General features: G+C 69.6%; 54 protein-coding genes and 2 pseudogenes. 30 read left to right on the top strand and 26 right to left on the bottom strand.

Features of this window, described 5'->3' with window-relative positions; translation table 11 throughout:
* On the top strand, positions 1 to 295 hold a 295-nt coding region (locus ABIC30_RS29270; protein WP_354456542.1), incomplete at its 5' end, for a hypothetical protein.
* Positions 296 to 791: 496 nt separating this feature from the next.
* On the opposite strand, the gene ABIC30_RS29265 is transcribed toward ABIC30_RS29270, so the two are convergent.
* From ABIC30_RS29265 to ABIC30_RS29245, 5 genes are all read right to left on the bottom strand, one after another.
* The gene (locus ABIC30_RS29265) at positions 792 to 1,001 is read right to left on the bottom strand and encodes a hypothetical protein (protein WP_103986542.1); all 210 of its coding nucleotides are present in this window, start codon (positions 999 to 1,001) and stop codon (positions 792 to 794) included.
* A 240-nt stretch (positions 1,002 to 1,241) separates the two neighbouring features.
* Positions 1,242 to 1,520 carry a hypothetical protein gene (locus ABIC30_RS29260; protein ID WP_042675125.1) on the bottom strand — a complete coding sequence of 93 codons (279 nt, stop codon included), beginning with the start codon at positions 1,518 to 1,520 and terminating at the stop codon, positions 1,242 to 1,244.
* Between the two features lie 325 nt (positions 1,521 to 1,845).
* On the bottom strand, positions 1,846 to 2,571 hold the full coding sequence (locus ABIC30_RS29255; RefSeq protein ID WP_234083213.1) for a hypothetical protein: 726 nt from the start codon (positions 2,569 to 2,571) through the stop codon (positions 1,846 to 1,848).
* A gap of 173 nt (positions 2,572 to 2,744) precedes the next feature.
* Positions 2,745 to 3,713, bottom strand: a complete 969-nt coding sequence (locus ABIC30_RS29250; protein ID WP_020096515.1) for an alpha/beta fold hydrolase — start codon at positions 3,711 to 3,713, stop codon at positions 2,745 to 2,747.
* 562 nt (positions 3,714 to 4,275) lie between these two features.
* Positions 4,276 to 4,662: a hypothetical protein gene (locus ABIC30_RS29245; RefSeq protein ID WP_146074101.1), complete on the bottom strand. Its 387-nt coding sequence runs from the start codon at positions 4,660 to 4,662 to the stop codon at positions 4,276 to 4,278.
* A gap of 137 nt (positions 4,663 to 4,799) precedes the next feature.
* Between ABIC30_RS29245 and ABIC30_RS29240 the strand changes: the two genes are divergently transcribed.
* Entirely contained in the window at positions 4,800 to 5,384 is a 585-nt protein-coding gene (locus ABIC30_RS29240) for a hypothetical protein (protein ID WP_128083421.1), read from the top strand.
* Between the two features lie 658 nt (positions 5,385 to 6,042).
* On the opposite strand, the gene ABIC30_RS29235 is transcribed toward ABIC30_RS29240, so the two are convergent.
* Positions 6,043 to 6,225: a hypothetical protein gene (locus ABIC30_RS29235; protein ID WP_020096511.1), complete on the bottom strand. Its 183-nt coding sequence runs from the start codon at positions 6,223 to 6,225 to the stop codon at positions 6,043 to 6,045.
* A 513-nt stretch (positions 6,226 to 6,738) separates the two neighbouring features.
* Here ABIC30_RS29235 and groES point away from each other — a divergent pair.
* The 4 genes and pseudogenes from groES to tnpC all read left to right on the top strand — a co-directional run bounded on the left by groES (position 6,739) and on the right by tnpC (position 11,316).
* A complete protein-coding gene (gene groES, locus ABIC30_RS29230; protein WP_020096510.1) occupies positions 6,739 to 7,026 on the top strand; it encodes a co-chaperone GroES in 288 nt (95 codons plus the stop codon).
* 98 nt (positions 7,027 to 7,124) lie between these two features.
* Positions 7,125 to 8,768, top strand: coding sequence for a chaperonin GroEL (gene groL / locus ABIC30_RS29225; protein WP_205834022.1), 1,644 nt, complete (start codon positions 7,125 to 7,127; stop codon positions 8,766 to 8,768).
* Between the two features lie 244 nt (positions 8,769 to 9,012).
* A complete protein-coding gene (locus ABIC30_RS29220) occupies positions 9,013 to 9,825 on the top strand; it encodes a transglutaminase-like domain-containing protein (protein WP_020095946.1) in 813 nt (270 codons plus the stop codon).
* A 189-nt stretch (positions 9,826 to 10,014) separates the two neighbouring features.
* A pseudogene (gene tnpC / locus ABIC30_RS29215) lies at positions 10,015 to 11,316 on the top strand (IS66 family transposase).
* 280 nt (positions 11,317 to 11,596) lie between these two features.
* On the opposite strand, the gene ABIC30_RS29210 reads toward tnpC, so the two are convergent.
* Together ABIC30_RS29210 and ABIC30_RS29205 are read right to left on the bottom strand one after the other, a co-directional pair.
* Positions 11,597 to 11,902, bottom strand: a complete 306-nt coding sequence (locus tag ABIC30_RS29210) for a hypothetical protein (RefSeq protein WP_020095942.1) — start codon at positions 11,900 to 11,902, stop codon at positions 11,597 to 11,599.
* A gap of 202 nt (positions 11,903 to 12,104) precedes the next feature.
* Entirely contained in the window at positions 12,105 to 13,586 is a 1,482-nt protein-coding gene (locus ABIC30_RS29205; RefSeq protein WP_234083210.1) for a carbohydrate porin, read from the bottom strand.
* Between the two features lie 170 nt (positions 13,587 to 13,756).
* Between ABIC30_RS29205 and ABIC30_RS29200 the strand changes: the two genes are divergently transcribed.
* From ABIC30_RS29200 to ABIC30_RS29185, 4 genes are all read left to right on the top strand, one after another.
* Positions 13,757 to 14,077, top strand: a complete 321-nt coding sequence (locus tag ABIC30_RS29200; protein ID WP_026605361.1) for a PsiF family protein — start codon at positions 13,757 to 13,759, stop codon at positions 14,075 to 14,077.
* Between the two features lie 241 nt (positions 14,078 to 14,318).
* The gene (locus tag ABIC30_RS29195; RefSeq protein ID WP_020095939.1) at positions 14,319 to 14,543 is read left to right on the top strand and encodes a hypothetical protein; all 225 of its coding nucleotides are present in this window, start codon (positions 14,319 to 14,321) and stop codon (positions 14,541 to 14,543) included.
* 13 nt (positions 14,544 to 14,556) lie between these two features.
* Positions 14,557 to 14,766 (top strand): hypothetical protein, encoded by a 210-nt coding sequence (locus tag ABIC30_RS29190; RefSeq protein ID WP_020095938.1) that lies wholly within the window; start codon positions 14,557 to 14,559, stop codon positions 14,764 to 14,766.
* On the top strand, positions 14,750 to 14,968 hold the full coding sequence (locus ABIC30_RS29185; protein WP_020095937.1) for a hypothetical protein: 219 nt from the start codon (positions 14,750 to 14,752) through the stop codon (positions 14,966 to 14,968). Before ABIC30_RS29190 ends, ABIC30_RS29185 begins: the two co-directional genes overlap by 17 nt.
* A 56-nt stretch (positions 14,969 to 15,024) precedes the next feature.
* Here the strand turns inward: ABIC30_RS29185 and ABIC30_RS29180 are convergent, their stop codons facing one another.
* Complete coding sequence (locus tag ABIC30_RS29180) at positions 15,025 to 15,447, bottom strand: hypothetical protein (RefSeq protein ID WP_128083460.1); 423 nt, start codon at positions 15,445 to 15,447, stop codon at positions 15,025 to 15,027.
* Positions 15,448 to 16,041: 594 nt separating this feature from the next.
* Here ABIC30_RS29180 and ABIC30_RS29175 point away from each other — a divergent pair.
* The 3 genes from ABIC30_RS29175 to ABIC30_RS29165 all read left to right on the top strand — a co-directional run bounded on the left by ABIC30_RS29175 (position 16,042) and on the right by ABIC30_RS29165 (position 19,873).
* Positions 16,042 to 17,088 (top strand): ABC transporter ATP-binding protein, encoded by a 1,047-nt coding sequence (locus tag ABIC30_RS29175; RefSeq protein WP_020095935.1) that lies wholly within the window; start codon positions 16,042 to 16,044, stop codon positions 17,086 to 17,088.
* An 81-nt stretch (positions 17,089 to 17,169) separates the two neighbouring features.
* The gene (locus ABIC30_RS29170) at positions 17,170 to 18,195 is read left to right on the top strand and encodes an extracellular solute-binding protein (protein WP_020095934.1); all 1,026 of its coding nucleotides are present in this window, start codon (positions 17,170 to 17,172) and stop codon (positions 18,193 to 18,195) included.
* Between the two features lie 16 nt (positions 18,196 to 18,211).
* Positions 18,212 to 19,873 (top strand): ABC transporter permease, encoded by a 1,662-nt coding sequence (locus ABIC30_RS29165; protein ID WP_354456541.1) that lies wholly within the window; start codon positions 18,212 to 18,214, stop codon positions 19,871 to 19,873.
* Between the two features lie 140 nt (positions 19,874 to 20,013).
* On the opposite strand, the gene ABIC30_RS29160 is transcribed toward ABIC30_RS29165, so the two are convergent.
* On the bottom strand, positions 20,014 to 20,799 hold the full coding sequence (locus ABIC30_RS29160) for an SDR family NAD(P)-dependent oxidoreductase (RefSeq protein WP_132368883.1): 786 nt from the start codon (positions 20,797 to 20,799) through the stop codon (positions 20,014 to 20,016).
* A gap of 114 nt (positions 20,800 to 20,913) precedes the next feature.
* Between ABIC30_RS29160 and ABIC30_RS29155 the strand changes: the two genes are divergently transcribed.
* Complete coding sequence (locus ABIC30_RS29155) at positions 20,914 to 21,810, top strand: LysR family transcriptional regulator (RefSeq protein WP_234083201.1); 897 nt, start codon at positions 20,914 to 20,916, stop codon at positions 21,808 to 21,810.
* 357 nt (positions 21,811 to 22,167) lie between these two features.
* The gene (locus tag ABIC30_RS29150; protein WP_020095930.1) at positions 22,168 to 22,440 is read left to right on the top strand and encodes an usg protein; all 273 of its coding nucleotides are present in this window, start codon (positions 22,168 to 22,170) and stop codon (positions 22,438 to 22,440) included.
* Positions 22,441 to 22,554: 114 nt separating this feature from the next.
* Here ABIC30_RS29150 and ABIC30_RS29145 read toward each other — a convergent pair whose 3' ends face one another.
* The 3 genes from ABIC30_RS29145 to ABIC30_RS29135 form a co-directional block, all read right to left on the bottom strand.
* A complete protein-coding gene (locus ABIC30_RS29145) occupies positions 22,555 to 24,123 on the bottom strand; it encodes a GMC family oxidoreductase (protein ID WP_354456540.1) in 1,569 nt (522 codons plus the stop codon).
* A gap of 108 nt (positions 24,124 to 24,231) precedes the next feature.
* On the bottom strand, positions 24,232 to 24,768 hold the full coding sequence (locus tag ABIC30_RS29140) for a gluconate 2-dehydrogenase subunit 3 family protein (protein ID WP_244527024.1): 537 nt from the start codon (positions 24,766 to 24,768) through the stop codon (positions 24,232 to 24,234).
* A 68-nt stretch (positions 24,769 to 24,836) separates the two neighbouring features.
* Positions 24,837 to 25,142, bottom strand: coding sequence for a hypothetical protein (locus tag ABIC30_RS29135; RefSeq protein ID WP_348273197.1), 306 nt, complete (start codon positions 25,140 to 25,142; stop codon positions 24,837 to 24,839).
* 253 nt (positions 25,143 to 25,395) lie between these two features.
* On the opposite strand from ABIC30_RS29135, the gene ABIC30_RS31885 reads away from it, so the two are divergent.
* Positions 25,396 to 25,836 carry a ribbon-helix-helix domain-containing protein gene (locus tag ABIC30_RS31885; protein WP_020095926.1) on the top strand — a complete coding sequence of 147 codons (441 nt, stop codon included), beginning with the start codon at positions 25,396 to 25,398 and terminating at the stop codon, positions 25,834 to 25,836.
* A 78-nt stretch (positions 25,837 to 25,914) separates the two neighbouring features.
* A pseudogene (locus tag ABIC30_RS29125) lies at positions 25,915 to 26,757 on the top strand (aspartate dehydrogenase).
* Between the two features lie 151 nt (positions 26,758 to 26,908).
* Here ABIC30_RS29125 and ABIC30_RS29120 read toward each other — a convergent pair.
* The 3 genes from ABIC30_RS29120 to ABIC30_RS29110 all read right to left on the bottom strand — a co-directional run bounded on the left by ABIC30_RS29120 (position 26,909) and on the right by ABIC30_RS29110 (position 30,919).
* The gene (locus tag ABIC30_RS29120; protein WP_042672326.1) at positions 26,909 to 28,258 is read right to left on the bottom strand and encodes a dicarboxylate/amino acid:cation symporter; all 1,350 of its coding nucleotides are present in this window, start codon (positions 28,256 to 28,258) and stop codon (positions 26,909 to 26,911) included.
* 82 nt (positions 28,259 to 28,340) lie between these two features.
* A complete protein-coding gene (aspA, locus tag ABIC30_RS29115; RefSeq protein ID WP_020095924.1) occupies positions 28,341 to 29,792 on the bottom strand; it encodes an aspartate ammonia-lyase in 1,452 nt (483 codons plus the stop codon).
* A 227-nt stretch (positions 29,793 to 30,019) separates the two neighbouring features.
* Positions 30,020 to 30,919 (bottom strand): LysR family transcriptional regulator, encoded by a 900-nt coding sequence (locus ABIC30_RS29110; RefSeq protein ID WP_020095923.1) that lies wholly within the window; start codon positions 30,917 to 30,919, stop codon positions 30,020 to 30,022.
* Between the two features lie 859 nt (positions 30,920 to 31,778).
* Here ABIC30_RS29110 and ABIC30_RS29105 point away from each other — a divergent pair.
* From ABIC30_RS29105 to ABIC30_RS29095, 3 genes are all read left to right on the top strand, one after another.
* Complete coding sequence (locus tag ABIC30_RS29105; protein ID WP_128083354.1) at positions 31,779 to 32,105, top strand: hypothetical protein; 327 nt, start codon at positions 31,779 to 31,781, stop codon at positions 32,103 to 32,105.
* 229 nt (positions 32,106 to 32,334) lie between these two features.
* Complete coding sequence (locus tag ABIC30_RS29100; protein ID WP_026605358.1) at positions 32,335 to 33,906, top strand: ABC transporter substrate-binding protein; 1,572 nt, start codon at positions 32,335 to 32,337, stop codon at positions 33,904 to 33,906.
* A 221-nt stretch (positions 33,907 to 34,127) separates the two neighbouring features.
* Positions 34,128 to 35,309: a serine hydrolase domain-containing protein gene (locus tag ABIC30_RS29095; RefSeq protein WP_020095919.1), complete on the top strand. Its 1,182-nt coding sequence runs from the start codon at positions 34,128 to 34,130 to the stop codon at positions 35,307 to 35,309.
* A 57-nt stretch (positions 35,310 to 35,366) separates the two neighbouring features.
* Here the strand turns inward: ABIC30_RS29095 and ABIC30_RS29090 are convergent, their stop codons facing one another.
* The 3 genes from ABIC30_RS29090 to ABIC30_RS29080 form a co-directional block, all read right to left on the bottom strand.
* Positions 35,367 to 37,331 carry an alpha/beta hydrolase domain-containing protein gene (locus ABIC30_RS29090; protein WP_020095918.1) on the bottom strand — a complete coding sequence of 655 codons (1,965 nt, stop codon included), beginning with the start codon at positions 37,329 to 37,331 and terminating at the stop codon, positions 35,367 to 35,369.
* 167 nt (positions 37,332 to 37,498) lie between these two features.
* Positions 37,499 to 37,930, bottom strand: coding sequence for a UCP034077 family protein (locus ABIC30_RS29085; protein WP_234083319.1), 432 nt, complete (start codon positions 37,928 to 37,930; stop codon positions 37,499 to 37,501).
* Positions 37,931 to 38,111: 181 nt separating this feature from the next.
* Positions 38,112 to 38,366: a hypothetical protein gene (locus tag ABIC30_RS29080; RefSeq protein WP_026605357.1), complete on the bottom strand. Its 255-nt coding sequence runs from the start codon at positions 38,364 to 38,366 to the stop codon at positions 38,112 to 38,114.
* 334 nt (positions 38,367 to 38,700) lie between these two features.
* Between ABIC30_RS29080 and ABIC30_RS29075 the strand changes: the two genes are divergently transcribed.
* The 6 genes from ABIC30_RS29075 (at position 38,701) to ABIC30_RS29050 (ending at position 41,153) form a co-directional block, all read left to right on the top strand.
* Positions 38,701 to 38,877, top strand: coding sequence for a hypothetical protein (locus ABIC30_RS29075; RefSeq protein WP_158684253.1), 177 nt, complete (start codon positions 38,701 to 38,703; stop codon positions 38,875 to 38,877).
* Positions 38,878 to 38,887: 10 nt separating this feature from the next.
* The gene (locus tag ABIC30_RS29070) at positions 38,888 to 39,025 is read left to right on the top strand and encodes a hypothetical protein (RefSeq protein ID WP_157861912.1); all 138 of its coding nucleotides are present in this window, start codon (positions 38,888 to 38,890) and stop codon (positions 39,023 to 39,025) included.
* 536 nt (positions 39,026 to 39,561) lie between these two features.
* Entirely contained in the window at positions 39,562 to 39,693 is a 132-nt protein-coding gene (locus ABIC30_RS29065) for a hypothetical protein (protein ID WP_020095914.1), read from the top strand.
* A gap of 37 nt (positions 39,694 to 39,730) precedes the next feature.
* The gene (locus ABIC30_RS29060) at positions 39,731 to 40,129 is read left to right on the top strand and encodes a DoxX family protein (protein WP_026605356.1); all 399 of its coding nucleotides are present in this window, start codon (positions 39,731 to 39,733) and stop codon (positions 40,127 to 40,129) included.
* 333 nt (positions 40,130 to 40,462) lie between these two features.
* Entirely contained in the window at positions 40,463 to 40,723 is a 261-nt protein-coding gene (locus ABIC30_RS29055; protein ID WP_026605355.1) for a hypothetical protein, read from the top strand.
* Between the two features lie 217 nt (positions 40,724 to 40,940).
* Positions 40,941 to 41,153, top strand: a complete 213-nt coding sequence (locus ABIC30_RS29050; protein ID WP_020095911.1) for a hypothetical protein — start codon at positions 40,941 to 40,943, stop codon at positions 41,151 to 41,153.
* A 71-nt stretch (positions 41,154 to 41,224) separates the two neighbouring features.
* Here ABIC30_RS29050 and ABIC30_RS29045 read toward each other — a convergent pair whose 3' ends face one another.
* The 5 genes from ABIC30_RS29045 to ABIC30_RS29025 all read right to left on the bottom strand — a co-directional run bounded on the left by ABIC30_RS29045 (position 41,225) and on the right by ABIC30_RS29025 (position 45,237).
* On the bottom strand, positions 41,225 to 41,629 hold the full coding sequence (locus ABIC30_RS29045) for a response regulator (protein WP_020095910.1): 405 nt from the start codon (positions 41,627 to 41,629) through the stop codon (positions 41,225 to 41,227).
* Between the two features lie 312 nt (positions 41,630 to 41,941).
* On the bottom strand, positions 41,942 to 42,118 hold the full coding sequence (locus ABIC30_RS29040; protein WP_020095909.1) for a hypothetical protein: 177 nt from the start codon (positions 42,116 to 42,118) through the stop codon (positions 41,942 to 41,944).
* A gap of 158 nt (positions 42,119 to 42,276) precedes the next feature.
* Positions 42,277 to 43,407: a plasmid replication protein RepC gene (gene repC / locus ABIC30_RS29035; protein ID WP_020095908.1), complete on the bottom strand. Its 1,131-nt coding sequence runs from the start codon at positions 43,405 to 43,407 to the stop codon at positions 42,277 to 42,279.
* Positions 43,408 to 43,588: 181 nt separating this feature from the next.
* The gene (locus tag ABIC30_RS29030; protein ID WP_020095907.1) at positions 43,589 to 43,813 is read right to left on the bottom strand and encodes a hypothetical protein; all 225 of its coding nucleotides are present in this window, start codon (positions 43,811 to 43,813) and stop codon (positions 43,589 to 43,591) included.
* A gap of 734 nt (positions 43,814 to 44,547) precedes the next feature.
* A complete protein-coding gene (locus tag ABIC30_RS29025) occupies positions 44,548 to 45,237 on the bottom strand; it encodes a sigma-70 family RNA polymerase sigma factor (RefSeq protein ID WP_026605354.1) in 690 nt (229 codons plus the stop codon).
* 438 nt (positions 45,238 to 45,675) lie between these two features.
* Here ABIC30_RS29025 and ABIC30_RS29020 point away from each other — a divergent pair, with 438 nt between their 5' ends.
* Positions 45,676 to 45,930 carry a hypothetical protein gene (locus ABIC30_RS29020; protein ID WP_020095905.1) on the top strand — a complete coding sequence of 85 codons (255 nt, stop codon included), beginning with the start codon at positions 45,676 to 45,678 and terminating at the stop codon, positions 45,928 to 45,930.
* Positions 45,931 to 46,015: 85 nt separating this feature from the next.
* Here the strand turns inward: ABIC30_RS29020 and ABIC30_RS29015 are convergent, their stop codons facing one another.
* Positions 46,016 to 46,342 carry a helix-turn-helix domain-containing protein gene (locus ABIC30_RS29015; protein ID WP_020095904.1) on the bottom strand — a complete coding sequence of 109 codons (327 nt, stop codon included), beginning with the start codon at positions 46,340 to 46,342 and terminating at the stop codon, positions 46,016 to 46,018.
* 373 nt (positions 46,343 to 46,715) lie between these two features.
* Here ABIC30_RS29015 and ABIC30_RS29010 point away from each other — a divergent pair, with 373 nt between their 5' ends.
* The 3 genes from ABIC30_RS29010 to ABIC30_RS29000 are packed head-to-tail and all read left to right on the top strand — an operon-like array spanning position 46,716 to position 52,795.
* On the top strand, positions 46,716 to 48,479 hold the full coding sequence (locus ABIC30_RS29010) for a type I secretion system permease/ATPase (RefSeq protein WP_020095903.1): 1,764 nt from the start codon (positions 46,716 to 46,718) through the stop codon (positions 48,477 to 48,479).
* A gap of 3 nt (positions 48,480 to 48,482) precedes the next feature.
* Entirely contained in the window at positions 48,483 to 49,847 is a 1,365-nt protein-coding gene (locus ABIC30_RS29005) for an HlyD family type I secretion periplasmic adaptor subunit (protein WP_020095902.1), read from the top strand.
* Positions 49,848 to 49,885: 38 nt separating this feature from the next.
* Positions 49,886 to 52,795 (top strand): hypothetical protein, encoded by a 2,910-nt coding sequence (locus ABIC30_RS29000; RefSeq protein ID WP_106735961.1) that lies wholly within the window; start codon positions 49,886 to 49,888, stop codon positions 52,793 to 52,795.
* A gap of 232 nt (positions 52,796 to 53,027) precedes the next feature.
* Here ABIC30_RS29000 and ABIC30_RS28995 read toward each other — a convergent pair whose 3' ends face one another.
* On the bottom strand, positions 53,028 to 53,489 hold the full coding sequence (locus tag ABIC30_RS28995; RefSeq protein WP_280177406.1) for a sigma factor: 462 nt from the start codon (positions 53,487 to 53,489) through the stop codon (positions 53,028 to 53,030).
* Between the last annotated feature and the right edge of the window lie 433 nt (positions 53,490 to 53,922).

Genomic DNA, 53,922 nt, shown 5'->3' with positions numbered 1-53,922 from the left:
CGCTCGCGAACCTCAGGGGAAAAGGGTGGGGTATGCTTCGTCATGGCTCCAGTCTCTCAAGAGTTGGAGCCTCCGAAAATCCCGGGGCGATTCAGTGACACAGCCCGATGACGCGGAACTCTCCGGGCAACTGGTCCTCTTCTACGCGGCGATAACCACCTCCGAGGACGAGGCGCTCGCCATCGTGCGCCGTGCCGTCAAGGCGGACGCAGCGGTCGAGCCGACGGGGGGCCGCTTGTCTCAGCAAACGGCCAGCGCACTTGTTCTGGAAGCGGGCCTCGCGCGGGCCCTCTGACACACGCAGGCAAACGCGAGTCCAACGACGGGGCTGGATGCCGCGGTAATCCCGCTCGGGAGCGGTCGCCGATTAATGCGAGGTCCCGCCCTGAGGACTTATCCGCGATCGGGGCCGATTCCATGGCCGAACTGGACCTTCGGAAAGCGCGCGGCGTTGTGCCAACAGGCGGCAAGCTGCGGCTTCGAAGAGGTCCGCACCGCAGCGGACGTCACCCCTCCGCCGGTCCTGCCATCTCGCGGGTCCGCTCAACCATCGCAAGCAGCACCGTGCGGAAGGCCTGCTGCTCCCGCGAGCACGCGCCCGCGTCATCACCACGCCCGAGTTCGACGCGCAGTCCGTCGAGTGCCTTCTCCCGTCGTTCCGCACCGTCCGCGGGCAGGTAACCTGCAGCGGGGCCTCCTGGGCGGCGGCAAGGTCGTCCCGGTCCGCCCGACCGACCGACCAGCGCGAGGTTCGTTCAAGCACCCCTCGTTTTCGGTCATGCATCAAGCCATCAGTGACCGCGCGGGAGTGGCGTCCGGGGCATCAGACCCTCGACGCGCAGCCTCAACCGGGTGGCGCGGATTGCCTCCACGGTCCGCCAAGGAACATCCCTGGCTATGCCCTCGGTCTCGAGCTCCGTGAGCTGATCAATCAACTGTCCCTGCTCCTGAAGGCCGGGGTGCTGCGACATGCGGACGATCATCCCGATCAGCTTCCGCATCACTGGGCACATCAGCGGGCGAACGAACTCTACCATACCGTGCAGCCATGGTGGTCGGACATCGCCTTAGCCTCGACCGCTGGTCTTCATGGCAGCCGAGACCGTACCCTTGTTCGAGGGCGCCGCCGCGTTGGTCTTGGGCACGGGCTTCTTTGGCTTCTTGGTCTCGCGATTCCCGCGTTTCTTGTCCGTTGCCATGATCCCGCTCCTCGATACGCGTGGCAGATTCGATAACGACCTTCACCCCTCCGACTTCGGCTGGTCCGCCAGCGCCCGGATTGCGGTCGCGATCGGGAAGTCGAACGCGCCGAGCACGGTGACGAGGCGGCTGCCGGCCCAGAGTTCGGCATGGTGCCCGGCGATCAATCCCTTTGCCTGCCGCTTGGCGTCCCCGTCGTCGCGGGCCGTGATGATCGAGGTCGCGACCACGCCACCGCTCGGAGCGAGCCGATGAACCTGATAGGCGCGGCGCGCGTGCCTCGAGCGGGGCTTTGCGGGGAACTTGATGAGGTCTGCCATGCGCGCCTGTCCGTTGCAGGCGGGGGCATGAACCCTCAGCCACCGGAGCCTGGAACAGCCGATCCGGTGATCTCGGCACTCTGCGCCTTTCCGATCGACAAAGATAGTCCTGACGGGGACGCGTGTTCCCGCATCCTGCCAAGATCTCGGTAACGCCGCGAGCATGGGAAGCATCTGTCACAACCGCTTGAACGGCGGAGCCGGCGCGAGGCACTGAATGTTCGCGCGTGAACAGCTCTTGAGACCCGTCAAGCGACGGGAATGTTCGCGAAGCGATGATTGACGATGGCCGGAAGCAGCTAATCCGAGGCGTACCATTCCGACATTAATCTTGAGCCGGAGCCGCCTCCCCCCATTCCCGGTCCTGCTCCGCGAGCAAGGCGGCACGACGGGCCGCGAGCGTCTCCGGTTCCGCCGCCGGAGCGTCCAAGGGCGCCTGGAGAGGGAGAGAAGCGATCGGCCTGTCCCCTTCCAGGACGCGGGCGATGGTCGTGATGATGCGATCAACATCGCTAGACATCACGATGCCCGTGCCGATGAGTTCGAGGCGTGAACGGCCGGCCAAATCCGCGCAGGACCCTCCGGCGAAGCCGAGCGCTGCGATGTCGTCGGCGTGCAGAGGCAGGCGTTCGACCAGCATGTGCCGCAGCCGTCCGAGCCTTCGCTCGCCGGTAGCCTCGGCCGTGTGCATGTCGCGGGCGCCCGGCACCCAGCGCGCCAGCTCGGCGAGGATGAAGGTCCGAACGCGTTCGACGCGGACCGGGCCGAACTTTCTGATGCTGGCGATCGCGTCCGGTGAGCTCTCGGCCAGAAGGCCGAGATCCCGGTACCCGGCCTTGCGCAGACGGGCCCGCAGGGAGGCCGTCAGGAAACCGCGGCCCAATCCCGACGCTGAGAGCAGCTGAAGCGCGTCAGGCGGCAGGTCCTCGAACAGCGGGAGCCTCGCGCTGATTTCGCCGAAGAGGCTATCGGACCGGGTTGTGCGACGTGATCGGCCGGGCATCGCCGTCGCCGATAGGGCTACTTCCAGCGCCCCGCAACGCTCAGCCATCGCGCGCCGTCACGGTGCCGGCTTGCCCACCACCGTGTGACGACGAACGAGCGAGGCCCGACCCAAGAGCCGCCGGTCCGCCTCGGAGCGACAAAGCGGAGGCGCGGCTTTCCACTCCGTTGACCACGCTTTAAACGGGCGCGTGCGAGGCCGGGATCCGAACCGGCCGCTCCTCAGGCGGCGACGCGAACCCGCTCCGAAGCCTGGCCGATGGCGGCGATGACCGCGTCCGGCGCCAGATGCTGGATCATGTGGCCCAGGCCGGGCACGACGATGAGGTGACTGTCCGGCAGTTCGCCGTGCAGGCGCTTCGACTGCCGATCGACATCGGCGATCTGATCGGCTCCGCCCACGATGATCACCACCGGGAGCCTCAGGTCGCGGTAGTGCTTCTGAAGCTCGGCCGCCGCCGGCGTCATCAAAGCGGCGTCCTCTGCTGACGCCCGCAGCTGGATCGGCCGCAGCATCATGGCCTTCGGGAACCCTCGGTCGAAACGCTCCGTGACCGCGGCCGGCGCGAACATGGCCTTGAGCAGGGCGGGCTGCAGGATCCGGCCGATCACGGGCGAGATCGAGTGGCGCATCAGGTCCCCGATGCCGGGGAGCGCCACCGGGGACGCGAGCACCACATCGGCGTGCAGCGTCGGGTAATAGTACCCGGACGCCAGGACGAGGCTGCGCACGAGCTGCGGGGCCTGTAGCGCGAGGGCGACCGCGACCAAAGCCCCCCAGGAGTGTCCGAGGACGACGGCTTGGGCAACGCCGAGCTGCTGAAGCGCCTTCTGGAACAGCGTCGCGTGAGCGCGCGGCGTCCAGAGCCCGCGCGGGCGGTCGCTGTAGCCGTAACCGGGTCGGTCGAAGATGATGACGCGGTGGCGCTCAGCCAGATCGTCGACGATGCCGCTGGCGAGAAAGTCCTGGATCATCATGCCGTTGCCGTGGATCAGCACCAGCGGCTCGCCGGCCCCCCGCTCGACGTAGTGCAGGCGCACGCCATCCACGATGAGGAACGCGCCGATCGGTGGCGTCCGTCGCTCGGCCTGCTTTGCCTGGGCGGCCGCATAGAGGGCGGACGCTCCCAGCGCGGTCGCGGAGCCGAGCAGGGTCGGAAGCAGCCACGCTGTTCTTGAACGGCCTGTCATGGGATTGATCCTGTTCACTGGAATGGGGCGTGCCTTCCGATTGCCGAGGGACGGCGAGTCCCCTTCCCGCCAACGGGAGGAGGCGCCGGTCCGCCGTTTCCGGCGCGGCAAGCGGACGGTGTCGGCAGGATGACGTTGGCAGGGCGCTCGGTCGGCGCCGCCAGACGGCACGCGGGACGCATGGGTCTCGGCGCGGCTCCGGTCGGTCTCGCTTGAACAGGCCGAAGGCTCTTACATGCCCGGCGGAGCGATGACCCGGTTGGAGGCACTGCCGTTGCGGTGGCGGCGCCTATCGCGCGGCCTGCCAACGCACCGTCATCCGACGAAGGGCTAAATCGCCATTCGTCTCCGAAGCGCCCTCCGAATCGAAGGATCGGGCCGACTGGCGTACGATCACATCGTCCCGCGTGATCGACCAGTCGAACCGGCCGGGCTCCTTCGCCGATGGCATGACCTGTAACTTGTGGGGATTGGGTCTGAAAACGATCATCTGATCTGTTCAATGCTCCGATAAGAACCGTTTCTTGATCTTCCAGGACCGAGATTGTCGGTCCTTTGGCAGTCACGCCGACGGCGCCTGACTTGTTTCAGTCGCGGAGGCGGACGCATGCTTCCATGCCTCGACGCTGGCTGCCGTGCTCGCCAGTTGCGACGCCAAGTATTGCAGCGCTTCCGTGCAACGACCGTCCTCGCGGCGCACATCGGCAGCGCGAGCCCGATCGTCGCTCGCCGCGACAAGCGAGTCTGCAACGAGCGTCAGTCGTTCGGCGACGCGCCGCATCGATTGCGGCCCGGTGAAGCTGGTCCGCGCATCAGTGGCGACGGCCTGAATCAGACTTCCGAGATCAGGCTCGAGAACCATCTCCCAGTGCTGGGCATAGTTTGACGCCATCATCTGGCACTTGGTGAACCAGCTGAACTCCAAGCCTGTAAGTCTGGGTTGAGCCATAACGCACTCCTTGCTGAAGGGGCTGAATTCACGCGCATGGAGACAGCCGAAAGCCGCTGTCCTGCCGAAGCGCCGGCAGATGACGTCACCGTTTGCTCAGGTGGCCCCGCCGACTGGCGACGTTGAGACGCTCCATCATGTCGAGGGTCGTCCCCGAGGTTCGGCATGCCGGGAACTCAGCGCATCACCTGCTGACTGACGTCAGCACGCGACAGGACCCGCGTCCGTCCGACGACACAGTCGCGCGTCGCGGCGATCGCACGCAGGATGCGGCGATCTTCATAAGATGGTGTGTCGAAAATATTTTACTAGATCCAATAAATATAAATCTGGCGATTCATCGCAAATTGCAAATTTGTCCGGGAAAACACGAAACAGGCGCCGATATGAACGAAATAACTTTCTGGGCGTTTTCAGTACGCAAGCTTCCGTTGCTGCCGTCAAGGAAATCCGCCATGCTCAATCAGAAACGTTTTGGACGCAAAATATCGATTCCCTCGACGATGGAGATCAAGCGCGATCTGATGGACATGGCGCATGCGGACACGATCGTGAAGTCCTTGAAGAGTCGTGGCCTGACCAGGGACGAATTCGAGGACGTGGTTTCGGGCCTGGCCGCTGATGGTCTGCTTTCGCTGGAGCGATCTCAGGTATTGACCCTCAACTTCGAGCGCACAGACCCCCAAAGCCCAAGTCTCGTGGATAATCGTGACGCTCGATAATCTGAGAAAGCGACAGCGAAGTGGCTTGGAGATGCGTGCCGCGGATGGCTCTGTCGGCGAACGCTTCGGCAGACCGTGGCGCAGTCTCGTGAGCTGACGCTTGTCGCCAGCCCCCTCGGGAAGTGTCGGCGGGCGGTGCCGTGCAGGCCACGTTGTTGCCGAGGGCTCGAATAAGGGTGCGATCGCGGGCAGCATGACCGCCCAAGGCAACGGCACGTGACACGCATCGTGAGGATTGGTCCTGTGCCATTGTCGGGGCCCCAGCCGCCGACCTGCCGTTGTGCACGGACGAGACGCGCTTGGCCGAGGGGCGGAGGGATGAACGCGGCATCGGCATATCTGCCGGCTCGGCTTGATCAGGCCAGGATGACCTCGATTAAATGGCGGTTCGCCCAGATGGACGTGATGGTCCGGTCGATCTCCCGCAGAAGCAGTTCCGCGGCGGCTCGGGTCTCCGGGCTATTGAGCCGGGCCGGCGACGATCCGTGCCTGCTGGGCCCGGCGCAGCTCGGCCGCGGCGAGGTCCTGTTCCGCCTGTGCAAGGATGTCCCGGAGGTAGGCGTCGGGCAGTGTCGGCATGGTGGCAGCCTCCCGTCCATGACATGGATCCCGCCGCGCGACCCGGTCACGGGCAACGCGGCTTCGACGAGCCCGCAGGTCAGACGGTGAAGATCTGCAGGAGGACTCCGAGGCTTCCCAACGCCGCAGTGCTGATCCCACAGACGAGGACGATATCCCCGCTCGCTATGTGCTTCGACACCGGTGCAAACCGGTAGGCTGCCGACGTCAGCGCGATGCCGAGCAACGCAATCGCCAGAGCGACGGCCATCAGAATTGTCATGACAATGATCCTTGTCCGCCAGCGGCGGGACTGACCATCGCGCGGAAAAGTGTAACGCGTGAAAGAGACGAAATATCCGTCTGCCACCGGCCAGATTTTCGATTGTCAAAATTCTTGGCGATTTCAGGCGAGACAGCTGCTTTTCACAATGGAATCGTCGCTGGTCGGCGGAGCTGTGACCTGACTGATCGTCATGCCATTCTCCAACACAGTCCTGCTTGAGCGGCCCGATCAGGGCGGACGATCGCGCAGGTTGATCCGCGCGGCGCGGAGATCGGTCGATCGAAGGAGGCGGTTCGAATCCGCTGTCCCCCGCTGAAGGGGCCGTTTGGGCGTTTTGCCCCGGCTTCCGGATGAGCGGGACCCGCCGTCCCATTATAAGATTAGCACTTCCATGCGGCGAGTGCTAATAATGGGTCGATCGGGCGGCGATGACAGTCTCGCCGTTATCTGTCCCGCGACAGCGCCAGTCATGTCGGTTGGATCTCGCTTGGGAACGATCAGGATCTCACGATGAAATTCCGTCCGCTGCACGACCGCGTGGTGCTCCGTCGCATCGAAGGCGAGGAGAAGACCAAAGGGGGCATCATCATCCCCGATACGGTCAAGGAGAAGCCGCAGGAGGGCGAGGTCGTCGCCGCGGGACCGGGCGTGCGCGACGAGGCCGGCCAGATCATCGCGCTTGAAGTGAAGGCCGGCGACCGCGTCCTGTTCGGCAAGTGGTCCGGCACCGAGGTCAAGATCGACGGTCAGGACCTCCTGATCATGAAGGAATCCGACATCCTGGGCATCGTCGCCTAGCCCGGCTCGGGCGGCGCGGAGCGTCGTGACGATCTGCCCTTCGAGGCGCCCGCTGGGGTGCGCCTCGGGGCCAAACGACAGATGATGAGGGTCCTGCCATGTCCGCCAAAGACGTCCGCTTTTCGGTCGATGCTCGCGATAAGATGCTGCGCGGGGTCGAGCTTCTCGCCAACGCGGTGAAGGTGACGCTCGGCCCGAAAGGCCGCAACGTCGTGATCGAGAAGAGTTTCGGCGCCCCCCGCATCACCAAGGACGGTGTGACGGTCGCCAAGGAGATCGAGCTCGTCGACAAGTTCGAGAACATGGGCGCCCAGATGGTGCGCGAAGTGGCCTCGAAGTCGAGCGACGCTGCCGGTGACGGCACCACCACCGCGACCGTGCTGGCCGCCTCCATCGTCCGGGAGGGCGTGAAGTACGTCGCCGCCGGCATGAACCCGATGGACCTGAAGCGCGGAATCGATCTGGCGGTGGCCGCGGTCGTGAAGGATATCGGTTCACGCGCCCGCAAGGTCGCCTCGTCCGACGAGGTCGCCCAGGTCGGCACGATCTCCGCCAACGGCGACAAGGAGATCGGCGAGATGATCGCCCACGCCATGCAGAAGGTGGGCAACGAGGGCGTGATCACGGTCGAGGAGGCCAAGACGGCCGAGACCGAGCTCGACGTCGTCGAGGGCATGCAGTTCGACCGCGGCTACCTCTCCCCGTACTTCATCACGAACGCGGAGAAGATGGTCGCCGAGCTCGAGGACCCCTACATCCTCATCCACGAGAAGAAGCTCTCGTCGCTCCAGGCCATGCTGCCGGTGCTCGAGGCCGTCGTTCAGACCGGCAAGCCGCTCCTGATCATCGCCGAGGACATCGAGGGCGAGGCTCTGGCCACCCTCGTCGTCAACAAGCTCCGCGGCGGCCTCAAGGTCGCGGCCGTCAAGGCGCCGGGCTTCGGCGACCGCCGCAAGGCGATGCTCGAGGACATCGCGATCCTGACCAAGGGTCAGATGATCGCCGAGGATCTCGGCATCAAGCTCGAGAACGTGACGCTCCCCATGCTCGGCCGCGCCAAGCGCGTGCGGATCGAGAAGGAGAACACCACGATCATCGACGGCGTCGGCGAGAAGTCCGACATCGAGGGCCGGATCAGCCAGATCAAGGCGCAGATCGAGGAGACCACCTCGGACTACGACCGTGAGAAGCTGCAGGAGCGCCTGGCCAAGCTCGCGGGCGGCGTCGCGGTGATCCGCGTCGGCGGCGCGACCGAGGTCGAGGTGAAGGAGAAGAAGGACCGCGTCGACGACGCGCTGAACGCCACCCGCGCGGCGGTCGAGGAAGGCATCGTCCCCGGCGGCGGCACCGCGCTGCTGCGCGCCACGGCGGCTGTTCAGGCGCTCTCGAGCGACAACCCCGACGTCCAGGCCGGCATCAAGATCGTGCTGAAGGCGCTCGAGGCGCCGCTGCGCCAGATCGCCCAGAACTCGGGCGTCGAGGGCTCGATCGTGGTCGGCAAGATCCTGGCCGATGCGTCTTCGACCTTCGGCTTCGACGCCCAGACCGAAGCGTATGTCGACATGCTTCAGGCCGGCATCGTCGATCCGGCCAAGGTGGTCCGTGCGGCGATCCAGGGGGCGGCTTCGGTGGCCGGCCTTCTGGTGACCACCGAGGCGATGATCGCCGAGGCCCCGCGGAAGGAGGCTCCCCCGATGCCGAGCGGTGGTGGAATGGGCGGCATGGGCGGCATGGACTTCTGAGCTACCAAACCAGTTCCGGTGATGCCCGACGAGCCGGACGCCGGCTCGTCGGGGGCACGTCACGCGGGCCGGGATGCACGGACTGGCCCCGTTCCGGTCCTGCGGAAGCGCCCGACCGGAGAGCTCCCAAACATCGGCGCCGTGTCATCGCGATCGAGACCCGCGTCTCGCGCCGTGAGGCGGCCCGGGACGCGGGAGGCCGCGGCGGCGGCCGATCCCGAAGTCGCTCCTGAGGGCAACGCACATGCGCATTCTCGTCGGCGGCAAGATGACCTACGAGTTCCTGCAGCCCACCCCCATCATCGCGACGCTTAACGTCCACGCATCGCGCTTCTCGGATCTCGAACGACCCGACTACTTGATCACGAGCCCCGCTGTACCGGTCCAGGGCTATCGCGATAGTTTCGGGAACTGGTGCAGCCGCATGGTTGCCCCGGCTGGCCGCTTCACGCTGCGGACCGACACGATCGTGCGGGACCCCGGCGGCGGCGACCCGGCGGCCTTCGACGCTCGGGAGACCGCAATCGAGGAGTTGCCGTCGGATACGGTGCTGTTCCTCCTCGGCAGTCGGTACTGTGAGACCGATCGTCTGTCATCGATCGCCTGGGATCTGTTCGGCCACCTGCCACCGGGCTGGGAGCGTGTGCAGGCGATCTGCGACTACGTCCATGATCGAATTACCTTCGGATACGAGCATGCGCGAGCCACGCGGACGGCCTTCGATGCATTCGAGGAGCAGCGGGGCGTCTGCCGTGATTATGCGCATCTGGCGATTGCGTTCTGCCGGTGTCTCAACATCCCGGCACGCTACTGCAACGGCTATGTCAGCGACATCGGTCTGCCGCTGCCCCATGCGCCCGGCGATTTTGCTGCCTGGATGGAGGTTTTTCTCGGCGGGCGCTGGCACACGTTTGATCCGCGCAACAACAGCTCACGCATCGGTCGGATTCTGATCGCCTATGGTCGAGACGCCGCGGACGTCCCGTTGACGCTGACCTTTGGACCCAACGAACTCGTCGCGTTCCATGTGACGACGGAAGAAGCGCCTCCAATATAGTCGCAGATTTCTGAACGCGGCATTGGCTGCTGGAAGTCGTCGGCCGTTTGACTACGAAAGCTATCAAATCCTATCTGAGATACCGCAAATACGTGTCGTATCCTTGACGCAGATCGATAAATGCAGCGTTAGTGACTGGCAATTGCCCAGGCCCTTGCGTGGGACGGATTTTGCTGACTTCTTCGTGAGATGGGCCGCAGCGAACTGGAATGGCTGAGCCGCGAGGAACTGATCGATCCTTCGACAGACTCAGGATAAGGTGGTGCTGTGGCTGCAGCAACCGGACAAGACCTCGCGCACCTCATCCAAGCCGCCCGTGACGGATCGCAAGGAGCAGCGCGCGCACTCCAAGCCCAGCGGGGCAAGCCCCCTCACGAGGGTCACAGCCGGGTGCTGAGCGATGATCCCGATACAATCGTCCCGCGTCGTTCCCAGGCGTGTGCGTGCTGCGGCGCCAGCCTGCATGCCGCTCTTCCGGCAGAGGTCATCAGCGTCGCCGAGCAGATCGAGCTGCCCGCGGTGGCACCGATCGTGACGCAGCGCCAGCACTTTGCCGTTTGTTGTCCGAGCTGCGGGACGCGCGTGATCGCGCTATCGGCCGAAGCAGCTCGCGGCACCCCGTTCGGTCCGCGGCTGCATGCGGTGGCGACGTACCTGAGGACCTTACAGGCGCTCTCGTACGAACGGCTGTAGGCGGCGCTTTCCGACCTGTTCGGCCTCACCCTCAGCCAGGGCGGGTTGATGAACCTGCTCCGCCGCGCGCAGGGCTGCTTCCTGTCCGGTTGTGACGCGGCCATCGCGCCCCCGGCGCCGGGCCGAGGTCATCGCCTGCGACGAGACCGGCGTGCGGATCGAAGGCGCGAACGCTTACCACTGGCTGTTCCACTCAGCTGCGGCCGTGGTGCACACGACTTCGCCGACTTGCGGCGCCGTCGTAGTGCGGGAGATGATGGAGGGGCACCGGCCCACAGTGTGGACTCGGACCGCTATACCGCCCAACAAGGCCACGCGGATGAACACCAGACCCACCTGGCGCATCTGGCCCTCGACATCGCCTACGTTGTCGAGGTCAGCGATGACCCCGTACCCTGGCGCCTGCAACTCTGGCTGGGAGACGTGTTCGCCCTGGCCGAACACGTCGTGGATCTCGCCGCCTCGACGCTTTCAGCCCAGCGCCGGAGCCTGGATCGGCAATTCGGTGCCATCTTGGCCACGCCGAGCCGCTATGACCTGACCCGCGAGCTGCAGGCCACGATCAGCCGCGCCCGCGATCAGCTCCTGGTGTTTCTCGCCTATCCCGGAAAGGTCGGGCCGACCGACAACAGTTCGGAGCGGCTGCTTCGTCCAGCCGTCGTGCAACGGAAGGTGACCAACGGTGACCGGGCCATGTGAGCGGCCGAGGGCGAGACCGCCATCCGCACCGTCGTCGACACAGCGCGCCTGACCGGCGCCCGTCGCTTCGCAACCATCCTCAAAACCGTCGGTGCCTGAACCCAGCCATCACAGACCTTGGTAATTGAAATGTCTGCTTACCGGCCGTTCTTCAAACAGAATGAATGACCGACTTGGGCGCCAAGTCGAATGTCCGGTTCTGCGCGCGACGTCGATCCAGCGTGACGAAATATGGCCGAGAGCGGAGTGGCCGCTGTGGAGCGCGACCGCTGCAAAGGCGGACGGCCTCCCACCGACCCGACCCTGCCGTCAGAGCGTATCGGCACGTCTCCCGGAAGCGGATCTCCAGCGTGCAGCAACCGGACGATGCGCGCCCTGCTCAGTGCGCCAGCGATCGGTCCGATGCGTCCGACGAACGCTTCTTCCTCTTGCGCTTGCTCGCTTTCAAGACCACGTCCGCGTTGTCCTCGGCGATGCGCTCAGCCAGCGCGAAGTCGTGAAGCTCCGCGGTCGCACCCTCAGCGGCGGTCGCCCCTTCTGTCACGGCGTAGAACGCGGCGCGGACGATCTCCTTCTTGCTCGCCTCCGGATGCCGCTCACGGATGGCGGAACGGATCGCCTTCGGCTTCATGCCCGGCGCGGCGATCTTCCTCAGCGTGTCCGCGATCTCCCGGATCGATGCCATACCGCTACCTTCACCTGACCCCTTCTGCCGGCTCACAAACCCGTCAGCCGACGGGGCGTTCCGATACCGCGGCCACACAGGCGGCTTCCCGCGCGCGACGCGCCGCACCCGCGGACGTGAGGTCGCGCCGACGCGCCGCGCTCCTCCCGAGACCGGAACGCGCTCGGCGCGCGCGGGGGCACGCAAGCGGGCCGCGTTCACCTCAGTAGCGGGTGATGGCACGCAGGCCGAACACCGCGGCGCCGCGCACCCGCTTGCCGTCAGGATCGCGCGGATTGGCGATCCCGCCACCCGGATGGGCGACGTACTGCACGGTCGGCTGCAGGGCGATGCCGGGCGCGAGCACGGCCTGATAGGTCGCTTCGAGCAAGATCTCGGCGCTCCGGCGCGGTGCGGGTGTCGTGCTCTGGAGCGCGGCGATCACATCGAGCCGGCGTGCCGCCGGGGAGATGCGGGTGATGCCGACGGCGAGGCCCAGCGTGTCGTCCGACCGTCCGGGGATCAGGCCGCGATAGGCGATGCCGCCGTCGATGTAGAGGTCCACGAGATTGCGGTCCCCCGGCGAGACGGACGCACGCAGGAAGACGCTGGCGCCGTCGTTGGGATCGTCCGGCTCCTGGTAGATCGTCTGGTCGATGAGCCCGTAGAGGCCCGAATTGCCCGAAACCCTCCGATCGAGGCCACTCACCGGATCCGGCGTGAGGGCATCGACGCGGCCGAAGCGGTGCCAGCCGCCCAGCGTGACGGTGCCCGGCCGGCCTTCGGAACTCGGACGGGTGTTGTAGGCGTAGGCGACCTCGGCGATGACGAGCGGGGGGTCGGAGACGGGGAAGCGGATACCGTTCGGATTGCGGCGCTGCGGGTCTACGCCCGAGCGGGGACGGCCGCCGCCGGGTGTGCCGTCGATCACGCTCGCCTGGAACGAGAGATCGGGCGTCGGGACGTACTTCAGGCGGACGGTCGGCGCCGAGAGCGGATAGGCCGGCCCTCCGTCCACCATGTTCGCGGCGAAGATCTCCGGCCAGCCGAAGGTACCGTTGGTGAACAGGATGCTGGTCTGGCTCACCATGTACTCGGTGTCGGCGGAGAGCTGGCCGACACGGACGGACAGCCTGTCGTCGAACAGGCTCTGCTCCAGCCACAGCTCCGAGAGCCGCGAAGCCGGCAGGGCCTCGATCTCGCTGATCGTCATGAGGTTGCCGACGCGGCTGCGGGAGGCTCCGCTGCCCTGGATCTGGTAGACGGTGGCGTGGGCCGTCGCCCCCTTCCACCCGGCGAGCGTGTCGAGATCGACATCGACGTCGAGATCGAGCAGCGTCAGGCCCGTGGAGCCCCGCCGCAGGCCGCCGCGCAGGTTGCGGTAGGTCTCGGCCACACTGATCAGGCCGAAGGTGATCCCGCGGCTCTCCAGGAAGGCGCGGTACCCGCCGGGATCGCCGGCGGCCCCGAGGAGGGGCTGGAACGAGGTCGTGACCTCCGCCGCGCGACCGGCCGAGAACACGGGCTGAGCGACCGAGGTCTGCGGATCGCCGCCTGCGCCGGAGGGTGAACCGATGGCGAGGCCCTCCGCGGCGACCCGCGCGGCCGTCGCCAGCGGATCCGCGGCCGGTTCGGCCAAGGCACGGCCGACCGGCGCGATGAGAACGAGCGTGATGCCAGCGAGGGCGCAGATGACAGAGCGCACCAGGACCTCTGGAGACATCGGGCTCGGCGAACGAAGGCATAGCCTCGTGACCATTCGACGACGGCGGTGGCGAGACATCGCCGCGAATTGATGGGACAGACGCGGCACTGACGCTGGCTCGTACAACCGCAGGTCGCTAGGGTTCTCCGCATCACCGGAGGTCCTCCACCGTGCGTACGCTCGCTCTCGCCTCGGCCCTCGTCTTCGCCTGCACGGTGTCCGTCCGAGCGCAGGCCCCCGCACCCTCGGCGGCTCAGACCGCGCAGCGGGATCGGATGAAATCCTGCAACGTGGATGCTGGGACGCAACGGCTGTCGGGCGCCGCCCGCAAGAGCTTCATGGCAGATTGCCTCGCGGGAAAGAGCGCCGCGCCGGCCAAGGAGCTGACGCCGCAGCAGATGAAGATGAAGAGCTGCAATGCGGATGCCTCGGCCAAGAGCCTCAAGGGCGCCGAGCGCAAGGCGTTCATGAGCACGTGCCTCAGAGGTTAGTCGCCTGCGCCCATACCGCGTCCCTGTTCGGCTTCTGACCAATGTCAGGGCTGCGTGAAACGGATGCCGTTCGAGATACCGACCGATCTCGGGCGTCCTGAACGTCACTCGGGCTTCCACGAAGCGGTCGACGTCCCCCTCACTCTCCCCCCGCTCCGTCGCGGAACGGTTTTGCCAGCCTCGCCGTAACTGACCCATCGAGCCGCGACGGCGCGGGTCAGATGGCCGAGGCGGTCCCAGCATGAAGCGCGCTCCCTTCCGCATCCTGATCCGCATCGAGGGCGATCGGCGCGTCCTGCGCGCGACCTCGGAGCGCGAGGCGGCGCTCAAGGCCGAATCCGTTCTCCGGCGCTACGACGTCCTGCCCGGCGGCGCCGGCCTCATCATCGAAGCGTCGGACACCCGGGCGAGCGCGCGCATCGCGGCCTATCTGGCCGACGTTGCGCTCGAGATGGAAATCGCGTGATCGGCCTCCGAGGATGACGGTCTCGGACAGCGCGGTCCCCTACGTGCTGGGCGCTGCGGCGGTGCGCTCGGTCGAGGTCATCGACGGCGGCGGCACACTGGCGATCCGATTGCGGTCGCCCGACGACAGTGAGTTCTGCGTCCTGCTGCCGATCGGTGTCGTGGGCGACCTCCTCTTTCAACTCGCGGATGTGATGAGCGTCAGCCTTGACCCACGCCCATGACCGAGAGGATGCCCACCTGGGCGAAGGGGATGACCCGGTGCTCGACGCGGTCGCCGTGCTTCGGTGCCGCGGGTACACGGTCGAGCCGGATGACGACTGCGCGCGCTGGCGGATCGACGGTGCTGACTGGATCACGCTCAGCGACCTGTTCGCGCGGGCTCTGCGGCTCGGCTTGAGAGACGGGCCGGGACGCGCGCAGTAATCCCCGGCCAGACCCGGAGTTGGACCGCTGAGGGATCGACCGGCGGGATCAAACACCTAGTTGATCAGGCAGAAGCCGGCTTCCGCCCTGTCGACGCCGCCGACGCGCCTCCCGGTCTCGCAACTCGGGGCGACGGCGCGCACCGCTTGGACACGCGGCGTTTCGGGCGGCGGGCGGAGGAGGGTGGGCTGTGGCCGAAGCTCCGGCTCGCGCGCTTCGGCCGGCATGTTCGCCACCGCTGCCGCGGCCGCCGCAGGAACGGCCGCAACGATGGGGGCCGGCGCGATCGCGATGATGGGACGGTAGCCGGCACGGCCGCTCGGGGCCGTGTCGGTCGCGGCGACAGACGGAGGCGACGCGGGTCGCTGCGCCGTCGACGACCGCCCGAAGAACAGACGCCCGCGCCCGCGCGCCTCGACGGTGTCGATGCTACCCACAAGTGTAGAGAACGCCACACCTGCCACCAGCCACGCGCGCATGATGTCCCCCACCGCACGCGAGGAGTATGGCATCGAACCAATTCAATAGTGCTGCCATGACCTTTCAAATTCGATTGATTTGATGAATGCAGAGCGCGGGATTTCCGCGCGCCTGACCTGTCAGCACCGAGCCGCGATCGACCGGACAACGCTGTCCTTCAGCAAGAGCGGCTCCCGGCGCGTCGATGACCGATTGCGCCGTGCACCGTCTGCCGTGTCGCGTGCTGAGCCGACCGATACGGTGTGGCCGCGCAGCCGGGAGGACACGCCCCCGCGGCAAGTCTCGCGGGCAGGACTTCCGGGCACGACCCACCGGCAAGCCTTCTTACGCCCCCCGGACCCGCGGCGCCGGAGACCGGGGCCGAGACAGCCGGACGTCAGGTACCGGGGCGGCCCAACCAACGACACCCTGGAGCCGCACCGCCCGGCGGGCCGCGCCGTGCCGGAGGGCCGGATGAGAACGGTGACTCCACCCGTTCTCGATCGAGGGCCCGTCGCCCGCCGGATCTCCTGCCCGTGTTTCGACGCCGCAAGACTTCTCCGACCGACGCGTCGCCCGGCGCCGGTTCAAGTCCCGCCGCGGGGCAACTCGCGGTGTCGGGCGTGAGCCGACGCTACGGCCGGACGCTGGCGCTGGACAACGTGTCGCTGACGCTCGGTCCGGGCGAGATCCTGGCGGTGCTCGGCGCCTCCGGCTGCGGGAAGAGCACGCTGCTGCGGCTCATCGCCGGCCTGGACGCGCCGGACGCGGGCGAGATCGCCTTCGGCGATCGCCGCGTCGCCGGGCGCGGCCGCAACGCGCCGCCCGCGAGCCGCGGCGTGGGCCTGATGTTCCAGGACTACGCGCTGTTTCCCCACCTCACCGTGCTGGCCAATGTCCGCTTCGGCCTCGCCCATCTCCGCGGCGCGGACGCGCGGGACATCGCCCGCGAGCGCCTCGATCAGGTCGGGCTGGCACACCGCGCCGACAGCTATCCGGGCACGCTGTCGGGCGGAGAGGCGCAGCGGGTGGCGCTCGCCAGGGCCCTGGCCCCGCGTCCGCGGGTGCTGCTCCTCGACGAGCCGTTCTCGAACCTCGATGCCGGCACCCGCGAGCGTGTCCGCGCCGACACCCTGGCGGTCCTGCGGCGGGACGGCATCGGCGCGATCCTCGTCACGCACGACGCGGCCGAGGCGGTCGCCTGCGCGGACCGCATCGTCCTGATGCACCGGGGTCGGATCGTCCAGAGCGGCAGCGCCGAGGCGCTGTACGCCGCGCCGGCGACGCCGTTCGCCGCCCGGGCGCTCGGCGAGATCATCGAGATTCCGGGCCGCGCCGTCGACGGCCACGTCGCGACACCCCTCGGCACGCTGCCCCGGCCCGACGCCGTGCCGGAGGGCGCGGTCCAAGTCTGCCTGCGCCCGGAGGCGATCCGCCTCGGGCCGGCGGGCGCCGGGGTGCCGGCCAGGATCCTGGGCCGGGCCTTCGCGGGGCCGCGTCTGCGCCTGGACATCGCGGTCGCGGGCCTCGGCGCGCCGCTGCGCCTCGACCTCCCGCCGGAGGAAGTCCCGGGCGAGCAGGTCGGCATCGAGCTGCTGCCCGGGCGCGCCCACGTCTTCCCGCTGCCGGACGGAGTCCAAGTGTTGTCAGATTGTAATTAGAATATATCTAAATAAATCCGCCTTGCAGGGCGCACTCTTACTCTATAGCACCGGCTCGTCGCTCGACGAACGGGGTTTATCATGTTGGACGTCTGCAGAACCGGAGCCTGGGCGAGCCTGTGCCTGTCTCTCTGCTTCGGCGGACCGGCCTACGCGGCCGAGGTCAACCTCTACACCACCCGCGAGCCGGGCCTGATCCGGCCGCTGCTCGACGCCTACACGGCGCAGAGCGGCGTCACCGTGAACACGGTCTTCGTGGAGAAGGGGCTGGCCGAGCGGGTCGCCGCGGAGGGCGCGCGCTCGTCCGCCGACGTCCTCATGACGGTCGATATCGGCAACCTGATCGAACTCGTCGACCGCGACCTGACCCAGCCGGTGCGCTCGCCCGTGCTCGAAGCGGCCGTGCCGGCGCCCCTGCGCGGCGCCGACGGGCGCTGGTTCGCCCTCTCGATGCGCGCGCGCGTGCTCTACGCCGACACGGGCCTGAACGATCTCGCGGCCGCGACCTACGAATCGCTCGCCGACCCGCGCTGGAAGGGCAAGGTGTGCCTGCGCTCGGGCCAGCATCCCTACAACACCGCCCTGATCGCCGCCTTCCTCGTCCGCCACGGCGCGGAGAAGACGGAGGCGTGGCTGCGGGGCGTGAAGGACAACCTCGCCCGCAAGGCGACGGGCGGCGACCGGGACGTGGCCCGCGACATCGCGGCCGACCTCTGCGAGGTGGGCCTCGGCAATTCCTACTATGTCGGACTGATGCGCTCGGGTCGCGGCGGGGCGGACCAGCAGAAATGGGGCGCGGCCATCAAGGTCGTGCTGCCGACCTTCGAGGGCGGGGGCACGCACGTGAACGTGTCGGGGGCGGTCGTCGCCAAGAACGCGCCGAACCGCGACCAGGCGGTCAAGCTCCTCGAGTACCTCGTCTCCGACGCCGCGCAGGCGCTCTACGCCAAGGTCGACTACGAGTATCCGGTGAAGGCCGGCGCCCCGATCGAGCCGCTGCTCGCGGAACTCGGTCCGCTGAGCGTCGATCCGACACCGCTCGTCGAGATCGCCCGCAACCGCAAGGCGGCGAGCCTGCTCGTCGACAAGGTCGGCTTCGACAACTGAGTTCGAGCCGGGCCGGATGTCGGTGACCCGCTCTCTGGGCTGGGCGGGGGCGGTCGCCCTGGCGGCGCTGCTGCTCGCGCCCGTGATCTCCCTGGGCTTCACGGCGTCCGAGGGCGGCGGCGAGCTGTGGCCGCACCTCGCCGCCTACGTGCTGCCGCAGGCGATCCGCGACACCGCCCTGCTGCTCGCGGGCGTCGGCCTCCTGGTGATCGGGCTCGGGACCGCGACGGCGTGGCTGGTCGCGGCGTTCGACTTCCCCGGTCGGCGCCTCCTCGAGGCCGCCCTGCTGCTGCCGCTGGCGATGCCGACCTACGTGGTCGCCTACGCCTATCTCGACCTGCTGCACCCGCTCGGGCCGTTCCAGGTCGGGCTGCGGGGCCTGCTCGGCCTGTCGAGCCCGCGCGATCTCGCCCTGCCGGACCTGCGCTCGCTCCCGGGCTGCAGCCTGCTGCTCGGCTTCGTGCTCTACCCTTACGTCTATCTGCCGACCCGCGCGCTGTTCCTGATGCAGGCCGGCTCGCTGCTGGAAGCCGCGCGGACGCTCGGGGCCGGGCCGTGGCGCAGCTTCCTGCGGATCGCCCTCCCGCTCGCGCGGCCGGCGATCGCCCTCGGCACCGGCCTCGCCCTGATGGAGGCGCTGAACGATGTCGGCGCGGCCGAGTTCCTGGGGGTGCGCACGCTGACGGTGCAGGTCTACGCCACCTGGGTGAACCGCTCGGACCTGCCCGGCGCCGCGCAGATCGCGCTGGTGATGCTGGCCGCGGTGGTCGCGGTCGTCGGCCTCGAACGGCTCGCGCGGGCCGGCCGCGGCTATGCCGGAGGCGCCCGCCGCCACACGGCCGGCGCGCGCCGCCGGCTGGACGGCTGGCGGGCGGGGTCGGCCCTGGCCCTGGGCACGGCCCCCGTCGCGATCGGATTCCTGGTGCCGGCGGGCTCTCTCGGCCTCGAGGCGTGGCGCCGGATCGACGCGAGCGGCTTGCCCGACGCGCTCGCCGCCCAGGCCCTCAACACGGTCTACTACGCGGGCCTCGCCACGGCGGTGACGGTGCTGGCGGGCCTGGCGGTGGCGGCCGTTCCCTCCCTGCTGAGCGCCCGGGCCGGGCGCCTGCTCATCGGCGCGGCCGGGATCGGCTACGCCATGCCCGGGACCGTGCTGGCGGTCGGGCTCCTGGGTCCTCTGGCGCTGGTCGAGGCCGGGTTGTTCGAGGCCGGCCTGACGACCGCACGGGTGGGACTCGGGACCGGCGCCGCCCTCGTCATCGCCTACGCCCTGCGCTTCCTGACCGTTACGGTGGGCGCCAGCGAGGCCGGCTTCGCGCGGATCCCGCGCACCATCCCCGACGCCGCGCGGGTGCTCGGGCGGGGTCGGCTCGCCACGCTGGTCACCGTGCAGCTGCCGCTGGCCTGGCCCGCGGTGCTGAGCGGCGGCCTCCTCGCCTTCGTCGACATCGCCAAGGAACTGCCGGTGACGCTGCTCCTGCGTCCCCTCAACGTCGAGACGTTGAGCACGCATCTCTACGGCGAGGCGGCGCGCGGCACGTACGAGGACGGCGCCGTCGCCGCCGTGCTCATCGTGATGATCGGTCTCCTCCCGGTGACGCTCCTGCTCAGGCTCGACCGGAACGCGATCGGGCCGGGACGGTTGGCCGGGGAAGAGCCGCGGACCGGCCGGGGATAGGCCGGGGAGAGGCCGGGGAGAGGCCGGGGAGAGGTCGGGGAGAGGTCGGGGATCGATCGCCCGCCCTTCGCGCCGCCCGCTCCGCGCGCCGGTATCCGTCTCGTGCCGCGCGCCCGTCTCCGCGTCGCGGGCCTCGGCGGTCAGGCGATGGTCGGAACGATCCCGCCCTCGACCCGGAGCGCGGCGCCGTTGGTCGCGGCGGCGAGGGGACTCGCCAGGTAGGCGATCATGGCGGCGACCTCGTCCGGCTCGATCAGGCGCTGGATCAGCGACAGCGGCCGATGGAGCCGGAAGAACTCCGCCTCCATCGCCTCGGGCGACAGGTCGGGATCGGAGGCGACACTCTTCAGGAAATCGCCGATCCCGTCGGAGCGCGTGGGCCCGGGCAGCACCGTGTTCACGGTGACGCCGCTGCCCTTGGTGAGCTGGGCGAGTCCGCGGGCGATCGTCAGCTGGGCCGATTTGGTCACGGCGTAGTGGATCATGTCGGGCGGCGGCACGATCCCGGACTCGCTCGAGACGAACAGGACGCGCCCCCAGCCGCGCGCCTGCATCCCCGGGAGATAGGCCTGCGCGAGCCGGGCCCCCGACACGACGTTGACCGCGAACAGGCGGTGCCAGTCGTCGTCGGCGATGTCCGGGAAGGCCTTGGCCTCGTAGATCCCGAGATTGTTGACGAGGATGTCGACCGCGGGGGCCGCGCGCACGAGCGCGGCAGCGCCCTCGGCCGTGGCGGGATCGGCCAGGATCGCGCGCGCGCGGCCCGCGGCGGCGACCGCGGCCGCGGCCGCATCGAGCTTGGCCTGCTGGCGCCCCGCGATGATGACCTCCGCGCCCTCCGCGGCCAGCCGTTTGGCCACAGCGAGACCGATCCCGGCGGTCGAGCCGGTGACCAGGGCGCTTCGTCCCGTGAGCTGAAGATCCATGACGGTTCGTCCTCGTTGCCGTGTCGGTCCCGAGGAGATGGACGGCCGCCGGATTGCTGAGTAGCAGGCATCGCGGCACGATGATCGTGACTTCGATGCACGAGTGGCGGCGCGATGGACAACCGGCTCGGGGACATGGAGGCGTTCCTCCAGGCGACGCGGTGCGGCAGCTTCGCGGCGGCCGCCAAGGCCCTGCGGCAAACCCCCTCCGCCGTGAGCCGGGCCGTCGCCCGCCTCGAGGCGCGCCTCGGGGTCGCGCTGCTCCGGCGCACGACCCGATCCCTGACCCTGACCCCGGAAGGCGAGGCCTATCGCGAGCGGGCCGCCGAGCTGATGGCGGAACTCGACGCGATGGAGCGGGGCCTCACCCAGACCGCCGCCGAGCCGAGCGGGCGGCTCCGGGTGAACGCCTCGGTCCCGTACGGGACCCACGTCGTCCTGCCGGTCCTGCCGCGCTTTCTCGCGCAGCACCCGCGGATGAGCCTGGATCTCGCCCTGACCGACGAGGTGATCGACCTGCCCGCCACGCAGGCGGACGTCGCGATCCGGATCGGCCCACTCCGCGACACCCGCCTGCGGGCGCGACGCCTCGGGCGCAGCCGGATGATCGTGGTCGCCGCCCCCGCCTATCTCGCGCGGGAAGGTGTCCCGGAGCATCCCGACGGCCTCGCGGCGCACAAGTGCCTCAACTTCAGCTTCCGCCGCTCCCTCGATACCTGGCCGTTCCGCGTCGGAGCCGGTCTCAACCAGCGGCCGATCCAGGGGAATTTCTACGGCAATTCCGGCGAGGTGGTGCGCCTGATGGCGCTCGGCGGCGCCGGGATCGCCCGCCTCGCCCGGTTCCATGTGGCGGCCGATCTCGCGGCCGGCCGGCTCGTGCCGGTGCTGGAGGCGTTCAACCCCGGCGATGCCGAGGACGTCCACGTCCTCTATGTCGGCCACGCGCGCTTGGCGCTGCGCATCCGAAGCTTCGTCGATTTCCTCGCCGCCCACGCGACGGTGGAGGAATGACATCGGCGCGGCAGACGCTTCACGAGCGATGCCTCGACTGCGGTAATATTTATTTTCATTGCTCGAAGACCCGAAATATTTGAGACGCTTGGGTCCTGAACAGGATCAGATCCGGCGACGGAGAGGCCGGCTCGCGGTCCGGGCGCTGGAACCGAGCGTCGCCGAGCCCGTCATGCGCGGCCCGACCTCGGTGCAGCGCGCGCGTGCGCGCGACCCCGAACCGCTCTGGCAGCCATCGGCCGCTCTGAGTGCTAACCGACTGAGATCGCGGGCGATTCGGCGTTTGTTAACAGCTCAGCCGGCAACTTTCTTGCTTCGTCGTGGGTCACTCTCACGATGCGCGCAGGAGGGGCCGCCATGAGCGTTTCGACCGCCTTCCGTCGTCAGCTGGAAGGCTACAGCCTGACGACAGCCGAGATCCTGTATCACCTGCCCGACCATCCCCACCTGCTCCAGACCTTCATCTGGCAGCAGCACGATCTCTTCCCCGTCTTCCCGGAGCTGAAGCGCTTCCTGGCCTTCTGGCAGGGCGCCCTCGATGGGCCGCTGCATTCGGTGAAGGTGGCCCACAGCCGCCTGATCAGGCCCGCGGAATTGCGGGCCGTCGGCAGCGAGTTTCACCTCCACTGACGCCGGGGGCGGGAGCCGAGCTTTCCGCGGGCCCGCGCGGGAAGCGCGATCGCGATGGTCGCGGAGATCGCGGAGATCGCCTGCGCCGGCCGGATGCGGGCTCAGGATCCGCGCTCAGATCTCGCCGCGACTCATCCGCTTGGCGATGTGGTCCGCCTGCCGCAGGGCCAGCGCGACGATGGTGAGGGTCGGATTCTCCGCGGCGCCGGTCGTGAACTGGGAGCCGTCCGAGACGAACAGGTTCTCGACATCGTGGGCTTGGCCGAAGCGGTTGACGACGCCGTCCCGGGGCTTCTCGCTCATGCGGTTCGTGCCGAGGTTGTGCGTCGACGGATAGGGCGGGGTGCGGATGGTGCGGACCGCGCCGACGGCCTCGTAGAGGGCGCTGCCCTGCCTGTAGGCGTGCTCGCGCATCGCCTCGTCGTTGGGATGGTCGGCGAAATGGACCGACGCGACCGGCATCCCGTAGGCATCCGTGTCGTCCGACAGGGTGATGCGGTTGTCGGAACAGGGCATGTCCTCGCCCACGATCCAGAGGCCCGCCATGTTCCGGTACTTGTCGAGGGCGCCGGTGAAGTCGCGGCCCCACGTCTGCGGGTCGAGGAACGCCGCCATGAAGGGCAGGCCCAGGGAGAGCGTCTCGAGCTCGTAGCCGCCGACGAAGCCGCGGCTCGGATCGTGCCGGGCCTCGTCGCGCACGATGCCGGCCATCGTGGTGCCGCGGTACATGTGGACCGGCTTCTCGAAGATGGCATAGACCGAACCGGTCGTGTGGCGCATGTAGTTGCGCCCGACCTGCCCCGACGCGTTGGCCAGACCGTCGGGGAACTTCGCCGAGTGCGAATTGAGGAGGAGTCTCGGGCTCTCGATGGAGTTGCCGGCCACGGCGACGGCCCGCGCTCTCTGCCGGTGCTCGACGCCGTCCTTGTCGGCGTAGACCACGCCGGTGACCTTGCCGCCGGAATCGTGCTCGATCCGCAGCACCTGGCAGCCCGAACGGACCTCGAGCCGGCCCGTGGCCTCGCCCTTCGGGATCTCCGCGATGAGCGTCGACCACTTCGCGCCCGACTTGCACCCCTGGAAGCAGAAGCCGAGCTGCATGCACGCGGCGCGGTCGTCGCGCGGCTCGGAGTTGATGGCCATCCGGCCGGTATGCACCTCCGTGTAGCCGATCTTGCGGGCGCCGGCCTCGAGCACCTTGAAGTTGTTGTTGCCCGGCAGGCCCGGGATGCCGTTGGTGCGCGTGACGCCCATCCGGTTCTCGGCCATGGCGTACCAGGGGTCCATCTCCGGGAGGTCGACGGGCCAGTCGAGGAGGTTGGCCCCCTTCACGGCGCCGTAATGCGTGCGCGTCCTGAACTCGTGCTCCTGGAAGCGCAGCGACGCGCCCGCCCAGTGCACGGTCGAGCCGCCGACGGCCTTCACGATCCAGGCCGGCAGGTTGGGGAACGTCTTGGCGATCGGCCACGGCCCGGTGGCGTGCCGCTTGTCCTTCCAGGCGAGCTGGGCGAACGAATCCCACTCGTCGTTGACGAAGTCGAAGGTCTCGTGCCGGTCGCCCGCCTCGAGGATGACGGTGTCGATGCCCTTGAGCGCGAGCTGGGTCCCGAGGGTCCCGCCGCCGGCGCCCGAGCCGACGATGACGAAGACGGAGCCGTCGCTGAGGTCGTAGGGAGCTGACATGGTTTCCTCCTGCCGCGGATCGGCCCCGTCCCGTCTTCGCGCGGGATGGTCGGACCGAGCGGTGAATGCGTGTCGCGCGCGGCCGTCGGCGCGGGCGCCGGGCCGCCGTCAGAGCCAGTCGATGTCGTCGAAGCCGCGCTCCAGGTAGCCGCCCTTGTCGAAGGAGGCGCCCTCGTAGCCGAAGATCGGCCACAGCTCCTTCTGGTTGTAGAGACCGACGATGAGGTTGGCCCGCACCTTCTGGAAGAACGGGGTCGGCTCGATGGTCTCGAGGAGGGCTGCCCGGTCCGTATCCTGCGGAACCTTGGCGTAGGGCAGGCGGTGCCTCTCGACGGCCGCCCGGTTGAGCGCGGCCATCCCGTCCTCGAGGAGCGTCAGTTCTCCTGGAGCGGTCCGCGCCGCGTCGTCGAGGATCTGCACCGCGGCGGCGTAGTACCTGTCGGCGACGCGGTCGTGCGGGTAGCAGTCGCGCGACATCTGCACGAGCGAGGCGAAGGTCTCGGGCTTCGTCGCCTTCGGCATCTGCGCCCAGGCCCGCCCGGTCACGCTGCCGTCCGGCATAACCGCGACCGCGAGCAGCGTCGAGCCCGCGGCGCCCAGGAAGCCGCGGCGGGACAGGTGTGCGCCCGTCTCCTGCATCCTCATCCCGTCCTCCCCTGTCCGTGTCGGTCGTGCCGGTGCCGCGGCGGCCGATGGCGGGCCGTCGCGGGTCATCAGGCGAAGCGCCAACCGCGGGCGAGCACCTCGATCTTGTGCTCGTCCGGGTCGTCGATGAAGCAGGAGCGCGCCGTGCCCCGGGCGGCCCCCACGCCCAGGCCGCAGGCGCCGTCGTGGCCCGTGTTGACCGTCAGCGCCGACGCGAGACCGGACGCGGCATGCGCGAGATCGATCGGGGTGAAGGTTTCGAAGCCGGGCCGGTCGGCGGTGTCGAGGCGGAAGGTGGTCCGGTAGAAACGCGCGGAGCGCGCCGCGTCCCGGACCCGGATCATCGCGGGGATCCGCTCGGGCATGTCGGACATGTCGCGCATGATCCCCCTGTCGAGGCCCGAGGCCGAAGGCCCCGAGGGGTCCCGCCGAGCGGAAACTTAGAGCCGCTCCAGCGTGCGGTGGTAGTATCATGCTACTGCGGAGCGGGCCCGCGACGATCCGCGGAGCGCGTTATGCCAGAGCCCGGAAGGCGGTGGAAACGGGCGCGCGCTGCATTATTGTTCCTCATCCCGGGGAACCGCGGGCGGTCGCCGCGGGTGAGCGGCGCGGATCGCAGGGGTGGACATGTGCAATCTGTACTCGGGGATGCCGTCCGCCGACTACGAGGGCGAGACCCGCTCCATCCGGCTCGGCGGACACTCGACCTCGATCAGGATCGAGGTGATGTTCTGGAACGTGCTCGAGGACATCGCCGCCGCTCAGGGCATGACCCTTCCCCGCCTCGTGACGCTTCTCTACGACGAAGTGCTCGCTCTCCACGGTGAGGCACGCAATTTCGCCTCGCTCCTGCGGTGCGCGTGCCTGAGGCACCTCGAGATGAAGGCGGACCGCCTCGCCTCGGCGCAGCGGCGCGCCGTGGAACAGCGCGGCAGGGTCGCGGGGGACGTCGATGGCGCCCTGGACCGGATCGACGACCGTGACGTCGGCGTCGGACACGTCGCGCGGACCGCGCGCGCCCTGCGCGGCGACGCGGTCCGGCCGCGCGATGCCCGCGGCGAGGGCTGAGGCGCGTCCCCCCCGGCATGGCCGATGCAGAGGGCTGGCGCGGTCGGCCGCTCCGGCCCCGATGAACGGATACCCGACATGCCGCTGCAGGAAGCCCCGAGGTCGCCCATCCGCGGCGGTCGCATCGCGATCGCCGGCCTCGGCACCGTCGGGCTGGCCGTGGCGCGCGCTCGATGCGGGCGCCATATCGGGGCTGAGGCTGACCGCCGTCGCGGTTCACGATGCCGCCAGAGCCCGGGCCGCCCTCGCGGCGCTCGCGGAGCCGCCGGAGGTCGTCACCGCGTTCGACGCCCTGGAGCCGCGGGCCGACATCGTGCTGGAATGCGCGCCGTCCCAGCATCTCCCGGCGATCGTGCGGCCCTTCGTGGCGGCGGGGAAGACCGCGATCGTGCTGAGCTGCGGCGCGCTCCTCGATCACGAGGACCTCGTGGCGACGGCCCGCGCCCACGGCGGTCAGATCGTCGTCCCGACCGGCGCGCTGCTCGGCCTCGACGCCGTGACGGCCGCCGCGGAGGGTACTATCCGCACGGTGCGGATGATCACCCGCAAGCCCGTGCGCGGCCTCGTCGGCGCGCCCTACCTCGCGGAGAACGGCATCGAGATCGGCGGCATCACCGAGCCGATGCGCATCTTTGCCGGCAGCCCCCGCGAGGCGGCCCGCGGCTTCCCGGCGAATTTCAACGTCGCGGTCGCGCTCTCGCTGGCCGGCATCGGTCCCGACCGGACCGAGCTCGAGATCTGGGCCGACCCCGGCCTGGAGCGCAACACGCACCGCATCGAGGTGGAGGCCGACGCCGCGCGCTTCGCGATGACATCGAGAACGTCCTGACCGACGAGAACCCCCGCACGGGCCGCATCACGGCCCTGTCGGTCATCGCCTACCTGCGCAAGCTCACAGCCCCGCTCCGGGTCGGAACCTGACAGACCGGACCCGGCCGGCACGGCCCCTGCCGCCGCGCCCCCGCGCCCGGAGCGGTGCCCGGGCGCGGTCGCCTCTCAGAGCCCGGAGCGGTCCGTGACAGCGGCGAGCGGCGCGATCCCGTCCGCCATCGAGCGGGCCACGGCGGCCCCGTCAAGCGCGGGCGGCGCCGGTCGCGGGCCGCGCGGCGAGGTCGAGGCGCGGCCCCGCGGGCTCCGCGCTCACCTCCCGGACGCCACCCGCGATCTCACCCCGCCACTTGGCGACCGCCGCGGTGGCGAGCCCGTTACCGAGGACGTTCGTGACGGTGCGCCCCATGTCGAGGATCTGGTCGATGCCCATGATCAGCAGGATGCCGGCGGCCGGGAGACCGAACATCGGCACGGTGGCGGCGACCACGACCAACGAGGCCCGCGGCACGCCGGCGATGCCCTTGCTCGTCACCATCATGACGAGCAGCATCGTCAGCTGCTCGCCGAAGCCCATGTGAATCCCGAACGCCTGGGCGATGAACAGGGCGGCCATGGCCTGGTACATCATCGAGCCGTCGAGGTTGAACGAGTACCCGAGCGGCAGCACGAACCCGGTCACGCGCGGGCGCACCCCGAAGCGCTCCAGCACCTCGACGGTGCGCGGGAAGGCGGCCTCGCTGCTCGCCGTCGAGAAGGCGAGGATCATCGGGGCGCGCAGCAGGCGCAGCAGCTCCACCACGCGGCGGCCCAGCACGGCCCAGCCGGCACCGATCAGCAGCAGCCAGAGCAGGGACAGGCCCGCGTAGAAGCTGGCGATGAACTTGCCGTAATCGAGAAGGACGCCGAGCCCTTGGACGGTGACGACCGCCGCGATGGCCGCGAAGACGGCGATCGGCGCGAGCCGCATCACCGTGTCGGTGACCCTGAACATCACGCGGGCGAGGCCGTCGAGAAGCTGCACCATCGGCTCGCTGTAGCGCCGGTCGATCGTGCTGAGACCGAAGCCGAAGAAGATCGAGAAGACCAGGATCTGCAGCACCTCGTTGCCGGCCATGGCCGAGACGATGCTGGTCGGGAAGACGTGGACGAGGAAGTCGCGCAGGTTCAGCGAGGCGGCCTTCAGGCCGGTCTGCGCCCCCGCGTCGGGCAGCGGCAGGCCCAGGCCCGCGCCCGGCTGGAACAGGTTCGCGGTCAGGAGCCCGAGGGTGAGCGAGACGACCGAGGCGGTGACGAACCAGCCCATGGCCAGCGCGGCGACCCGGCCGACCGAGCGGGCGTCGCCGAAGCTCGCGATGCCGGCCACGATGGTGGCGAACACGAGCGGCGCGATGATCATCTTGATCAGACGCAGGAAGATGTCGGTCGCGAGGGTGAAGTGCGCCGCGAACGCCTTGGCCTCGTCGGGTCCGGCCGCCAGTCCGTGGAGGACGGCGCCGACGAGGATGCCGAGTGCCAGCCCGAGCCCGGTATAGAGCGTGAGCCGGCCCGAGCGCGATGTCGTGGAATCCGGGTCCGTATCGGCGTGCGTCATCCGTTGTCCTCCCATGGGATCGTGTTGTTCGGCGTGCGGGACCCGACCGCTGGCGTCGCGGGCGCGGATCCCGGATTCTGGATCAGGCCCCGGCGACGGCCCGGGCGATGACCGGATCGGGGGCTTGCGGGCGGGTCAGCCGCTCGGGCCGGAGGACCGCGTCGAGCTGCGCGCGGGCCATCAGCCCCTTCTCGAGCACGAGGTCGTAGACGCCGCGGCCGGTCGCGTGCGCCTCCATGGCGACGGCCGTCGCGTTGCGGTAGCCGATATAGGGGTTGAGCGCGGTCACGATCCCGATCGAGTGCTCGACGCTGGCGCGCAGCCGTTCGCGGTTGGCGGTGATGCCCCGCACGCAGTGGAGATCGAGCGTGCGGCAGGCGGCTTCGAGATGCGCGAAGCTGCGGAACAGGCTGTAGGCGATCACGGGCTCGAAGGCGTTGAGCTGCAGCTGGCCGGCCTCGGCCGCGAAGCTGATCGTCACGTCGTTGCCGATCACCTCGAACGCCACTTGGTTCACCACCTCGGGGATCACCGGATTGACCTTGCCGGGCATGATCGAGGAGCCGGCCTGCCGGGCCGGCAGGTTGATCTCGCCGAAGCCCGCGCGCGGACCGCTGGAGAGCAGGCGCAGGTCGTTGCAGGTCTTGGACAGCTTCACGGCCACCCGCTTGAGGACGCCGGACACCTGCACGAAGGCGCCGCAATCCTGGGTTGCCTCGACCAGATCCTCGGCCGTGACGAGCGGGATGCCGGTGATCTCGGACAGCCGCGCGCGGACCGCGGCCGCGTAGAGGGGATGCGCGGTGATGCCGGTCCCGATCGCGGTGGCGCCCATGTTGATCTCGCGGATCAGCAGCTCGGCCTCGCCCAGCCGGGCCTCGTCCTCGCCGAGCATGCGCGCGTAGGTGCCGAATTCCTGGCCGAGCGTCATGGGCACCGCGTCCTGCAGCTGGGTGCGGCCCATCTTGAGCACGTCCGAGAACTCGGCGGCCTTGGCCTCGAAGCTGCCGCGCAGCGACGCCATCGCGGCGACGAGCCGACGGATCGCGCCGATGCCGGCGATCTTGAGGGCCGTCGGGTACACGTCGTTGGTGCTCTGGCCCATGTTGACGTGCTCGTTCGGGTGCAGCTGCCCGTAGGCGCCGCGGGCGTGGCCGAGCAGTTCGAGCGCGCGGTTGGCCACGACCTCGTTGGCGTTCATGTTGGTCGAGGTCCCGGCCCCGCCCTGAATGAGATCGACCACGAACTGATCGTGCAGGCCGCCGGCCCGGATCTCCTCGCAGGCCGCGACGATCGCGTCGCAGCGCGCCGCATCGAGCAGGCCGAGTTCCCGGTTGGCGAGCGCCGCCGCCTGCTTGATCGCCGCGAGCGCCCGGATCAGGTCCGGGCAGGTGGCCAGCGTGGTGCCGGTGATCGGGAAGTTCTCGACCGCGCGCAGGGTATGGATGCCCCAGTAGGCCGCCTGCGGAACCTCGCGGTCGCCCAGGAGGTCGTGCTCGGTGCGGGTCGGGGCGGCGGAAGCGATCTCGGACACGGCTCTCTCCTCGCGCGCGGAAGCGATCCGGCGCGCCGTAGGGCAGGACGGTTGGGCGGACGATTGCGCGTGAGCGACCGGCCCGCGTGAGGGGGCGTCGACGCTCTCGACGGTGCGCGATGAAGGGTCGCCGCCAGTCGCCCCGCCCTCACGGGCGGCCGCGCCTGACCGGCCGGCGTCTGATAGTCCCGGTGCCGGCGGGCCGCCAATGCTAGTTGCGACCAGAACTATTCCGAACCGGAATAGTTCTTCGAATCCGCGGCGGCGGCCGACCAGACGGCCTCTAGGAACGGCCGGGCCCGCTCCGCGCTGCGGTACAGCCGGATCTCCATCGACATCTCGGGGCTGACGATGGCGAGCGCGCCCGCCGCGATCTCGCCGGCCACGAGGCTCCTCGGCAGCCACGCGACCCCGTGTCCCGCGAGCGCCATCGACCGCAGGGCCTCGGCCATCGAGTTCTCGTTCGTGTGGACCGGATAGGTCGCGGGCGCGCCCTCCCGGGCCTGGGCGATGGCGGCGAGCCGGCCCAGGAAGGAGCCGCGGGAATATTGCAGGAGCGGCAGGCGGCCTTCCCGGTCGCGGGGGAGATCCGCCGGCGCCGCCACGGCCACGAGGCTGTCCTGGCCCACGACGAGGCAGGGAAAGCGATCGGGCCCGAGCGGGATCGGGATGCCCGGATGGTGATAGGTCAGCATGAGGTCGTAGCCGCCCTCGACCAGGGCCTGGAGGCAGATGTTGAAGTTCTCCGGCAGCACGCGGCTGCTCATCGCGCCGAGCTCGCCCCGGAGCGTGCCGAGCCAGCGCGGCAGGAAGGAGAGGCAGAGCGAATGCAGGGCAGTGATGGCGACGACGGGCAGGCTCGACCGCTCGCTGCGGTTGCGGAAGTCGGCGCGGCTGAGGGTGAGGAGGCGCACCACCTCCTCGGCGGTCTCGAGGAAGTGGCGCCCGTCCGCCGTGAGGGTGATCGGGTAGGTGCTTCGGTCGAGCAAGGCCGTGCCGAGCCAGACCTCCAGGGAGCGGATGCGGCGGCTGAACGCCGATTGCGTGACGTGACGCGCCTCGGCCGAGCGTGAGAAGCTACGGGTCTCGGCGAGGCTGAGGAAGTCCTCGATCCACTTCAGTTCCATCGCCGGCCGGGCCACGTCCAGGGGTCACGGCCTTGAAACGCAGAAAGGGCGGGCCCGGCAAGCGGGGCGGGCGCGTCCGCGCCGACGCGGTCCGGCGCCCGATCCTGGGCGATCGTGGCCGATCCTGCCGAGAACCGCGCGCGCCGACGGCGCGGCCCGGAGCGGCTCAGAGCGGTCCGCCAGGCGCCCCTCGGACGAAGCGAGGCGGCCCGATCGTGGGCTGCGCGATAAGTCTCAACGCGACGGTGGCCGTCACGACGGCGTCGGAGGAGCGGCGCGGGGCGCTCCCCCGGCAGGCGGGCTCAGGCGAAGTGCGTCGGCAGACTCAGGGCCTGCGCGTAAGTCACCAGCGCGATCGCGCCGCCGATGAGGGTCGCGGCTATGGTGATGCGGTTCGTCCAGGTCATCGTCGTCTCCATCGGGCTCGCGACTGTCGTCGCGGTGTGATCCCGATGTAGGCTCAAGCTTTCAGGCCCGGCGTGTTCCGGAGCACCCGCGCTGACGGCGTTGCCGGAGCGACGGGATCGCCGTGGCCGCCGGCTCGGACCGCGGCCGGCTCGGGGAGCGCCCGACCGAACGGCCCCTCCGGCGGCTCCGCGGCAATCGTGCAGGCGTGCGGCACATCGAACGACACGGCGCAGCGATGTGACCGCGGGGCCTCAGCCGCGGGCGCGGCGGCCCGCGACAGGGTGCTACGTCCTTCGGTCGAGCACCGAGCACCACAAATGATGGCGACGGAAACGCCCGCGCGGGCTCTGCGCCTGGACAGGACTGGTCCGAGTCTGGGTCAGCCTCGGCGGCCGGCCGCAAGATCAGCATGAGCCGGCTGGCCGGGATCCGAGAGCGTCGCAGGACACACATGCAGGAAACACCCCGCAGAGTCGTGATCCGAACGGATCCCGATTTCGAACACGCCGTGATCGGCGGATTCAAGCTGGTCGAAGACGCCTACGCGCGCGGGATCATCTCTTGGATGCGCCGGTGCGCGTTGCGGGACCTGTTGGCGAGCGGCGAGTCCGAGCTGTACGAGAGGCGCACCTATGTGACGCCGCATTCGGACCCGGATGCGATCCAGATCGGCGTCTACTTGGAACCGACTTCGGCCTTCCTGATCGAACTCGGTCTGCTGACGCCGGAGATGACCGCGCCCGAACAGGCCGATTCCGGGGCCGACCGCGAGCGCTAGGGCCCGAGGCGCCGGGACGGAGGCTCCGGCCCGGCGGACGCGGGGTCGTGCAGGGGGCTCGCGGCGCGAGTTGCCCCGCCTCTGTGCTCCGGGCACTGCCCGCTGACGCGGCCGCGCGCGGCGGGGCGCGGCCCCGCGTTTGCCTCGCAGCCTCTCCGAGGGCACCATGCGACGCGACGAGGGTGACGGGCGCACGGTCTCCGATGGCATCCAGCACGAGCGCTCGCCGATGAGGCGCCGCGAGGTCCTCGCCGCCCTGGCCGCCGCCGCGGTCGCGCGGCCCGCCGTCGCGCAGCCCGCCAAGGTTCTGCGCTTCATCCCGGAAAGCGACGTCGCGGTGATCGACCCGATCTGGACGACGGCGACCGTGACGCGCAACCACGGCTACCTCGTTTTCGACACCCTCTACGGCCAGACCGCGGGCTACGAGTTCCAGCCGCAGATGGTCGAGGGCCACGCCGTCGAGGCGGATGGCCGCCTCTGGCGCCTGACCCTGCGCGAGGGCCTGCGCTTCCACGACGGCGCGCCGGTGCTGGCGCGCGACGCGGTGGCGAGCGTGCGCCGCTTCGCCGCCCGCGACGCCTTCGGCCGGGCGCTGATCGACGCCACCGACGAACTCGCGGCGACCTCCGACCGCGTCGTGCAGTTCCGCCTCAAGCGGCCGTTCCCGCTGCTGCCCGCGGCTCTGGGCAAGACCGGCACCTCGATGCCCTGCATCATGCCGGAGCGCCTGGCGAAGACCGACCCGAACACGCAGGTCACCGAGATGGTCGGCTCGGGCCCGTTCCGCTTCAAGGCGGACGAGCGCGTCCCGGGGGCGCTCACCGTCTACGAGCGCTTCGACGGCTACGTGCCCCGCCCGGACGGCGCGGCGAGCTTCACCGCCGGACCGAAGCGGGCCCATTTCGAGCGGATCGAGTGGCGGATCGTGCCCGACGCCTCCACCGCCGCGAGCGCGCTGGCGGCCGGCGAGGTCGACTGGTGGCAGAACCCGACGCCGGATCTGCAGGCGCTGCTCAGGAGCAGATCGGGGATCCGGCTGGAGGTGCTCGATCCGGCCGGCGGCATCGGCTGCCTGCGCTTCAACCACCTGCATCCGCCCTTCGACAATCCCGCGATCCTGCGGGCGCTGCTCGGCGCCATCGACCAGACCGAGTTCATGAGCGCGGTCGCGGGCGACGAGCGCGCCCTGTGGAAGGACCATGTCGGCGTCTTCAGCCCCGAGGCGCCGATGGCGACGCGCGCGGGCACCGACGGGCTGGTCGGCCCCCGCGACTACGCCGCGGTCAGGCGCGCCCTGGCGGAGGCCGGCTACCGGGGCGAGCGCGTCGTCATGCTCGACCCGACCGATTACCCGGCCACCCATCCCCTGGCCCTCGTCGCGGCCGAAGCCTTCCAGAAATGCGGGCTCGCCGTGGACCTCGTCGCGATGGACTGGGGGACCCTGGTGCAGCGCCGGGCGAGCCGCCAGCCCCCGGACAAGGGCGGCTGGAGCACCTTCGTCACCTACCTGAACGGCACCAACAACTTCGATCCCGCCGGCCAGCTCGGCATCCGCGGCAACGGCGACCAGGCCTGGTTCGGATGGCCCCGCGCGCCCCGTCTCGAGGAGCTGCGCGCCGCGTGGTTCACCGCGCCCGATTCTGCGGCGCAGAAGGCGATCTGCGCCGAGATCCAGCGACAGTTCTTCATCGACGTGCCGTACCTGCCGCTCGGCGCCTATTACGAGGCGACAGCCTATCGGGGCCTGACGGGCGTGCGCAACGGCTTCCCGCAATTCTACGATGTCAGGCCGGCCTAGAGCGCTCTGCACCGAAGTGGATACCGGTCCGGCGCAAGAGAGCGCGTCGAAACAGAGGCTTAGAGCCGCGCCCGGTCCTTACGTGGCGCGCCATCCTTCGCCGGGCCGGACCGTCGCCCCGGCGCGCGGCGCCCCGAGGACACCGGAGCCGATGCGCGTCGCCGTCCGGCCTTTCGCGGCCGCGGCGATGCGGGCGCGGTGGCGCGCGCTACATCGGTGCCATGCGGACTGCGCCAGCCTTCTCCTCCCGCCACCTCGACCGCCTCGGCGACCGCCTGACGGCCGATGTCGACAGCGGCGCGATCGCCGGGGCCGACATGCTCGTCGGCGGCGCGGACGGGGCGATCTGGCGACGCACCGTCGGCTACCGCGACCGCGTCGCGCACGCGCCCCTCGGGCCCGACGCGCTCTGGCGCATCTACTCCATGACCAAGGTTGTCGTCTCCGCCGCTACCATGGTGCTCGCCGAGCGCGGCGCACTGCGCCTCGATCAGCCCGTGGCGGCATTCATTCCCGCCTTCGAGCACCTGTCGGTGCTTGATCCGGACGGCGGCCTCAGGCCCGCCAGGGCCAGGCCGACCGTTCAGGATCTCCTGCGCCACACCGCCGGGATCGCCTACGGCTATCTCGGCGACGGGCCGGCGCGGCGCGCCTACGCGGCCGACGGCCTGCTCGCCGAGGATCTCGACAACGCGGCGTTCGCCGACCGGATCGCCCGCCTGCCGCTGGAGCACGAGCCCGGCACGGTGTGGCACTACTCGCACGCCACCGACGTGCTCGGCCGCGTCCTGGAGATCTCGGGCGGCGCGGATCTGCAGCGGGTCCTCGACGCGACCGTGCTCGAGCCGCTCGGCATGGCCGACACGCTGTTCCAGATCTCGGCCGCGATGGGATCACGCGTCGCGCAGCCGCTGCCGCAAGCACCGGGGCAGCGCCCTGTCTTTCACGATCCCGCGCAGCCGCGGCGCGGCCAGAGGGGCAATGGCGGCCTCGTATCGAGCACGGCGGACTGCGCCCGCTTCCTGCGCATGCTTCTCGCCGGCGGCAGTCTCGACGGCGCGCGCGTCCTGGCGCCGGCCAGCGTGCGGCTCATGACCTCGGATCATCTCGGGGCGGCGATCGCGAAGGCCGCCTACTATCCGCCGGGACCGGGCTACGGCTTCGGGCTGGGCGTGGCGGTCCGCCTCGCGGCGGGCGAGGCGCCGTTCCCCGGCAATATCGGCGACTGGTTCTGGAGCGGCGTCGGAGGCACATACTTCTGGGTTGACCCTGTAGAGGGGTTCTTCGCGCTCCTGATGATGCAGACCTCCTCGGCCGACCAGCGCCAGCACTACCGCACGCTGACCCGCACCATGGTCTACGCCGCCCTGGAAGACCGTCGACTGTCCGAGACGTCTCCCTGAGGGACAAGGTCCGCCCGACGCATGTCTACGCCGGCGGCACGACCGAACCCGGAGCGGTCATGGCGCGGACTCCTGCCGCGCCGCCTGGACAAGGCGGTCGCCGTCCTCGCGCAGGAGCAGGCGATCCCGAACCAGCGCGTCCACGGACTTGGTCACGGCAGCCAGGTAGGCATCCGGATCCGGGTAGCGCTCCTCCAGCGAGGGCCGCGGATCCCCGTTGGCCTCCCGCTCCGCCCGGGTCCGGGCGAACGGAAGCTGGCTCCCCTCCCGGTCGCAGAGGGCCCCCGCCGGGAAGGGATCGGCGTAGAGATTCCAGCCCGTGAAGGTCGCGCGCGGTGCGGCGACGGCCGGCAGGCGAATGCCTGCCACGTCGTTGCCATCCGCGTCGACGCGGGGCACGAGCGGCCGGTACTGCGGCCCGCTCTCGGGCTTGGGATCGACGTAGGTGCTGAAGCGGGCGATCGTGTTCGGGGCGGTCGGGACCGGCACACCGACGATGAAGGGATAGCCGGCCTCGGCCGGCTCCACCAGCGTGCCGTCCGACAGGCGCGGGATCTGGCTGTCGGGCGGGGGCGTGCCGAGCGTCACCCAGTCCTCGAGTGCGACGAGAAGCGCCCGGAGGGCAGGCGCCGGATTGAGGGTGCTGCGCATGTTGGCGCAGGGGCCTCTGCTCGAGGTCAGTCCGGCGCGCCCGTAGTGGAAGCCGCTCGAGACCAAGTAGACGCGTGTCGTGTCGGGCAAGGCCAGGTCGGTGCGGCCCAGGGGATCCGTCGCCAGCAGCGAGGCACCCTTCTGCCAGTACTCGGTGCCGGTGTTCACCTCGATCAGCAGCGGGTCGAAGCCGTCGTCGCGCAGCAGTGCGCCGTTCCGTCCCGTCACCGGGTCGTGCTGAACCGCCGCGGAGAACGGGAAGGCATTCTCCGGATAGAGATGGTCCTCGTGCTGCGTGTTGGTGCGGGACGGTTGGCCGAAGCGCGCGTTCAGGAAGACGCCGCCGATCCCCGCGATGTGCGACAGCACGCCGTCGAAGACCCGGCGCCCGGCCTCGTCGCGATTGAAGCCCTGGGCGATGAAGTCGCGCAGGTACCGCCCGCTCTGGGAGATGCCGAGCGCGACAGCGTGCCGGATCGCTCCGCCCGCCGGGTTGGCGCCACCGGCGGCATCGCCGCGCAGGTAGGCGACCACGTCGCGCGTCGCGGCGAAGCCGATGCCGAGCACCTTCGGCTCGGTGGCGCGGTAGGTGAACTGGTAGATCGAGCCCGGCAGCGGCTTCGTTCCCTTGGGCAGGAGCTCGAGTTGCCGCGGCGTCGCGTAGTGCCACGCCTCCTCCGGAACCGGCCGCGGCGGGTCGGCCTCCCGGCGGCGCACGGTCAGCTGCGTGCCGGCCTTGTCCTGGCTGGCCGCCTTGAAGGTGAGATAGAAGGGCGCCTCTGGCGGCCCGCGCGTCGCGCTCACGAGTTCGTCGCGCACGATCTCCACGATCGGCTTGCCGTTCCTGGAGGCGACCGGCACGTCGATGGCCATGCCGCCCTGCTGGCGCAGCGCGTCCGCCTCCCAGCCCGACCAGACGATCGTGTCGCCGCGACGCAGGACGAGGCCGGTTCCGGCGTCGACGGCGTTGCGCGGATCGTTGACAGCCTGGGCCCCTTGGGCCGGCGCGTCCAGCACCCAGTTGAAGAGGAACTTGCGGCCGCGGTTCAGCACCTCGAACAGCAGCGTACCGCTGCCGCGGGCAGGGTCCTTCGGGCGCAGGATGAACAGGTCGGTCCTGTATTCGACCATGCCGCGCGCATTGCGCGGCGCCAGCGCGATGTCGACGATGCCGGCATTGGCCGGATCTGCCGGATCGAGCTCGCCGCGGGCGGCACCGATGACCCGCTCGTACGCGCCGGCAGGTCCGAATTCAGCGCCGTCGGCGAACGGCTCGACGGTGACGACCTCGATCTGGGTGATCCGCGCCTGGGTCGGCGTGACGCCGAGCGCGCAGCCGAGCGCGCCGGCAAGAATCCAACCGGTCCGCATGGTCCCCCCTCTCGCGCGGCTCGTTCTCCTGGCCGGCCGTGTCAGCAAACACAGATGGAACGGGCCGTCGAGCGCGCTGCCCGCGAAGGCATTGCGTTCCCGGACCGCCTGTCAGCCGGTCTCGGGAGGCCCCCGGGCGGGCAAGGCAAGCATCCGCGAGGGGCAGCCTAGCGAGGCGCGAAGATCGTCACGTTGCTGTTGATCTGGTAGGCGGCCGTTGGCTTCGTGTTGACCAACCGCAGATAGATCGGGCTCTCGCCGAGGATCGCGCCGAACGCCCGTGTCACCTTGAGCGGGAAGCAGCGTGCCAGCACAGCGGATGCCGCCTCCTCGTAGCGACGGTGCGCGTCCTGGTCGCCGACCAGTCGCCGCGCGGTGATGAGCGGCTTGCCCCGGATGGCACCCGTCTTGTCGAGGCCGAACCGGTAGGCAATCAGGGATCCCTCCGTGCCGGGCGGCACCGTCCAGCACGCCGCCATCGCCTCGCGGAACTCAGCCCAGTTGTTGACGGGCGCGACCTGAGATCGCGCCGGCAGATCTGACAGAACAGAGACGGCTGCTGCGAGCAGCAGCGTGGCAAACGGTTTTGCCAAGGGCACCTCCGCGATGACCGCCGTATCTCCGAAGTATTCTGCTCGAACAGGGCCGCGCTCTCGTTGCCGCGGCTTCACGTCATCGCCGACAGGGGAGGATGTGCCGTCGACCCCGATGCCAGTGACCCGGGCCGATCCCGGGGCGTGCTCGACGTCGCGGACCCACCATCGACGCGCCCGGATTCGCTCACTGACGCGGTGCCGGCGCGGGGTTCTGCGGCGACGCCCCCGGCTGTGCGGGTGCCTGCGGGATCGAGTTCTGAGGCGGAGGCGGCGGCTGCTGACCGGTGCTGGCCGGAGCCTGATCGTTCTGCAGGGTCTGGTTCGCCTGAGTCTGGATCTTGTCGGCCGTCTGCTGGCTGATGACTCCGTAGGAGACTGCAGCGGCGAGCGCGACGGCGATAACGGCTCCGATGATGGTCTTGGTCAGCTTGGGCGGCATCGTTGCGTCCTCCACGATCAAAGTCAGTCCGACGGCGGCTCCCGGTCAGATGACATAGGCGGCAACCGTGCCTGAGGTAGTTCCCCGGCCCGGATCAGCAGCCGCCCGGCCTCTGCGATCGGGGGGTCTGCCGGGACCGGAGCCGTCGGGCCCGAAATGCGGCCAGTGCCCGGGCTGGTGAGGGAAGGCGCGTCGCCGCGGCGATCGAGGTGGACCACCCGACGAGGATGGATCTCCGGCGCGCGCCGGCGCCGTCGGGACCCGACCACGCCACCGGGTTGCAATCGGTTAAAGAACGGTTAAGCTTCTACGTAGGTAATACGGGGGAGCGGTCATGAAACCAATCTATCCGCAGCGTGAGGACGGTCTGCGTGTCCCGCAATCGACCGCGATCACAGTTTTCCCTCAGCACGAAGACGAGATCCTCCAGGAACAGATGCGGCGGCAGCACAATGCGCGTGCCCGCCACCGTTCGGCGCGCCGCCATCTTGCCGCGCGGGCCCATAGCTGAGGGCACGGCCATGCTCGAACCATTGCTCTTCATCGGCCTCATCATCGCCGCTGTGGCTGCCGCGACCCGGCTCGGGATCGCCGCCGCGGCACCGATGGCGCCGTCGCGCCTCGACGCGTGGGACGGACGCGCCGACGCGGACGCCTGAATCAGCAGCGTCCTCCCGACAGCACCGTCGTCGCGCCCGCGAACGGGTGGGCTGGACTCCAGGCGTCGCCGAGCGCCGCACCCGTCTTCCCGGGTTGTCGGCTCCCCGCCGCGGAGGCTCACGGGGGCGGCGCGTCGGAGACCGTGGCGGTGTCGCCTGAGACACCGATCGTCGCCTATGAGCCAGCCGATCCGTCGGCGATCCGTCCCGACGCGAAGGCCTTCGTCACCGCTGAGCGGGACGGCGGCAAACTGACGGCGCTCCGGGCCAGCGTGGGCGAGGACGGCCTCACCCCGGCATGTAGCCGACGATGTGGCCGGCGGCGGTCGGTCGCCGCGCGGCCATGGCGTCGCGGCGCATCCCGGAGGCGTGCCGGCGATCGCGCGTGGCGCTGTGGATCGCTCTCCGAGAACGGCGTCTCAACTGATTTGGTGCAATCCAACGCAATAATCGAAGCAATAACGGCGCAATTCAGCTTGGCCATATGACCGTCCTGGGACAGCCGATCCACGGCTGCACGGATGAGGCAACCACCGATGGCCACCAAGATGATGACCAAGGGCATGACCGTCACCGACCACATCGTGGCCTGGTCGATGCTGACTGGCTTGGCGCTCGCCGTCCTCCAGCTCGCCCTGACCGCGGCGCTGCCGACGCACTTCGTCTGATCCGCCGAGCGTGATGCCTGCTGGGAGGTGTGTGGGGATGGCTCGGGTTCGGGATAGGCGGAGTGTCGGCAGCGTGGCGCTGCGAGGCCTGTTGACCGCGGTGTTCCTGGTGGCCGCCGGCATGAAGTTCGCCGCTGTGCCGTTCGAGGTCGAGGGCTTCGTCCGCTTCGGCTACCCGCTGTGGTTCATGGACGTGGTCGGCGCCCTGCAACTCCTCGGCGCGGTGCTCCTCTGGACGCCCGGTTGCGTCGCCCTCGGCGCCTGTCTGCTCGCCGTGCTCATGGCCGGCGCGGTCGGCAGCCATCTCCTCGCGGGCGACCCCGTTCTGATGCCGCTTCCCGCCCTCGTGCTTCTCATCCTGCTGGGCGGCGTCGCTCACGCGCGCCGGTCCGAGCTTCTGCCGTCCGGCAGCGACACGGAGATGCGGCAGGCCTGACCGTTCCGACAGGGCGGATTCGGCCATTCACGTCCGCGCGGGGGCGCAGTGGGGGCGCAGTGGGGGCGCAGTGGGGGCTCGTCGGTTCGAGCCTTGACCGGCGCGGCCGCGAGCGGAGTGACGGGCACGCGGCAATCCGGACACCACGCCCGGCCGCCGCGGCTGGGTGCCGGCGACGTGGAAATCGTCCCCGGGCGCCGATCGATCTGCGGCGACGGTCACGCATGTCTGCCGTGCCGACACGGGTGTGGCGACCATCGCGAACCGCCGTTAAGCCCTCCGGCCCTACCGGCGACGCGGTACATGCGCCGGGCCTGGCCCATCGGGACCCCCATGAGAAAGTTGCTCGCGTTCGCCGTGGCCGTCGTCGTGTGCGCGGGTCCCGCGCTCGCCCTGGCCGATCAGCCGGCTCGGGATTGCGACCGGGACCCCGAGACGACGGGCGCGTTGCCCGGTGATCCCCGCAGTCTGTACCTGCCTGGCGAGCGACCGGTGAAGGCCGACCGAGACCCGCCAGAGGCCAGCTGGCAGGACGAGGCCCGAGAGACGTCCGAGCAGCGCAGGCGCGATCTGCTCGCCTGCGGCGTGGACTGAGGCGGGTGGCCGATCACCGCGACGGAAGGATCGGCGGCGTCAGCGTCAGCCTGGGACATCTTCGGTCCCCCGCCGGTGACGATCCCCTAACCGGGCCCAGGCACCGTGCTGGCGAGCCGCGTTGCGTATCGGCTCACGGGTGATGACACCGGACGCGCTCCCGCCCCGTGACGGGATCGGTGGCGCAGGACGGCCGATGCTTGGGGGGCCTGCACGCATGAGGGACGAGCCGGACCAGACGCTCTCGGACGAGGAGCTGGACCGTCTGGCGCGCGAGCTGTTCGCCGAGGTCCGCGGCGAGTACTCGGAAGCGAAAGTGGAGCGGGCCCTGAAGACCGCCGGTGAGGTCGCTGGGGAAGTGCTTCCCGGGATACCGGACTGGCTGCTCGACGGTAGCGACGACGCCAGCGCCGGCGACAGCGGGACCTGAACCTCGCCGTGATGCGGCCCGTCGTCGACGGCGCATCTCTCCCGCGCCGGCGCACGCTGGGCTGGCCACCGTCAATGCGGCACGGACCCTACGCCCCGCGCCGCCAGCACAGCCCCCAGCGCGCCGGCCAGCCCCTCCGGTGTGAACGGTTTGCGCAGGTAGCGAGCGCCCATCGGCATCTGCTCCTCGGCGGGCCAAGCCACACCCGACACGATCAGGATCGCCAGTTCGGGCCAGCGCGCCGCGACGGCTTTGGCCAGGGTGAAGCCACTCAAGGGCTCGCCTGCCAAGTCCACGTCCGCGACCATGGCCACAAGTTCGGGACGGGCCGCCAGATGAGCCTGGGCGGCTTCGACAGTGGCGGCCTCCGCGACCTCGTATCCCGCGTCGCGAAGGGCTGCAGCCGCATCCATGAGCTGCACGGGATTGTCCTCGACAATCAGCACAGCGCGTTGCGACGCGACGGCGTCTGCCATCCTGGATCTCCACACTTCGTCGCCGCAGTAACGCAGCGGACCCCGATTGCGTCCCACGCAAACCTGTCCGATGGGGACCGGGTTCGGGGCGATCACGCGCCGAACCCCTCGCACCGAGAGTGCCGGGTGCCGCGGAACCTGCTCGGCCTCCTGGCGGAACGGCACTGCAGGCGCCCGACCAATCCGGCATCGCTCACCGACACGTCACCGTGGCGGTCTTCGGAGAAGCGAGGGCGCCTGCCCGGCCCCTCGATGACCGCAGCGTGCCTGGAGCCGGGAAGGGATCGGACTCTTCGCGTGGTGGTCGGCGCGCTAGACCCGAATCTCCTCGATGGCGAGTCCACCGGCCCGGAGATGGTCGGGGATATCGGAATGATCGTAATACCCCGCCTCGTGCGCCATGGCGTCGAGGGCAGCGAGCGGGTCAGGCGCCGAGCCCGTCCAGAGGATGGCGCCCGTCACCTCGTGCCGGATCTGAAACACCTTCACCGCAAGCCTCCCATGTTCAACGGCCGCGCAAGCGTAGCGTGAGTTCCGGGATCCGGAGGCTACCTACATCGGTCAGGATCCGGGTGCCCGGATTCGCTGCCGCGGCGTGGCGCATCTGCAGGGCTTGGCGGTCCGGGGCAGGTGACGTTCGCCCGAGGTCACGTCATCTTCCTCCTGCGCATCGCCATGAGCTCGGCTTCGAGCCCGTAGCGACCTTCGGAACACAGGCGGACGAGCTGCCTGAAGTAGCCGCCTGGGTTCTTGATGCGGATCTCACCCCGGCGCACGTCGTCGTCGTGGAGCTGCGCGACGATCAGCACGAGCACCGAGGCCCGGAACGGACCGAGGGCTTCGCAAGCCTCGCTCCAGGCCGACGGATGCGCGCCGATCCCGCCCCGCATCAGCCGGCCGATCTCGATGACATCCGCTTCCGTTCTGAGGGTGACGCCGAATTCGGCAGCGACAGGGCAAGCAGCCGCGACGAGTGACGGTTCGGGCCTACGGGTCGGCTCAGGCTCCTTCTCGGGAGCCTTTGCACAAGGATCGCTAGGAGATCCGGTGTCTTGTTCTAAGTGACGGCCGGAATTGCCGGCAGAGGCGGCTTGATAGAAACGATCCTCCGCCATGACTTGCAGTTCTCCCCAGGCGTCGAGGACGACGTCAGGGGCCACGCCGGAAGCGCGTCTCCTCGGCGTGCTGCGCTCCAGGGCCTCCTGCGCCGCGAGCAGATCGGCGGCATCCGTGGCCGGGAAGCGGGCGCGCAGGGCGGCAAGGGCCTCCGACACCGCGCGGCGACGAACGGTCAGGAGATCGAACGCGCGGCTTCGCTGAGCGTCCCTCGCGGTGGCTTCCATGATCGCGGTCGCCCATTCTCCCTTCCGGGCGACGATGGGAGTCAGGTCGAAACCGTACGCGTCGATGACGGCGCCGCCCGGCCCGCGGATGGCGAAACGCTTGCCGTTCGCGCTGTCCCGAGGTGTGATGACCTCCAGGGCCACCAGGTCGCGCAGGCCGTAGCGGAGCGCGCGCTCCGACAGCCCGGTCATCCCGCACAGGTGCTCGTTCGAGGGCCACACCACCAAGCGTTCCCAATCCTGCTCACCCCACACGGCGCAGAGCGCCGAGAGGATCGAACGCAGGGCAGGGCGCAGGTTCAGGGCCTTGGCCGCGTCCCGGCCCGCGGCCGAGAGCTCCCTGCGCGAGACCGTCCGCCCGTCTTCGAGCGCACGTCTCCGGCCGGCGAGCGCGGCGCGCGTGAGCGGCCGGCCACCGGAATGAACTGTCTCCACCTCGTCCGCCTCCTCTCAGGAGGCAAAGCGGGACCGTTCACCCCGAAGGGTGTTCTTGACGACGGCCTGGGGGAGGGGGCATAAAGGGGGTGCGAATCGCCTGTCGCGCCCCATCCCAGGGTATGTCAGGTCCAAAGGCCTCGAGGTTCCCGCCTCGGGGCCTTCTGCTTTGCCCGTTACATCATGCCGACTTCTCCTCGAAGGCAGACGCGAGCGCCCACTCGATCGCCTCGGTACGGCTCCTGAACCGACCGTTCTGGATCGCCTGGTCGATGACGGCCTTGACCGACGGCTTCAGCCACACGTTCTGCTGGGTCATGCCCTTCTGCTTCAGAGCCTCCCTGCGACGTGTCTGACGGCGCGTGTCCGCCGCCTTCAGCTCAGCCAGCCGTTCCTCTGCGGTCATCGGTCCCCGCCCGATTCTGCCAACGTGACTGTTCATGTGGACCGATTCTGCAAAGTGAGTCCAGCGGCGACCCGGATTCGTACGGGGATGGGTGAGTTTGTTAAGGGCGACCTGTTCCGCGGCGGCACCGGAGACCGCGCCGAGAGCCTCCGCGGCGAGGATGCCAGACGCGGCGCTGCCCAATGGTCGGTGACGCCACGGCCGACCTTCGTGCGACACGGGCGGCGCGTGGAGGCGGAGCGTCCGTCGAGGTGCCCGGGGATGATCTCTGGCTCGGACCGGGACGAGCGGCCTGCTGCGGCGGCAGCGACCGGGACGGGCCCGAACCTTGCCGAAGCGCGGGCTGAACCGCGGCGGTGTCCATCGACGATGGCGGCCGCGTGGTGCAGTCGCTGCTCGCGACACGCTCGTGCGACTTGAAGCGCGATGGGGGAGGGCGTCCCGCGGCGGTTTCGCGGTCGCGATAGGGGCCGAGACGGCTTTGCCGGCCTGCGCCTGGCCTTTCCCCGGCCTTCGAGCGTGTCGCGCGTCCGACCTCGTCTCTCTGCCCGGGCTATCCGTCCGACAAGGATGGTCGAGCCGTCGAGGTTCGACACCGGCCAGAACGGCGGGGGACCGTTCCCAGGTCGTCGCCCGTCGGGACTCGCCCCAGGGCGGAGCGCGGATGGGCACCTGTCTCAACCATGCAGGGGCCGTCGAGCGTAGAAAATCCGCCCTCGGTCAGGATGCTCGTCTCAGGCGAGATGCGCGACGAGCAAGGCCCGGGCGCGGCTCACCCGGCTCTTCACGGTCCCGGTCTGACAGCCCATCACCTCCGCGGCAGCCTCGTAGGTCAGGCCTTGGGCCCCCACGAGGAGCAGGGCCTCACGCTGCAGTTCCGGCAGCTTGCCGATATGGGACCAGACGATCTGCAGATCGGACCCGTGCTCCTGGGCTGCGGGCGCCGTGAGCTGCGCCGCGGCGGCACCGTTCACGTCCTCGATCTCGCGCTTTCGCTTGCGGCACTCGGTGTAGAACTGGTTGCGCAGGATGGTGCAGAGCCACGCCTTCAGGTTCGAACCTGGGATGAACAGGTCCTGGCGCGCCCAGGCTCGGAGCACAGTCTCTTGGACCAGATCGTCGGCGCGCGAGGCATCGCCGACGAGCGAGAGGGCGAAGGCGCGCAGGCCGGGCAGCGTTTCGGTCAGGCCCTCGCGAAACGCGGTGGCATCGTCCTGGCGCGGCCCCTCCAGCGCTGCATTGAGCCGCGCGACGAGGTCCAGCAGACGCGGCGGTGTCTGTGCCCGTGTCACGGCCTCGTAGGCGGCGCGCAGCTGCAGGCCGAGATGATCCCGCACACCGGTGGGCAGAATCGCGGGTTCCGGAGGGTCCTGTCGGCTCGGCCGATCGACTCCGCCGTCTTGAGCAACCAGCGTGTCCGTCAACTCACGTCCTCTCAAAGCGCTCGCCGCACGAACCGATCTCGGGCCGCCGTGAATCCCGCCTGACGAACCGGCGATCTGCAGCGGGCCATCCGGCGGGAGTGGCCCGACCACGCGCGTCATCGAGCGTCCACCCCTCCAGATAGGACCCGCCACCTGACTGTACAGTGAACATCTAACCCCGCAAGCGGCGGATCGTTCTCCGCGGCCTACGCGTTGGGGCACGCTTCCGTCCCTGGGGGGCGGACATGTTGAACCGAGAAGGAGCCGAAGATCATCGCGCGCGCAGGTGAACCCCGACGTGGTCTGAGGCCGAGCGAGGAACAACGGATCGAGGTGAACGAGTCACGTCGGCGAGAGGCGCGCGTTCGCCGTCAGACTGAGAGCTGCGTGGGCGGGGCGGCTGTTGCCGGCCAAGTGAGGATCTATTGGGCAGCGTCGATGCCTCAGAATGTCGAATACTGGATCACGGACAGGCCAGACGGCCACTTCGACGTTGTTGTCAAGCTCGAGTCCGGCAAAATCTTTCGCCGCAGCGGGTGCATCTCGCGGGCCGAGGCCGATACGTGGATCGAGGGATTGCGAATGCTGATGGCGGCGATCGGCGCGCCCGTATCGGCCGCCGACGTGACGTCTGACGACCCATCACCCCTCGGATCACAGACGGTGGACGGTGCGGACCACTCCACCTCCTGAGCTGCGCGGGCGGTCGTCTCCAGGCTGGAGCCGTCCCGCGCGCTTCGCGCATCCGAACGATCCGGGCCCTGAGAGCGTCGACGGCCTACGCCTCGTTGCCCTCAGGCTCCGCGCTCCGATCGCCGAACAGGATCTCGTGGGTGATCGGGTCGTAGAAGCGCATCACGTTCCGGACGAACGCTCTCGGCTCGATCGCCAGCGCCTCGGCCCACGCGCGGTACCGATCCGGAGGAATACGACCGCGCCCGGTCTCCAGCTGCGAGATGAAGGTGTAGTAATCCGCACCGACAAGAGCTGCGAGCTGTCGTTGCGACAGGCCGCGCGCCTCCCGCAGTTCCTTCAGATACCGTCCCCCCTCCCGACGCAGCTCCAGCACCTCCTCGGAGTCCAGGCGTTGCTGATGGGCATACACGGGGTTTCACCTTCCTGCCGACCGAAGCCACTCGGCGCGGCGCTTATACAGTAAACACCATATAGCTGGGACGGAGCCGCGCTGTCCAGATGCGCGGCGGCACCCGTCGTCCCCGCGTCCTCCCCGAACGGATCCCGTTGCTTGGCAACTACCTGAATAGCGCTATCATCCTGTAAGGAACGATTTGGAGAATGGCGCCGGATGCCCCACTACCGGTGCATGTCTCTGGATAGCGGCCCATGAAAGTCGAGAATCGCACGTACGATTGCCGCTCGCGGATCTGAGCGCCCGCGGGTCACTGACGCGAGCAGCACGGGAATCTGAGCCATTGGGAATCGCCGATCGTGCCGATCGATCGCAGGAAGAGGGCAGAATGGGCGATCCTTCGCTGCAATCGGCATTGACCATCGGCCTGCGCTCGCTCCGGCCGGTCCTGGCGACCGCCGTGGTGTTCGGGCTCTTCATCAATCTGCTGCTGTTCGTCAGCCCGCTCTACATGCTCCAGATCTACGACCGCGTGATACCCAGCCGGAGTGAGACGACCCTGGCGGGGATCACGCTGATCGCTGCGTTCGGCCTGGCCGTCTACGCGATGCTGGAGATGCTGCGCGCCCGCCTCCTGGTGCGCGGCGGTGTGGTGTTCGATCAGAAAATCGCCACGCCGATCTTCGATGCCGCCCATCGCGGCACCTTGCTCAGGCCCGGCGCGCAGCACGATACGGCGCTGCGCGACGTGGACGTCCTGCGGGAGTTCCTGACCGGCGCCGGCATGCTGGCGTTCTGCGATCTGCCCTGGATACCGATCTTCCTGCTCGCCTGCTTCATCCTCCATCCCTGGTTCGGCTGGATGGCGCTGGTGGGCGGCGGCACGATCCTCGGCCTCACGCTGCTCAACGAGGTCGCCACCCGTCGGACGCTCGACGCCGCCAGTCAGGCCTCGCGCGAAGCGGGGCAGAGCGCAGCCACGGTCTTTCGGAATGGGGAGGTGCTGCAGGCCATGGGCATGGTCGCGTCCATGCGCGGGCTCTGGGGGCGCCGCCACGACGACGTCCTGCTCCTCCAGGCGCGGGCCAGCGATCGCGCGGGCCTGATCGTCGCGGCCACGAAGTTCGTCCGCATGCTGCTGCAGACCCTGGTGCTGGGCATCGGCGCGTATCTGGCGATTCACCGCGAGATCTCGGCCGGGTCGATGATCGCCGCGTCCATCATCATCGGCCGCACCCTCGCGCCGATCGAGGCGGTCGTCGGCAACTGGAAGGGGTTCACGGCGGCGCGGGCGAGCTACCGGCGATTGGTCGATCTCGTGGCCGTCGCCGGCTCGGAGACGCGCCGCCTCGTCCTGCCGCGGCCGCGCGGCCTGATCGAGGCCGAAGACATCTCGGTGGCGGCCCCCGGCGCGACGCGCCCCATCCTCAAGGCTGTGAGCGTCCGGCTCGAGCCCGGCAGCGTCGTGGGGATCATCGGCCCGAGTGCCGCCGGCAAATCGACGCTCGTTCGCGCGCTCACCGGGGTCTGGCCCTTGCTGGAAGGCACGGTGCGCATCGACGGGGCCGACCTGAACCACTGGGACAGGGCCCTGCTCGGGCAGCATGTTGGTTATCTGCCTCAGGACGTCGAACTGTTCGACGGGACCGTCGCGCAGAACATCGCGCGCTTCGCCGACCGGGACGACGCGCGCGTCATCGAGGTTGCCCAACGGGCTGGCTGTCACGCGCTGATCCAGTCGCTTCCGGAGGGCTACAATACGGTCATCGGTCGGGGGGGACACGGGCTGTCAGGCGGTCAGCGGCAGCGCATCGCTCTGGCCCGCGCGCTCTACGGCGAGCCGAGCCTGGTCGTGCTCGACGAGCCCAATGCGAGTCTCGACCAGCCCGGCGAGGCGGCGCTGATGCGCGCCGTTGCGGACCTGAAGCGATCCGGGACGACGGTGGTGCTGGTGACCCACAAGGTGAGCCTGCTGGAGGAGGCCGACCGTATCCTGCTCATGAGCGAGGGCCGCGTGCAGCTCTCCGGCACGCCCGAGCAGGTTCTCGCCCACGTCACCGGCCAGCGGCCGGTCCCGACCCTGGTGCCGCCCGTCGGCCCCGCGGCATCCCAGAGCCGCCGCAGCTCCGACGAACAGCGGAGCGCGGGATAAGCGATGACCGTCACGCGCGCCGCGATCCCGAGCCCGTCCCCCGAGCGAAGAAGGTCCGATCGGGACCGGTCGGGCTCCGCCGACCTGACGAACTGGCGCGCGTACGCCGTCGCCGGCTACGCGCTCATCGTCGCGACGTTCGGGGTGGTCGGCACCTGGGCCGCCGTCGCGCGCCTCGACCGGGCGGTCATCAGTCCCGGGGTGGTGGTCGCGGAAGGCAGCCGCAAAGTGGTGCAGCATCTCGAAGGCGGCATCGTCCAGGAGGTGCTGGTCCGGGACGGCCAGGCGGTTCGCGCGGGCGACGTCCTGCTACGCATCGATCCCGTGCAATCGCGAGCCAGCAACGATCTGCTCCGCGGCCAGCTCGACGGGGCCCTGATCCTCGAAGCGCGCCTCCGCGCGGAGCAGGGCCAGGCGCAGGATCTGCTCCTGCCGCCGGAGATCGCGGAGCGGCGCGCCGAGCCGGCCGTCGCCGGCCTGATCGACGACCAGGCCAGCCAGCTGTCGGAGCGCCGCGCGTCCTTCCAGGCGCAGCTCGGCCTCATCGAGGCGCGGGTCACGCAGCTGAAGACGGAGATTTCCGGGCTGGCGGTCGAGAAGGCCTCGGGCGAGCAGCAGGTCGCGCTGATCCAGCAGGAGCTGGAGGGCCTGCGCGGCCTCCAGGAGAAGAACCTCATCCCGCTCTCGCGCGTTCTGATCATGGAGCGCGAGCACGCGCGCCTCCGAGGCGTGATCGGACGGTCCGTGGCAGAGACCGCCAAGGCGCAGAACGACATCAACGAGGCGGGGATGCAGACCGCGCAGCTCAAGCAGAAGCTGCAGGAATCGCTGACCGCGCAGCTCCTCGACACGCGCCAGAAGATCGCTGAACTGCGCGAGAAGCTCATCGTGGCCCGGGATGTTCTCCGTCGGCACGAGGTCCGGGCGTCGCACCAGGGCGTCATCCAGGGATTGAAGGTCTACACGATCGGCCAGGTGGTCCGCTCGGGCGAGCCGCTGATGGAGATCGTTCCGACGAACGACAGGCTCGTGATCAGCGTGCAGTTCGCGCCGAACGATCTCGAGGCGGTTCATGCCGGCATGCGGGCCGAGGTGAAGTTTCCGGCTTTTCAGACGCGCCGCATGTCGGCGATCTTCGGGACGTTGACGATGGTCTCCCGCGACCGCCTGATCGACGACGGCACCAAGCAGGCCTATTTCGCCGGCACCGTGGAGATCGACGACCATCAACTCCCGGACGACGTACGACCACGCCTCCTGGCGGGCCTGCCCGCCGAGGTCGTCGTCTCGGCCGGCGAGCGCACGGCGCTCGACTATCTGGTGGCGCCGTTCTTCGATGCTCTGGGACGCAGTTTCCATGAACGATAGAGTCCGCCTCTCAGTCACTGTGCGGACGTGAGGTCCCGATGGGCGCGGTCATCTCGTTCTTCCGACCCGCAACGACGTGCCAGGGCGGCTGGTCGCAGCAGGAACTCGCGGAATTCTACCGCGTCGAGGCCGCGCTGATCCGAGCCGGCCTGCAGATCGGCAGCGAGCAGGGCCTGAGCGACGAGGCGGATCCCTGGTTCGTCTTCTGCCGGCCGGATGGCGACGCCGTCATGCATTTCGCCAGGATCGACGGCAGCTACGTCATCGCGTCCGATGTCTTGGACAGCCCGATGCGAGGCAGCGACTTCCGCGCCCTCATCAACGAGATCGCCCGACGCTATCCCGAGCTTCTCCCGATCCCGCAGGATGCCCGCGGGACGAAGCTCTCGGTTCACCCGGCGGCGCTGCTCGCGGCTCTCGTCGCGGCTGCGGCCCTGAGCCTGTCGCCCGACGACGCCCGCGCGGATGACGGGGAGCGATCGACCGAGAGCGCGGCGCAGCCCCCTCACGCGGGCCACGCGCAACAGCACGGGCCGTCCGAAGCGCGCGACACGGGCGATGCCGATGAGCGCGACAGCCACCGGAAGCAGGTCGGGCTGATCGTGTTCTCGGCCATGGTCTTCGCCGCGGATGCCCTCGTCGACCACCCCGCACAGGGTATCGAGGCCACATCATACCTCGGCGCGCGGGGCGCTAGCAGCGCCGTCCCGGGTGACCAGGGCAGCCTGTCGCCGACGACGGGTGGAGCGGCGAGCCCCGTCCAGTCGGAAGGTCCGCTCGGCACCGGCCGCCACGAAGGTCCCGCGAGCGGCGCGGCCGGTCTCGTAACGGCCGAGTCGGCTGCGGTCGCTTCTGCCCGATCTGACGCCGCCGATTTCGGGCTCATCGGCCTCAGAGACCCGGCCCTCGGCCATGGGCCGACCCGGGCAGGCGCGGAATCCGGATTTCAGCCGCTCGCGCGCGGCGCCGAGGCCAGCGCAGCCCTCGCAGCGGGTTCATCGTCCTCTCCGGATTCCAGATCGGACGGTGGCGCCGCGCCATCGGGGGACGCCGCGGCACGGGAACAGGGAGCCCCGTCGTCGAGCGCGACCGGTGAGGCGCCATCGCTGGCCCAGAGCGTGACCCCGACGACCGGTCACGCGGCATCCGAAGCTCCGCCAGCCCCGGTCAATGGGCTCAATGCCGCCGCACAGCCCGAGTTGAGACACGCGCAGCTCCCGGTCGAGGAGCGCTCCGGTAGCCCGGACAACGGTCTGCGAATGGGCGTGTCGCCGGAGGCAAGGGGACGGCACGACGCGGTCGCGCATGCGGATGCTTCAGGCATCGGCGCAGGTGCATCCGAACGGGAGTTGCACGGCGCGGCCGGCGACCCCAGTGCAGCATCCGATCCGAGCCCGCGTCCAACAGCGGGCCTCGCGCAGGTCCGGGGGGAGGTCACCGATCAGGGCCGCGGTCAAGATGGCGACGGGCCTGGCCGGAGCGCCGATGCGCCAGGCCATCACAAGGACGCGGCGGCCGTTCCACTGGACGCGGCCGGCGGCGCGGGTCCGGATGAACCGCCGGGTCTGGCGCAGGCTCAGACAAGCACTGCCGATCCAGGCTCGACGCGGGCCGGCGAAGGTCCCGGCCGGAGTGCCGCCGCGCCGGGCCACCTCCGAGGCTCGGCGCCGCACGCCCAGGACAATGACGGTCAGGGCACGGACACCGGCACGCAATCAGCGCCGCCCTCAGCCACCGTGCAGGCGAGCGGCGCGGTGGCTGCGCACGCTCCGGCCGGCGAAAGCCCCGGCCGGAGCGCCGAGGCACCGGGATCTATCCAGGGCCCGGCAGGGCACGCACAGGATGCCGGCAGCCACGGCACGGCGGCCACCGATCCCACCCCCTCAGCACCGGCAGCCAACCTGCAGATCGAGGCCAGAGCCGCCGAACCGGATCACAGGCAGGCTGGCGAGGGACCGGTTCGGAGCGGGGTGGCGCCGGAACATGTCCAAGACACGGCGCCGCACGCCCGGGATGCCGGCCATCACGGCTCGGCCGCCGACACGGATCCGGTCCAACCATCCGCGAGCGCGCAGACGCAGGCGGATGTTGCTGATCCCGGTCACGCGCGGGCCGGTGCTTCACTTGGCCGGAGCGCCGAGGCGCCGGGACATCTTCACGATACGGTACCACCCGCACAGGATAGCCGCGGTCACGGCTCGGCCACCGACGCGGACCCAGGTCCGCCGTCAGCCGGCACGCAGGCGCGCGCTGCCGATCCAGGCCACGGGCAGGACGATCGAAGCGGCGAGCCGCCCGGGCACCTCCGAGACGATGGACCGCACGCACAGGGTCCCGCCGTTCACAGCGCGGCTTCCAACGCGGACCCAATCGCTCCTTCGGCCAGCGCGCTGGCGGGGGTGAGAGCGGACGATCCAGGCCATACTCAGACCGCCGACGGGCCCGGCCGCAGCGGCGAGGCTGCGGATCACGCCCGAGAGACCGAACCGCATCTGCGGAACTCGGACGGCTCCAACCCGGCAACCGGTGCGAACGCAGGCATCTCGCCGAGCGGCACGCAGGATCGAGCGGTCGGGGCGGATCCCAATCCCGCGAACCTCGACGCGGGCCCGCACCACACAGGTCACGGCACTGCCGTTGCGGCCGCGAACGTCGGCACCCCGGTGGCGTCAGACCAATCGCTCTCGCGCCAGGGATCGGGAGGCGTGAGCCGCGATCAAGAACCGTCAAGCGAGCCGAGTCCCCCGACGAGCGGGGGCAGTCACGGTCCGAGACCGGCCGCCAGCATCGGCCCGAACGGCACCATCGAATTCGCGTCCGACAGCAAACCCGGCTCACCGGCCGGACCGAGCCACGCACCGGCGGACAGTGGCGTCCACGGAGACGTCGGCCTGATCGGGGTTTCAGATCACGGCGCCAACGCCCATCACTTCGACCTCCACTCCTGACGGGAAACCGAGGATCCGCGAACGGCAGGCATTCTCGTGAGTTCTCGACGGTGGCGCTCGACCGCCCTGAACTCGACCGGGGAGCGCGAAGCACTCGATCTGACGAAGAGCGGCTCATATCTCGACGCACGCAGCAGAGCGCGCGCGTCGATGATCGGCGTCGCCACATCCAGCACCGCCTCGTCAGAGGACGTGGCCGTCGCCATTCGTCCTGCGAGAACGCTCCGCGGTTTCACCGGCCAGGATCGATGCGTCGCCTGTCGGGTGCAGCGTTGCCGACATCCGTCGGATCCGCTGTCTCACGCTTGGACGGCGAGAGGCTGCTCCGCATGATGGTGAATGTCCAGGCTCGAAGATGGCCACGAGGACGAAAGCGATCCTGACACAGCCAAGCCCTGAGCAGCGTCTCTTGAACCAAGTCCTCAGCCTGATCGGCCGTCTCCGCCATCGACCTTGCGAATCGCTTCAGGTCGGGCAGCAACTCCACGAGGGCTGCCCGGAAACGGTCCGCGTCGAACGCCGGATCCCGATCGGCCGCCGCATTGAGATCCCCTGAATGCGGAAGACGCAGATGGATCTTGTCGGGGCCGGACGCGGCAGGCGGACACTCTGGTCCGCCATCAGGCCTGAAGGACGGCGATCCAGCCCTATCACCGGGGACCGACCGTGAGCGCGTGTCCGGATGGCACGGCATGCGATGCTCGATTCCACACTGACCGGAGGCATTGTACAGCAGCATCATAATAGAGGTTTGCTGTACAGCCCTCAAGGCCGCGCCTTCGGCACAGCGCGGTCGTCGGTGCCGGGCGAACGACGAGTGGCCGAGGCGTTCGGCCCGACAGGTCGGGAGAGGCACGAAGCAGGCAGATGTCCGGGATCAGTCAGCCCTCGCGCGACGCGGGGAACCGCCTTCGCGGTTGCGCGCGATCTCTCGGCTGATCGGGATGGCCTTGCGGCCGATCGAACGCCCATCACAGAAGGTGACGTGGCTCAGAGAACCTGCACGGGTGCGGAGCGACCGATGAGATCCGGCGCGGGCTCAGTGTGAGCGTGCGCCGTGTCCGGGGGCCGGATCGGTGTTCGTGCTGAGGGAATGATGATTGCGATGGGCGGGTCTGGCGGCGACC

This window comes from Methylobacterium sp. 1030 (genome assembly GCF_040544715.1).
Taxonomy (GTDB): domain Bacteria; phylum Pseudomonadota; class Alphaproteobacteria; order Rhizobiales; family Beijerinckiaceae; genus Methylobacterium.
The sequence above is the reverse complement of the archived record's forward strand: the minus strand, read 5'-3'. Positions and strand labels throughout refer to the sequence as shown.

Coding starts and splice junctions, on each gene's coding strand:
- ABIC30_RS29265 (WP_103986542.1), bottom strand. CDS start 1,001: ATGCGGAAGCTGATCGGGATGATCGTCCGCATGTCGCAGCACCCCGGC.
- ABIC30_RS29260 (WP_042675125.1), bottom strand. CDS start 1,520: ATGGCAGACCTCATCAAGTTCCCCGCAAAGCCCCGCTCGAGGCACGCG.
- ABIC30_RS29255 (WP_234083213.1), bottom strand. CDS start 2,571: ATGGCTGAGCGTTGCGGGGCGCTGGAAGTAGCCCTATCGGCGACGGCG.
- ABIC30_RS29250 (WP_020096515.1), bottom strand. CDS start 3,713: ATGACAGGCCGTTCAAGAACAGCGTGGCTGCTTCCGACCCTGCTCGGC.
- ABIC30_RS29245 (WP_146074101.1), bottom strand. CDS start 4,662: ATGGCTCAACCCAGACTTACAGGCTTGGAGTTCAGCTGGTTCACCAAG.
- ABIC30_RS29240 (WP_128083421.1), top strand. CDS start 4,800: ATGTCGAGGGTCGTCCCCGAGGTTCGGCATGCCGGGAACTCAGCGCAT.
- ABIC30_RS29235 (WP_020096511.1), bottom strand. CDS start 6,225: ATGACAATTCTGATGGCCGTCGCTCTGGCGATTGCGTTGCTCGGCATC.
- groES (WP_020096510.1), top strand. CDS start 6,739: ATGAAATTCCGTCCGCTGCACGACCGCGTGGTGCTCCGTCGCATCGAA.
- groL (WP_205834022.1), top strand. CDS start 7,125: ATGTCCGCCAAAGACGTCCGCTTTTCGGTCGATGCTCGCGATAAGATG.
- ABIC30_RS29220 (WP_020095946.1), top strand. CDS start 9,013: ATGCGCATTCTCGTCGGCGGCAAGATGACCTACGAGTTCCTGCAGCCC.
- ABIC30_RS29210 (WP_020095942.1), bottom strand. CDS start 11,902: ATGGCATCGATCCGGGAGATCGCGGACACGCTGAGGAAGATCGCCGCG.
- ABIC30_RS29195 (WP_020095939.1), top strand. CDS start 14,319: ATGAAGCGCGCTCCCTTCCGCATCCTGATCCGCATCGAGGGCGATCGG.
- ABIC30_RS29190 (WP_020095938.1), top strand. CDS start 14,557: ATGACGGTCTCGGACAGCGCGGTCCCCTACGTGCTGGGCGCTGCGGCG.
- ABIC30_RS29180 (WP_128083460.1), bottom strand. CDS start 15,447: ATGCGCGCGTGGCTGGTGGCAGGTGTGGCGTTCTCTACACTTGTGGGT.
- ABIC30_RS29170 (WP_020095934.1), top strand. CDS start 17,170: ATGTTGGACGTCTGCAGAACCGGAGCCTGGGCGAGCCTGTGCCTGTCT.
- ABIC30_RS29165 (WP_354456541.1), top strand. CDS start 18,212: ATGTCGGTGACCCGCTCTCTGGGCTGGGCGGGGGCGGTCGCCCTGGCG.
- ABIC30_RS29160 (WP_132368883.1), bottom strand. CDS start 20,799: ATGGATCTTCAGCTCACGGGACGAAGCGCCCTGGTCACCGGCTCGACC.
- ABIC30_RS29155 (WP_234083201.1), top strand. CDS start 20,914: ATGGACAACCGGCTCGGGGACATGGAGGCGTTCCTCCAGGCGACGCGG.
- ABIC30_RS29150 (WP_020095930.1), top strand. CDS start 22,168: ATGAGCGTTTCGACCGCCTTCCGTCGTCAGCTGGAAGGCTACAGCCTG.
- ABIC30_RS29145 (WP_354456540.1), bottom strand. CDS start 24,123: ATGTCAGCTCCCTACGACCTCAGCGACGGCTCCGTCTTCGTCATCGTC.
- ABIC30_RS29140 (WP_244527024.1), bottom strand. CDS start 24,768: ATGAGGATGCAGGAGACGGGCGCACACCTGTCCCGCCGCGGCTTCCTG.
- ABIC30_RS29135 (WP_348273197.1), bottom strand. CDS start 25,142: ATGTCCGACATGCCCGAGCGGATCCCCGCGATGATCCGGGTCCGGGAC.
- ABIC30_RS31885 (WP_020095926.1), top strand. CDS start 25,396: ATGTGCAATCTGTACTCGGGGATGCCGTCCGCCGACTACGAGGGCGAG.
- ABIC30_RS29120 (WP_042672326.1), bottom strand. CDS start 28,258: ATGACGCACGCCGATACGGACCCGGATTCCACGACATCGCGCTCGGGC.
- ABIC30_RS29110 (WP_020095923.1), bottom strand. CDS start 30,919: ATGGAACTGAAGTGGATCGAGGACTTCCTCAGCCTCGCCGAGACCCGT.
- ABIC30_RS29105 (WP_128083354.1), top strand. CDS start 31,779: ATGCAGGAAACACCCCGCAGAGTCGTGATCCGAACGGATCCCGATTTC.
- ABIC30_RS29100 (WP_026605358.1), top strand. CDS start 32,335: ATGAGGCGCCGCGAGGTCCTCGCCGCCCTGGCCGCCGCCGCGGTCGCG.
- ABIC30_RS29095 (WP_020095919.1), top strand. CDS start 34,128: ATGCGGACTGCGCCAGCCTTCTCCTCCCGCCACCTCGACCGCCTCGGC.
- ABIC30_RS29090 (WP_020095918.1), bottom strand. CDS start 37,331: ATGCGGACCGGTTGGATTCTTGCCGGCGCGCTCGGCTGCGCGCTCGGC.
- ABIC30_RS29080 (WP_026605357.1), bottom strand. CDS start 38,366: ATGCCGCCCAAGCTGACCAAGACCATCATCGGAGCCGTTATCGCCGTC.
- ABIC30_RS29075 (WP_158684253.1), top strand. CDS start 38,701: ATGAAACCAATCTATCCGCAGCGTGAGGACGGTCTGCGTGTCCCGCAA.
- ABIC30_RS29070 (WP_157861912.1), top strand. CDS start 38,888: ATGCTCGAACCATTGCTCTTCATCGGCCTCATCATCGCCGCTGTGGCT.
- ABIC30_RS29065 (WP_020095914.1), top strand. CDS start 39,562: ATGGCCACCAAGATGATGACCAAGGGCATGACCGTCACCGACCACATC.
- ABIC30_RS29060 (WP_026605356.1), top strand. CDS start 39,731: ATGGCTCGGGTTCGGGATAGGCGGAGTGTCGGCAGCGTGGCGCTGCGA.
- ABIC30_RS29055 (WP_026605355.1), top strand. CDS start 40,463: ATGAGAAAGTTGCTCGCGTTCGCCGTGGCCGTCGTCGTGTGCGCGGGT.
- ABIC30_RS29050 (WP_020095911.1), top strand. CDS start 40,941: ATGAGGGACGAGCCGGACCAGACGCTCTCGGACGAGGAGCTGGACCGT.
- ABIC30_RS29045 (WP_020095910.1), bottom strand. CDS start 41,629: ATGGCAGACGCCGTCGCGTCGCAACGCGCTGTGCTGATTGTCGAGGAC.
- ABIC30_RS29030 (WP_020095907.1), bottom strand. CDS start 43,813: ATGACCGCAGAGGAACGGCTGGCTGAGCTGAAGGCGGCGGACACGCGC.
- ABIC30_RS29020 (WP_020095905.1), top strand. CDS start 45,676: ATGCCTCAGAATGTCGAATACTGGATCACGGACAGGCCAGACGGCCAC.
- ABIC30_RS29010 (WP_020095903.1), top strand. CDS start 46,716: ATGGGCGATCCTTCGCTGCAATCGGCATTGACCATCGGCCTGCGCTCG.
- ABIC30_RS29005 (WP_020095902.1), top strand. CDS start 48,483: ATGACCGTCACGCGCGCCGCGATCCCGAGCCCGTCCCCCGAGCGAAGA.
- ABIC30_RS29000 (WP_106735961.1), top strand. CDS start 49,886: ATGGGCGCGGTCATCTCGTTCTTCCGACCCGCAACGACGTGCCAGGGC.
- ABIC30_RS28995 (WP_280177406.1), bottom strand. CDS start 53,489: ATGCCGTGCCATCCGGACACGCGCTCACGGTCGGTCCCCGGTGATAGG.